This is a genomic window from Ereboglobus sp. PH5-10, from assembly GCF_029504735.1.
Lineage (GTDB): Bacteria > Verrucomicrobiota > Verrucomicrobiia > Opitutales > Opitutaceae > Ereboglobus.
In genome coordinates this window covers 1-55669 of the sequence record NZ_JAQFIP010000017.1, presented here as the reverse complement: position 1 = coordinate 55669, position 55669 = coordinate 1, and the positions used below count along the sequence as shown (strand labels likewise).

The following is a 55669-nucleotide window of genomic DNA, read 5'->3' as shown; positions in this document are numbered from 1 at the left end:
TTCGTGACCAATCGCAACGATGCGCCCGAGGCGTTGTGGCGCGATTACAACCAGCGCGCGCGAATCGAGCAGCGCATATGCGAACTCAAGGACGATCTGGCGGCGGACAGTTTTTGCCGGCGGGAGTTTTTTGCGACGGAGGCGGCGTTTCGCTCTGTGCTGATGCTCTTCAACCTGCTCAGTGTGTGGCAGGGGGCGGCGTTGGGCGAAAAGCGCGAATACAAGCGTCCGGTGACGCTGCGCACGGAAGTGTTCCTGTGCGGAGCGGTGGGCGGGCGAAGCGGGCACAAGTATGTGCTGCACATGAGCAGCAGCTGGGGCGGGTTGGAAAAACGCAAGCCGATGATCGAACAAACATTGCGATGGTGCCGTTCAATCGCGCCGCGATTGGAACAGCCCGGTGAAAAACCAAGGAACATCCCCCCGGGCCTGCTGCAAAATTAATCTCCAATCGCGGTTTTCAGGTTCAAGGTAGGGCGAACCGTCTCGGTGAGTCGATAATGCGACCGGCTCACCGGGACGGTTCGCCCTACCTTCCGCTTCCGCCCACCACATACATGCGTGATTTTGCCTTTCAGGGATCATCTACGATCGCGCATCAGAAATGCGCCAGCAAACGATACAACACCAGCAGCCATAACCCATGGCGCAAACCGACGTCCCGCTTCTTTTGATATGCCTCCATCCTTCCAAAACCCGACCTTATGCACAGGCGGTGAAGGAGGTTCTTCCTCGGTCGCAAATGGTTTGAATAGCGCAAAACCAAATCCGCAGAAAAACATCCCGAGGGCAATCAATACAATTTGAATTTTTTCTCGGAGTAGCAGCATCTTCTGCAACATGTCATGAATTTGGTGTTTTCTTTATTTCGAACCATCGGTTTGGAACAAACAATAGCAGCACGAACATGATCATCGGCACAGCGACGACCCGCCGCCAGTCGGCCTGCTTTATACCGTGCTCGACCATTTCGTAGATAGCGAACCCTATAGCTGCACCGAGCGCCATTAGAATTTTCGTTTTCATAGTGCCAATACTTGCTTTGCTGATCAGCGCTATTGAGCCAAGTTCGTTTTTGGGATTGCGGGGGACATGGCAAGAATTGTTTGCTTATCATCATGGGTGTCAATGGCGGAACCTTTTGGGTTGGTGGCAACCGCTCTGCCTCAAAACGCGCTAGTTTGCTTGTAGGGGCGCACCTCGCGTATCCGGGTTTCGAATTCATCGGCGAATGGTGTTCGTCCGCGTTGCCGCCTTTATGTCAAAAGGCAAGACCTCGGCTGCTCCGCTGCAACGCATGGTTAGACCGTTCCACCGTGATAATATGGATTCTTGATAAATTCATCGCACCAATTCCGAAAGTATCCGAACACAAATTCGCGATGCGCCCACTGCGAAGTGTCCACAAATCCGAACCACTCGCGCTCCTCCTCAACTGCTGATAGACTGGGGCGCTTGTCCTGAAGGTAGCTCAAAATATCCTCGACATGCTGCCGAAGACGAGCCACGCGGCTGGTGGCAGGCTTAGATGCACGAACACCAGCCAGCGCTTCTGAAACATGCGGCATCAAATAGCTGCCAGAGCCGTCGATAAGCTCCCAGCTCATCGCGAGCAAAATCATCAAGCAGCCGGACTGCACGAACTCCAACCTCTCTCCGTCCAAGTCTTCGAGACTCAACATCTCCCAATACGGCAGAGAATACACATCTCCGTAGTAAAGGTCGCCCATGACATGCGAATAGTGTGCTTGCTGCTGATAGAACAAACAGATGTCAGCCTCCAGCTTCTGGAGCGCTACCCAATCGCGGTTTGGACTCGGTGCGTGCAAGTCCTGAAACTGCCAATTGATTTTGGGGTGGTCTGGCATAGCGGCCTAACGTTAAATCTGAGCCACGCGCAGGCAAGTGCTTTCGTAGGTCGGACAAACAGTCTTTCGCATACGCGGGCGCACGTAAAGTGCGCCCCTGCGAATTGCGTGCGCGTGTCGTTTCACCACGCGCTTACACGATCTTCAACTTCGGCAGATCCTGGCCGTCGATCACGCCGACGGGGCGGGCTTTTTTGTCAACCACGATGAGGTCGTCGATTTTGTGTTTTTCGAAAAGGCGCATGGCCTCGACGCCCAGGGCGTTTTCGTCGATGACCTTCGGCGTGCGCGTCATGAACTTGGAGACGGGCTTGGACAGGAAATTGTTGCCGGTGAGCGCGGCGCGGCGGAAATCGCCGTCGGTGAGGATGCCCGCGAGCTTTTTTGTCCTCGGGTCGATGATCGCGATGCAGCCGGACTTGGCGGCGGTCATGGCGAGTATGGATTCCTGAAGCGTGCCGTCGGCCGTGATGAGCGGGAGGCGGTCGCCGGTGCGCATGATGTCCTTCACCTTGAGGAGCAGCAGGCGTCCGAGATTTCCGGCGGGATGGCGCAGGGCGAAATCCTCGCGCGTGAAGCCGCGTGTTTCGAGGAGCACCATGGCGAGCGCGTCGCCGAGGGCCATGGCCGCGGTGGTGCTGGCGGTGGGGGCGAGCTCGAGCGGGCAGGCTTCGCGGGGCACGCGATAGAGCAGGCGGCAGTCGGCGTGGCGCGCGATGTCGGAGTCTGCAAAACTGGTGAGCGCGAGGATTTTCAGGCCGAAGCGTTTCAGGGCGGGAATGATGCGGAGGATTTCCTCGGACTGGCCGGAGTTGCTGATGAGGAAGGCCGTGTCGCCCTCGGCGCAGATGCCGAAATCGCCGTGGAGCGCCTGCGTGGGATCGAGGAAGCAGGAGACGATGCCGGTGCTGTTGAAAGTGCCCGCGAGTTTTTGGGCGATGTGCGCGGATTTGCCCACGCCGGAGAAGACGAGCTTGCCGCCGTTCGCGGCGGTATCGCCCACCATGCGGGCGCAGACGGCGAACTCCTCATCGAGTGCGGCGGCGGTTGCCTTGAGGGCGTCCATTTCGGTGCGGATGCAGGCGCGGGCTCGGGATAGGGCGGTTTTTGTGGAAAGTGTCATTGATTTGAATTGTCTCTGCCGGTTTGTTGCAAAAATTACGAAGGAGTTTATTGTCGTTCAAATCCTTTTCCGTCTAGCTTTTCAAGATGAGATCCCGCCGGTCCCTGTTTTCCGTGTTTTTTTGCCTGTGCGCCGCGCTGCTTTTGGCGGCGGGATGCTGGCGCGCGGAGAGCACCGCGGAAGTGGCGGAGGTTGACGATCCGGATTACAGAAAGGCGAAGGAAATGGTCAGGCAGGGGCGCACGTCGGAGGCGCTGGCCGCGTATGACCGGGTGCTCGTCAAGCGCGGGCTCAACAAGGCGCCGGAGACGCACCTGGACATGGCGATCATTTACCAGCAGCAGGTGCGCGACTACCTGACGGCGATTTATCATTATCAAAAATACATGGCCATAATGCGGAACTCGCCGCAGCGCGCGATGATCGAGCAGCGGATCGACGCGGCAAAGCGCGACTACATGAGCACGCTGCCCGGACGGCCCTCGCTGGATTTGTCCGGGGCGTCCCCGGATTACGCCGAGACAATCAACCGGCTTCGCGCGCAAAACGAACGCCTGCGCGCCGACCTCGCCGTGGCGCAAGCGGCGGCGGCGCGCGTTCCCATAAACACGAGCCAGCAGACAACGGGGCGCGTCGTGGCGGCGGAGAATCCGATCGTCGTCACATCGCGGAACACGCAGTTTTCCCAAGCCGCTCCGGTCGCGACCCGGCAACCCGACGCGCAGCCCGCGGCCGTTTCGCAACCGGCGCCGCAGCCGCAACAGGCCGCGCCCGCGCGCCGGCACGTGGTGCGCCAGGGTGACAGTTTATACAACATCGCGAGGCAGCATTACGGCTCGGCGCGCAACGCGCAGGTGGACGCGATTGTGAACGCCAACCGCGACCAGCTCCAGTCGCGCAACACACCGTTGCGCGTGGGAATGGAGCTGCGCATTCCGTGAGACAGTTTTTTATCGCCAATCGGCGCCAACCAACATGAATGAATGCAAATGAACTCGAACAATCATAACGAAGGATTAAGCGCGGGAAAATGCGGGCGGGGCTTTATCCGCGCGGGTGTGCTGGCGCTTGTTGCGGCGGTGTGCGTGTTGATGGCGGGCTGCCAGTCGTTCCGCGCCTGGGGCGAATCGGGCAGCAGCTCGGGAACGACCGGCGGTGGAAGCCTTTCGATTCCGCTCGGGAAAAAGCGATAGTTGGGGCAATTGAGCACAGAGGCCGGACACCCTGTCCGGAACCTGTTTTTTCACCGTTTCCCGCCCACTTTTCGCTCTTGCCATGACTTCCCGTGAACGATTTCTCGCCGCGTGCGCCTCGCAACCGTTGTCGCGCCCGCCAGTGTGGGTGATGCGGCAGGCGGGGCGTTATCTGCCGGAATACCGCGAGCTGAAGGCGCGTTCGTCGTTTCTTGAAATGGTGCGCACGCCGGAGTTGGCGGCGGAGGTCACCTTGCAGCCGATGAAACGGTTTCCGGGGCTGGACGCGGCGATTTTGTTTTCCGACATCCTGGTGATTCCCGAGGCGCTCGGGCAGGCGTATGCGTTTCGCGAGGGCGGGGGAATTGAAATGGCGCGGCGGATCGGGTCGCGAGCGGACATTGACGCGCTTGCGCCGGCGGAGGCCGTGCCCGAGCGGCTTGCGTATGTGGACGGCGCGCTGCGTTTGCTCAAGGGCGAGCTGGCGTCGGACGGCAAGGCGCTGCTCGGTTTCGGCGGTTCGCCGTGGACGCTGGCGGCGTATATGCTCGAGGGCGGAAGCTCGGACGATTTTGCGCGCGCGAAGCAGCTTTATTACACGGACCGCGGCGCGTTTGAGGCGCTGATGCGCAAGCTCACGGACGCGTTGATCGCGTATTTCCGGATGCAGGTCGCGGCGGGGGCGGACGCGATCCAGATTTTCGACTCGTGGGGCGGAATCATCGCGGCGCATGACTACGAATATGTATCCTTAAAATGGATACGCGAGATCGCGTCGGCGCTGCCCGAGGATTTTCCGGTGATTTTGTATGCCAGGGGCGCGGCGGCGCAGCATGGCGCGCAGGCGAAGTCGGGTGTTCGCGTGTTGAGCGTGGACTGGACGGTGAACCTGGCGGCGCTGCGGCGCGGATTGCCGGCGGGCGTGGCGCTACAGGGCAACCTTGATCCGGCGCTGATGCAAATGACGCCGGAGATTGTGCGCGACGAGGCGGTGCGCTTGCTGTGCTCGATGCGCGGGTTGCCGGGCGGGCATATTTTCAACCTGGGGCATGGCATCACGCCGTCCGCCAAAATCGAGTGCATGCACGCGCTGGTGGACGCGGTTGTTGAATTCGGGGAGGACGGGGGAAAGGCTGAAGGGCTGAAAGACTGAAGGGCTGAAGCGTGGGAGGGGAAATAAAAAAGCGCGCCGGGAATTCCGGCGCGCTTTTTGTTTGAGTGTGGTTGCGTGCGCTGGGTGTTCGCTTAGCGGGAGAGCCAGCCGCCGTCCACGGCGAGGGTGTGGCCGTTGATGTAGTCGGAGGCGGGCGAGGCGAGAAACACGACCGTCGTCATGAGGTCCTCGGGCGTGCCCCAGCGTCCGGCGGGGATGCGGTCGAGGATCGCCTTGTTGCGCTCCGGGTTCTCGCGGATCGGGCGCGTGTTTTCCGTGGCGATGTAGCCGGGGGCGATCGCGTTGGCGCAGATTTTGTGCGGGGCCAGTTCGTTGGCCATGAGCATCGTGAGACTCTTGATGCCGCCTTTCGACGCCGCGTAGCCGGGCACGAGGATGCCGCCCTGGAACGAGAGCATCGAGGCGATGTTGATGATCTTGCCGCCCTGGCCTTGCGCGACCATCTGCTTGGCGACGGCCTGGCTGAGGAAGAAGGGCGTGGAGAGGTTGATCGCGATGACGTCGTTCCAGTTTTTCGCGCTGTGCTCGGTGAAGGGTTCGCGGCGGATGATGCCGGCGTTGTTCACGAGGATGTCAACGCGGCCGAGTTTTTGCACGACTTCGGCGACGATGCCGGGGGCGGCTTCGTCTCCCTTGGAGAGGTCGGCGGTGATGCTGACGCTCTTGCGGTCGAGGGCGGCGACTTTTGCGGCGGTTTCATCCATCGGGATGACGTCAACGAGCGCCACGTCCGCGCCGGCTTCGGCGAGGGCGAGGGCGTAGCCTTGGCCAATGCCGCGGCCAGCGCCGGTGACGATGGCGACTTTTCCGTCGAGTTTGAAGAGATCGAGTAATTTGCTCATTTGATTATTGATTGTTTTGGTTGGCGATTGGGTGAGGGAAGACTCAGCGCATGTCCTTGATTTCGACGGCGTCCATGTCCTCGAACTTTTGGTTGTCGCCGCCCATGGCCCAGACGAAGCGGTAGGCGGCGGTGCCGCAGCCGGAGTGGATTGACCAGCCGGGGGAGAGGACGACGTCGCGGTCCTGCACCATGATGTTGCGGGTGCGGTTGGGCTCGCCCATGAGGTGCACGACCATCTGGTCCTGCGGCACGTCGAAATAGAGATAGACTTCGGTGCGGCGGCTGTGGACGTGCGAGGGCATGGTGTTCCAGACGCTGCCGGTTTCGAGCGTGGTGCAGCCCATGACGAGCTGGCAGCTCTTGATGCCGCCCTCGAGCTGGTGAATGTAACGGCGGATGACGCGCTTGTTGGCGTTGACCGGGTCGCCGATGGGCGGGGTCTTGATGTCCTCGCCGCGGAGAACGGCGGTCGGATGCTTCATGTGGGCGGGCGTGCTGATGCAGTAGAACTGGGTGTCGCCGGAGAAGGTGACGTCCTGCTCGCCGAGGCCGATGTAGAGGCAGTCGAGGTGGCCGAGCTCGTATTTGTTGCCGCCGACGGTGACGGTGCCGGGCGTGGCGGTGATGTTGAGGATGCCGATTTCGCGGCGCTCGAGGAAGTAGGACGAGCCGATTTCCTTGTAGTTGCCGAGCTTGAGGGGCGCGCCGGCGGGCTGCACGCCGACGACGACCATGCGGTCGAGGTCCGTGTAGTGGGCGATGATCTGGCCGGGCTGGAAAATGCCCTGGATGAGATAGGTGTCACGGAGCTGCTCCGTGGTCATGCTGTTGGTGGTGTCCGGGCTGGCGGAATAGTGGAGTTTCATGGCTTTGTTGTTATGGTTTATGTTTGTGAGTTTACTGGTTTAAAATCGGAAGGCTTTAAGTAAAGGGTCGACGCAATCAGTCAGTTCGATTTTGCAATGACCGCGGGGAAAACGCGGCGCAAAAGCATGACCGCGAACGGAGGGGCGGCGAAGGACTTCATGATTGTGATCAACATGAACACGGATAGTTATGGGAAGGTGAAAACGGACACGAGCAACATGCGCTTCCAAGCCAATGCCGGTTGCCCGAAAAAACCAAGCGCGAAAAACGCGCGGCAGGCCGGTGCTACTTTCCGCTGAGCATGTCCTTGGCGCTGTCGAGCGTGCGTTTTTCCTCGTCGGTCAGCGAGGCGAATCCCTGGCTGTTGATCTTGTCGAGAATGCGGTCGACCTCGGCGCGCAGATCGGCGCGGCTGGTGATGTTGACCGTGTATTTGGGCGCGACGACCGCGGCGGGCTTTTTCTTTTTCCGGAGCCATTCGGGCAGCGCGGACTCGCGGGCTGCCTCGCTCCTGCGCCAGGCCCGCTTGTGGATGAGGAAATAATAACAGACCGCCACGATTATGCCGCCGACGTGCGCCGAGTAGGCGACGGAAATGTCGGTGTGCCTGCCGGGGATTTCGAGAAACAACAGGCCGCAGAGGTCGAGCGTGGCGGCGGCGATGGCCAGGTATTTCGGGCGGATGGAAACCGGTATGATGAAGAACAGCAAAACCGTGATTTTGTTGTTCGGATAAAAGCACGCGAAGAGAATCAGCAGCGCGAGCGAGATGCTGCTCGCGCCGATGAGCGTATAATACTGGTGGTGGAAATTGACGGCGAGCCACATCAGCCCGCCGCCCGCCGCCGCCGCGACGCAGAACCAGGCGAAGCGTTTGTTGCCAAGCAGCGGAAGCACCTCGCGCCCCATGAAGTAAATCGTGATGCCGTTCACGAGCAGGTGCAGCCAGTTGCCGTGAAGCAATGTGTAGGTGACGAGCGTCCAGACGCGACCCTTGACGAACAGGCCCGGCACAAGCGCGGCGGCCTGTGTGAACGCGCCCTCCCCGCCGGGCACGAGCCGCTCAAAAACCGATTGTATGATAAAGCCCGCGCCGATCGCGCACAACAGCCACACCAGCGTGCTGGTTTGCTGGCGGTTGTTCCTGTGGTTGTCGCGAACGTATGATCTGTCTGAGAATGCCATCGGAAAGTGAATCGCTGTCTTGGCGGAGAGGTTGCAAAACTTGCCCGATAAGCCGGCAAACACAAGCACTCGTCCGTGAAAATTTGCGGGCGCAAGCGCGTGTTTTTGCGCCCACGGGAGAAATGAGCTAACTTGACAGCGCGAAGTTTTCGTTTTGTTTGCCTGTCATCATGGCAAACAAAGACGATAAATGGCCCTCCAATGTTCCCGGTAAATTCTATGTCGACCAGCAATGCATCGACTGCGACCTGTGCCGCGAGACGGCTCCCGCGTTTTTCGCGCGCAGCGACGAGGGCGGATACTCCTACGTGCAAGCGCAGCCGGCGACCGAGGAAGACACGGCGCTGTGCATGGAAGCCCTCGAGGGCTGCCCGGTCGAGGCCATCGGCAACGACGGCGAATAAGCGCGCGACAAGTCCCTCTTATTTTTCTCGAAGCCACCGATAAGATCGGTGGCTTTTTTGTAGGTTGCGCAAAGCCGGATGACGAGGCAGATTGCCACCAAAAATCAACCCGGCCCCAATCATGCACTGTCATAAAGCACACATCGGTTTCGGCGTTTTGTTGCTGGCGGGTTTTGTTCTGGCGGGATGTTCGAAAAAGGCGGTTGAGGGAAACCCATATTGGACATCGCCGGATGAGGAAGTAGAGATAAGCTTCGCTCAAGAGCCACTGGTCATTCAGTTTTCAAAGGATCCTGTTGTGTATATCTCGCATATACCGGCAAATCGCGTATTGACGGAAATCGAACAGGAAAAAGGCGTCATCGTTAAACCATCAATCGTTGAGGACATTCCTTCGCGTATCGAAGCATTCAAGCGCGAACAAGAAAGAGCGAATGCGCATCCCTCCGTCGTCATTGATGGAGATTATTATGCAACGTGCGGCGCCATTCTTGATGCTATCGAAACTGCCAAACGCGCGCACATTAAGGATATTCGTTTTGATACAGGAGTGTGGCGTGAATCCGGCATGGCATTCAGGTCGTCCGAAGGATGCATCCCTCTCAAATATTTTGAATTTCCAAAGGGTTTAAAACCTCCTGCGAAATTTGCGAGGAACACCATCACGATTACGCTACAATATAATGAAAGAATCGGATGGAACGGCACCGAAATATCCGGGGATGAGTTTGTTCAAAAGATACATGAAGCCACACTCATGATCGGTCCTGAAAATATTTTCCCTGTGGTTGTCGTCGATGCTGACATGCCATTTCCATCTCTGGCTTATGTGCTCGATCAAATACGCCGGTGCGGCATCTGGAGAGTGACGATACAACCGCGCAATCCTGACGCATCACGCTCGTAGGGACGGTATTTTGCGTGTGCCCCTACATTTCCGGCTGCGCGGGGATTTGGTCGGGGTGTTTTTCGAAATACTTTTTTAGCACGTAGCCCGCGATGGGTGCGGCTTTGGCTCCGCCGCCGAGTTCTTCGCCGGGGATGTTGCCTTCGAGAACCACGGCGATTGCGATGCTCGGGTTTTCCGCGGGCGCGAAACCTATGAACCACGCGAGGTTGATGATGCCGCGCTTGCCATCCACCCACACTTCGCGCTGCGCGGTGCCGGTTTTTCCGGCGATGTCGAGATAACCAAGGTTGAGCGCCTTGAAGCGCGGATTGGTGAGCATCCGGCCGGAGCCGGTTTTCATGGTCTCGCGCATCGCATCGACGAGCGCGTGGCGCTGTTCGGGCGTCAGCCCGATGGGTTCGGTGCGCTGGCGCGTGCGGTTGGGGTCGTGCAATATCGTGGGCGTGGTGCGGGTTTCGTCGCGCGCAACCGAGGCGGCGAAACCCGCCATCTCCAGGGGCGTGACGGTGATTTCGCTTTGACCGATTGCCAGCGTGACGGTGTCGCCGCCGGTCCATGGCAGGCCGCGCGCGCGGCGCTGGATCGGGTCGGGTATGTTACCCTTGCCCTCGCTGGGAAGCTCGATGCCGGTGCGTTGGTCGAGCCCGAAGCGGCGCGCTTCGTCGGCGATGGGTTGCGCGCCGAGGACGAGGCTTTCGCGATAAAAAAAGATGTTGCAGCTCTTGGCGATCGCGTCGCGAAAACTCATTTCGCCGCGCATGCTGTGGTTGTTGCAGACAAAGTTCCGGTTGCCGACGCGGAGTATGCCGTCGCAATAATACTCGGTGTCCGGCTTGAGCACGTTGTGCCGGAATCCGGCGATGGCATCTATGATTTTGAATGTGGAGCCGGGTTGATAACCGCCGGCGATGGCGAGGTTGAACCACGCGCGCTGCGTGTTCATCTTGTCCACCGTTTCCTGGCTGAGGCGCGGGAAAAAGTCGTTGGGGTTGTAGCCGGGGTTGCTGGCAAGCGCGAGGACTTCGCCGGTGAGCACGTCGAGCGCGACCACGGCGCCGCGATAACCGTCGTTGTCGATGTCGCCGAGTTGCGCCTCGGCGACTTTTTGAAGGTCGATGTCGAGGCTGGTGACGATGCTTTGTCCCTGGACGGCACGCTGGTGCTCGAGCGGGGGCTCGATACGGTAGCCCGCGGGATCGACGCGGTAGATGGTATAGCCGGGCTTGCCCTGGAGGTGTTCGTTGAATCTTAGCTCGAGCCCGTCGCGTCCCGTGGTGCCTCGCATTTTGAAGGTGGTCAGGTTTTCGCCGGGGAAGCCCTCGGCGTCGAGGTCGTCGCTGGAGCGGATATAGCCGAGCACGTGCGCGGCGGCGCTGCCGTGCGGATAATAACGGATGCTGCTGGCGGTGAGCCGGAGCGGAGAGTTGACGGGCAGTTGCTCGGCGAGGCGCGCGTATTCGCCGGATGTGAGGTCGTCGATCAGCGTGTAGGGGATGAGCAACTGCTGGTTGAAATGGCGCTGGAAACGCGTGGCGTTCACCGTCTCGTCGCGTCCGGTGATTTCGTTTATCCGGTCGAGGTAGCGTTGCATGACCGCGTAGCGCGCAATGATCCAAAGCTGCCTGGACGAGGGTATGTTTTTGTCGTCCGCCTCGCGGTAGTTGCGGCGCGTGATGAGGTAGGCGCGGCGAAACTCGGCGCGGAGTTCGTCAAGGTTTATGGTGACGGCGTAGCGGGCGAGGTTGCCGACGAGCAGGCGGCCTTCGCGATCGTAGATGTTGCCGCGCGGCCCGGGTGTGAGGATGCGGCGCAGGCTTTGGATTTTTTCGCTTTCCGCGTATTCGTTGGCCTTGAAAAGCTGCTGGTAGGCGAACCCGATGGCGACGATGAGCAGGAGGACGCCGATGGCGGGATAAAAAATGATGATGCGTTTGTCGTAGGTTTTGTGGGCCTCAACGAGCGTGCCGGAGCGCGGGTCTGTCTTGTCGGGCGGCTGCATTTTTTTAGTCGTGCGCGGAGAGGCCGAGCTGCATGTGCGCGTTGATGCCGGCGAGTTCGAGGGCGCGTGTTTGCAGCGCGATATACCACGGCGCGATCAGCGCCACAAACGCGCTCGAAAGCGCGAGGTTCACAAGCAGCGTGAAGAGGACGCCGGTTTGCACGGGGCCGCGAATCGCAAAGGCGATCGCGATCACGACAAACAGGATGGCGTTGGCGCTCACCGCGGCGATCACGCCGGAGGCGGTGTCGACGCGCGGCGTGCGTCCGCGCACGCGGTGAATAATCACGCCCGCCAGCAGAAAAAGCGCCGCGTGCATGCCGAAGGGCACGGCCGACGCGGCGTCGAGCCACAGGCCGAGCGGCAGCGTGATGCGCCAGATGACGCGCGACCGAAAGCGCAGCGCAGCGTGGGCGACCATTAATCCGCCCGTGAAAAGATTGAGGTGCCACACGGCGAGGTAGTGGTTGATTTGCGCGGTGATCGTCCAAAGCAAGATCCCGCAGACAATCACGACAAGCGGCTGGCGGTGGAGGGAGATCATCGCGCGCCTCCCTTCGGCGGTTCCTTGGGGGCGAGCGGCACGAGCACGGTGACCTCCATGAGGGAGGCCAGGCGCGAGTCGAGGCTCACCTCGGCGGATTGGAAAAGCCCGTCGCTGTCGGGCTCGAGTTTGCGTATCACGCCGAGGGAAAGCCCCGGCGGAAACACGCCGCCCAGGCCGGAGGTGACGACGCGCGGCGCCTCGCCGGAGGCGATAAAAATATCGAGCGGCACAAACTCGAGCGAGCCGGTTGCGTTTGAAAACGCCGAGCTTGAGCGTCCCTGAAAATTGACGGGGCGATGTTTGCCGTCCGTTTCAATGACAGCCGAAAGGCGCACGCCGGGGCTGCTGAGCAGATCGACGACGGATGTGTAGAGCCCCACCTCGCTCACGCGCCCCACGACCCCCCCCGCAAAAATCACCGGCGAGCCGACGGTGATGCCGTAGTTGCGGCCCTTGCGAATCGTGATGCGCTGCCACCACGCGTTGTAATCGCGGCGGACAACCCGCGCGGCCTCGTGGCGGTATTCGTTAAACACGGGCAGATTGAGCAGCGCCTCGAGCCGGGCGATTTCGCCCTCAAGCGTTTTGGCCTCCCTGATTTTGTTTTCGTAAAATGAGTTCAGTCTCGCGATTTCCTGTCCCGCCTCGATGAGGTCGTTCGGATTGCGCGTGCGCATCGCCCAGTAATCCTGAAACGTGCGGATGGTCGCCGCGCTTACGTCGATGGGCGCCTGGAACTCAAAAAACGCGTGTCTCGCGAGGCGTTTCGCTGCGAACGGCAAAAACATCCACGCCGCGAACACGATGGCGAGAACGATGAATGGTTTTGTCTGGTCGAAGCGCTTGAATTGCACGAAGAAATTTTGGGTTTTGAAGTCTGGATTTTGGATTACGCGCTACCGCGCGGAAACGAAAGCGAAATCGGAGCGGAGGCTCCAAAATCCAAAATCGAGAGTCGAAAATCCAAAACCGGCAAAAATGCCGTCAGACATTTTGCAGCAACCAGTTGATGTCGTTCAGCACGGCGCCGGTGCCGTTTGCGACCGCGGAAAGCGGATCCTCGGCCACGGTGACGGGCAGGCCGGTTTTGTCGCTCAACAGGCGGTCGATGCCGCGAATGAGCGAGCCGCCGCCGGCAAGCACAAAGCCGCGGTCAACCAGGTCGGCGGAAAGCTCCGGCGGGCAGCGCTCCAGCGTCGCGCGCACGGCGTCAACAATCGCGCTGATGGTGTCCGCGAGCGCGTCACGGATTTCCTGCGAGGTGATGTGGATTGTTTTCGGCAGCCCGGCGACGGAATCGCGGCCCTTCACCTCCATGTCGATTTCCTCGTCGAGCGGATACGCCGAGCCGATGCGCATCTTGATTTCCTCGGCGGTGCGCTCGCCGATGAGAAGGTTGTAGGCGCGCTTCATGTAGTTGACGATCGCGCTGTCGAGCTCGTCGCCCGCAACGCGCACGGACTTTGAAAACACGATGCCCGCGAGCGAAATGATGGCGATTTCGGTCGTGCCGCCGCCGATGTCCACGATCATGTTGGCGGCGGGTTCGTCGATGGGCAGGCCGACGCCGATCGCGGCGGCCATGGGTTCGGGAATGGTGATCACCTCGCGCGCGCCGGCGCGGGACGCGGAGTCCTTCACGGCGCGTCTTTCGACCTCGGTGATGCCCGAGGGAATCGCGATGACGACGCGCGGCGGGATGCGCAGCGAGTGGATGCGCGCCTTGCCGATAAAGTAGCGGAGCATCGCCTCGGTCACGTCGAAGTCGGCGATGACGCCGTCCTTCATGGGGCGAATGGCGGTGATGTTGCCCGGGGTTCGTCCAAGCATGCGCTTGGCGTCGTCGCCGACGGCGCGAACCTTGCGCGTGTTGGTGTCGAGCGCGACGACGCTTGGCTCGCGCAGAACAACGCCCTTGTCCTTCACATAGACAAGAGTGTTGGCGGTGCCGAGGTCGATGCCGATGTCGTTGGAGAAGTAACCTAAGAGGTTTGAAGCCATTTTGTAACTGTTCGTTGAAAGGTGTGTTCCGCGCATGCCGCGGGGCGATGCGTGTCCGCGACAGAAAAGAATCTTCGCGCACAGTCTCTGTCAAAGGGTAAATGAGAATAATACAAGATCATTTGCAAGAGGCCGCGCGGACCCGCCGCGCGCCTTGTGCGCAGGCCTTCCATCATTTTTCTGTATAAAAATTACGTTGCTCACGCCTTGACATCCTCTGGGCGAGGAATCAAACCTCTAAATTGTAATGCGGAATAGTTATTCAGACGACCAATTGCATCTTGCCGCCCGCCTCTATTATGTGGAGGGCTTGGGGCAGGATGAAGTGGCCAAATTCGTGAAGGTTTCGCAGGCCAAGGTGTCGCGACTTCTCGCGATGGCGCGCGAGCGCGGCATCGTCCGCATCACGGTCGCTGATTACGAGCCGCGCGACCGCGAACTTGAGACCCGCCTGCGCGTCCAGCTCGGGCTTTCGACGGCCATCGTCATCAGGGCCGCCGAAAACCTGCCTGCCGCCGACTTGCGCAAAACGATCGGCCTGTTTGCCGCCGGCGTTTTCGAGTCGCTCATCGAGACCAAGAGTATCATTGCCCTTGGCGGCGGGCGCACCATCCACGCGCTCGTCGAAAATGTCCGCGAATCCAGGAGCACGGCGCCGACCATCGTGCAATCAATGGGCAGCGTCGATTCCAACATAAACACTTTCGATGCCCAGGAAATCGGCCGCGTGCTCTCCCAGCGTCTCGGCGGCAACTTCGTGGCGATGAACACGCCCGCCTACGTGCACGAGAAAAAAATGCGCGACGCCCTGCTCGACCTTGAGCAGATCCGCACCGTGAACAACTATTTCGACCGCGCCCACCTCGCGGTCATCGGCATAGGCGCGCTGGACAATTCCGTGTTCACCGAGCGCCGCGTTCTCAAGGAAAACGAGATCGAGGCCCTGCGCGCCGCCGGCGCGGTCGGCGAGGCGTGCGGGCGCTATTTCAACGCCGCGGGCAAGGAGTGCGACACTCCCTGGCGCGACTGCGTGATGAGCATCGAGCTCTCCCAGCTCGCCAAAATCCCCCAAGTCATCGGCGTGGTGACGGGCAACGACCGGGCCCCCTCGATCATGGCCGCCATCAAGGGCGGTTTTCTCAAGGGCATCATCATCGACGAGCCCAGCGCGCGCACCTTGCTTAACTATTCCGCACAATCCACAAAAACAAAATCAACCAAGAAAAAGAAATGAGCCCCCGTATCGCCCTCGCCTGGCTGCTTGTTGCCGCCGCCCCCACCGCCTTGTTTGCGCAAGCGCAAACTTCCGCGCCCAAGAGCGCCTGGAACGTCACCGACCACATCGCACTGAAAGATTTCGTCGTGCAAAGCCACCGCGGCGCGGGCAATCTCGCCGAGGAGGGAACCCTTGAGTCGTTCAAACTCGGCTGGGCCTTGGGCACCATTCCCGAATCCGACATTCGCGCCACCAAGGACGGCGTCATCGTCTCCTTCCACGACGGCAGTTTCAAGCGCCTGATCAAGGATGCCGACCCGGTGCTCAAAAAAAGCTCCGTTGAAAAAAGCACATGGGCGTTTCTCCAAACCCTCGATGTCGGCGCGTGGAAAGGCGATTCATTCAGGGGCCGCCGCGTTCCAAAAATGAGCGACATTTTCGCCTACATGGCCGACAATCCCGACCTGCGCCTTTACCTCGACATCAAGAAGGTGGACTTCGCCGTGCTCGCAAAATTGGTGAAGGACGCCGGCGTCGCTGATCGCGTCATCCTCGCCTCGCGCCATCCCGCGCATCATATCGAGTGGAAAAAACTCGTGCCCGAGTCCGGCACGCTTCTCTGGATGTCCGCGGGCGAGCAGGAAATCACCAAGATGATCGACGAGCTTGTCGCCAGCGGGGACATCAAATCGATCACCTCGATGCAATTGCACGTGCACCCCAACCGGAACGGCGCAAACTACGATCGCAGCACCGACGGCGGCAGGGATTGGAAGAAAATCCCCTGCACCGACGATCCCTCCGAGCCGTTCAACCACACGCGCTCCTTCATCATCAGGCTCGGCGAGCGCCTGCGCTCCCTCGGCATCCTGTATCAATCGCTTCCCTACATGTCCCGCGACGGAGTTTACGCCGAGCTGATGGATCTCGGAGTGGCCTCTTTTGCCACCGACCATCCCGACGTCGCCATGCTTGAAATCAGAAAATACTACGCCAAACGCGGGAAGAAGTAATTCCCGTCCGCCACAGTTTTAACATCTCAAAAATCACGAAGAAAACAGCATCATGAGCAACACTCCCTCCCCGATCCAACCGGTTGACGCAGACACATTGTTCGGCATCACGCGCCTCTCCCCGCAGGAGGCGCTTGCCGCCGCGAGCGAAACCAAGGCGCTCGTGCTCGAACCCGGTTGCCTCGGGAAGGTCGCCCAAGTGTTCAAGCAGCAATTCCCCGGACGCAAAGCCGTCGTCATCGCGGACCAAAACACGATGGCGGTCGCGGGCAATGCCGTTCGCGACGCGCTCGCGGCCGATGGCGTCACCGTGCTCGAGTCGTTCATCTTCACCGATCCGGGACTCTACGCCGAATACAAATACGTCGAGCAACTCATCGCCTCGTTCAAGACGCACGACGCCATTCCCGTCGCCGTCGGCTCGGGCACGATCAACGACCTCACCAAGCGCGCCTCGCACGAGACGGGCCGCCAGTATGTCTGCGTCGGCACCGCCGCCTCGATGGACGGCTACACCGCGTTCGGCGCGTCGATCACCTATGAAAACGCCAAGCAGACGCTCGTCTGCCCCGCGCCTCAAGCCGTGCTCGCGGACATCGACGTGATCAAAAAAGCCCCGCCGGAAATGACCGCCTCCGGTTACGCCGACCTGCTCGCGAAAGTTCCCGCCGGCGCCGATTGGATATTTGCCGACTCCCTCGGCGAGGAACCCATCGAGACCAAGGCCTGGACAATCGTGCAAGGCGGGCTGCGCGACGCGCTCGCCGATCCCGCCGCCGCCCGCGCGGGCGACACCGCCGCGATCAACGCGCTCACCGAGGGCCTCATACTCGGCGGCTTTGCCATGCAATGGGCGAAGTCCAGCCGTCCCGCCTCGGGCGCCGAGCACCAGTTCAGCCATCTCTGGGACATGGAGCACCACACGCACAACGGCGCCGCGCCCTCGCACGGCTTCAAGGTCGGCATCGGCACGCTCGCCATCACCAGCCTCTACGAGCAACTGCTCCGCATGGACGCCTCCACGCTCGACATCGACGCGATCTGCGCCGCCTGGCCCGACGCGAAGACGGTCGAGGCCAACACCGCCGCCCTGTTCGCCACGGCGGATTTCAAGGAGACCGCCGTCCGCGAAACCATGACAAAATACGTCGATGCCGCCGCGCTCCGCAAACAACTCGAGCTCCTGAAAGCCGAGTGGCCCGCGATCTGCGCCAAGCTCCGCCGCCAGCTCATCCCCTTTGCCGACATCAAGCAGCGCTTGCAATCGGTCGGCGCGCCCTTCGAGCCCGAGCAAATCGGCATCACCCGCCAGCGTTTGCGCGAAACCTTCACAAAGGCCTACCACATCCGCCGCCGCTTCACCGTCCTCGACGTCGCCGTGCGCACCGGCTGGCTCGCGCCCGCGCTCGACGCCCTCTTCGGCCCCGGCGGCGCGTGGGAAATAAAATAAACCGCGCCCAACAAAAACCATGCGCGCAATACACGCCGATTTTGGCCGGGGTTCTCACTTTTGCCCTTGCCTGACTCCCGAAAACGCATGGTTATTGTTGTGAAAAACAACCCCCCGATTCTGACCTATCCTGTTCCGTTCCAATGACCGCATCCGCCACAACCAACGCCGACACCTCCCGCATTCGCCATGTCGTCCTCGACATGGACGGCACCATCTACAAGGGCGGCACGCTGTTTCCCTGGACAAAACCGTTCCTCGATTCCCTCACCCGGCACGGCATCGGCTACACCTTCCTCACCAACAATCCCTCCAAGAGCTCCGCCGATTATCTCGCGCACTTGGAGCGCATCGGAATTCCCTCCGCGCCCGAGCAACTCTACACCTCCGCGCAGGCCACCATTGACTGGCTGAAAGCCAATCATCCCGAGTTCCGCCGCCTGTTCCTTCTGGGCACGCCCAGCATGATCGGCGAATTCACCAAGGCCGGTTACGAATCCGCCAACGACGATCCCGCCGACATCCCCGACGCCGTCATCGCCGCCTTCGACATGAGCCTCACCTACGCGCGCCTCTGCCGTGCCTCGTGGTGGGCCTCGCAAGGCCGCCCCTATTTCGCAACCAACCCCGATCGCATTTGCCCCACCGACCTGCCCACCGTGCTCGTCGATTGCGCTGCCATCTGCGCGGCAATCCAATCCGCCACGGGACGCGCTCCCGACAAGGTTTTCGGAAAACCCGATCCCTCGATGGTCACCGGCATCCTCCAGCGCCACAACCTCCGCCCGGAGGAAGTCGCGATGGTTGGCGACCGTATTTACACCGACATCGCCATGGCTCAAAACGCCGGCGTTACGGGCGTGCTCGTCCTCTCCGGCGAAGCCACGCGACAGGACGCCGAGGAATCCTCGGTCAAGGCCGACATTATTGTTGAAAACCTCGCCGGCCTCGGAGAGATGCTTACCGGATCGCGCTAAACACACACCGTCACCCCGCCAACGACCCCCGTTTTTTTCACCACAACCAACATCGGACTCACCTAAAACCAACGCGCATAAATATTCCAATCGAAATAACATGAGCACCACATACCAAGAGAAACGCAAATCAACGCTTTCCCAGCTCGCTGGGGAAACCCTGGACCTCCTCGTCATCGGCGGGGGTATCGTCGGCAGCGGCGTCGCGCGCGATGCCGCCATGCGCGGACTTCGCACCGGCCTTGTCGACCGCTACGACTTCGCCTACGGCACCAGCAGCCGCTCCAGCCGCCTCCTCCACGGCGGCCTGCGCTACCTCGAGCAAGGCCGCGTCGCCCTCGTGCACGAGTCCAGCGTCGAGAAAAAAGTCGTCCACAAAATCGCGCCGCACCTCGGCCAGCCCCTCGGGTTCATGTTCCCCGTCTACAAGGTCAACGGCTTCCCGCTCTGGATGATGCGCATCGGCGTGAAAATGTATGACCTGCTCTGCAACGGCAAAAACTTCAAGCCCTCGCGCGGCTTCACCGTCAAGGAAACCCTCGAGCACCTTCCGCAAATCAACACCAACGAACTGCGCGGCTCCGTGCGCTACTACGACGCGCTCACCAGCGACGCCCGCCTTACGCTCGACACCCTCCGCTCCGCCGTGAAGCACGGCGCGCACATCTCCAACTACACGCGCTTCATCGATTCCAAGCGCGAAAACGGCATCTGGACGTGCGAAATCGAGGACACGCTCACCGGTGAAAAATACACCGTCAAGACCCGCGCCATCCTCAACGCCGCCGGCCCCTGGCTCGAAAAAATCCCGCACAGCGAGATCAAACTCCGCCTCACCAAGGGCATCCACATCGTCGTTGACCGCAAGCGCATCCACGTTGACGAGGGCGAGGCCGTCACGATGGTCGAGGGCAAGCGCATCCTCTTCCTCATCCCCTGGGGCGAACGCCTCATCATCGGCACGACCGACACCGACTACGACGCGCGGCCCGAGGACGTGAAAGTTGACCTCGAGGACATCGACTACGTCCTGCAGACCGTCAACACCACCTTCCCCACGGTCAAGCTCACCCGCGAGGACATCATCAGCTCCTGGGTTGGCCTGCGCCCGCTCATCGCCAACCGCGACGGCTCGCCCTCGAGCACCTCGCGCGCGCACCAGATCAAACTCGTCACGGAAGGCTGGTGGGACATCGCCGGCGGCAAGCTCACCACCTACCGCCTCATGGCCGAGCAAGCCGTCACCAAGATTGTCAAGAGCCTCAGTCTCAATGCCAAGCCCTGTCGCACGAAAGAGGAGCCCCTCCTCACGCCCGAGGAAGCGGCGACCTACAGTGGCATCATCCCGACCGCCTACGGCGAGGCCGCGGTGAAGCACTACGTCGAAAACGAGTGGGCGATTTCGCTCGCCGACGTGATCATGCGCCGCACGAGCTGGCACTTCTACATTCCCGATATGCCCTCGCGCGCGGAGGAAGTGGGCCGCTGGATGGCCGCCGCCGCCGGTTGGACTCCCGAGCGCCTTGCCTCAGAGCTCAAGCACTACGCCGAGGAAGCCGCCAAAACCTATCCGGCCCCGAAAGCGGGCGCATAATCTATTCGAGCGCTAATCAACAAGCCGGCAAACGACCCGTTTTCAAACGGCGTTCGTTTGCCGGTTTTGTTTATCCTCATCGGACATTCGCGCTTTCGCGCGTGCACGACACATCGTCAAACACGCGCGTCCCGCGGTAAGAAAACCGCCGTTCCGATTTCACCAAAAATCCACCGGCCCCTTGGGCACGGGGATGGATTCGTTGGCGTCCGCGGTTTCGCCCGCGGGGCGCATGAACGACGCCACAAGCGGCGCGGGGCGGAAGCGCGGAAGCGGCTCGGCGTCGGGGTTTCCATTCTCGCAAAACGGCGCGCGCCACTTGCGATACGCGTCGAGTATCGTTTCGAAATCCGCGCGCGTGTTCATTTTCACGATGCGCTGCTTGAAGTCCTTCGACGGACCCAAGCGGCGCGCATACCACGGCGCGATTTTGCGAAACATCCGGCAGCCGAGCTCCTCGCCGAACACTTCGATCATCAAATCCAGATGGCGCGACATCACACGCACGCGCTCGGCAAACGTCGGCTCGGGTAGCAGTTCGCCCGTGCGCAGCAGGTGCTCCGTGCGACGAAAAATCCACGGATCGTAAAACGCGCCGCGCCCGATGCTCACGCCCGCGCAACCGGTTTCGTCGATCATCTTGCGCGCGGACTCGGGCGTGATCACGTCGCCGTTGCCGATGACGGGAATCGTTTTCACCGCCTCCGCGACCTTGCGGATTCCGGCGAGGTTGACCGTGCCGGAAAATGCCTGCGCGCGCGTGCGCCCGTGCACAAACACCGCCGCGATGCCCGCGTCCTCCAGCACGCGCGCAAGGTCGGGCGCGGTGATGTTGGCGTCGTCCCAGCCAAGGCGCATTTTTGCGGTGACGGGAATCTTTACCGCCCCGACCATGCCGCGCGCGAGTTTCGCGGTTTTGTCGAGCTCGGTCATCATCGCCGAGCCGCCGCCAACTTTCACGACCTTGGGCACGGGGCAGCCCATGTTGATATCGATGGATGCCGCGCCGGCCTGCTCGCAAATGACCGCCGCGTCGCGCATCTCCGCCGGGTCTGATCCGAAAAGCTGGATCGCCATCGGACGGTCGGCGGGCGTGGAACGGATGAGTTGCAGCGCCTTCGGGTTGCGCTCGATGAGCGAGCGCGCGTTCACCAGGTCGGTGGTCGCCCAGCCGAGCCCGCCAAGCTCGCGAATCGTCAGGCGCATGGGCAGGTTTGTGTAGCCCGCGAGCGGTGACAGAAAGAGCGGTGAGTCAAGTTGGACGGAGCCGATGCGCATGGGAAAATTGATTTTCGCCTTTGAGTGGAATGCGAACAAAAGCCGGATGCAAACGCCAAAGGCGCCCGGCTTGTTTCCGATGGCAGGCAAACGGACGCGCCCCTCGTTTTCAGATGTGCCTTCCTTTTGAGAACAGCGGCACGTTTTCGAAATGGTGCGGGATGAGCCGGCCGTCGTCCGTTCGTTCCACAACGACGACATCAAGGCGGTAGCTCAAGTCGCGCCAGCGGGGGCCGAGGGTGCGCAGATAGGTGCCGGCGGCGCGCTTGAGGACGGTTTTTTTGCGCGTGTTCACCGCCTCGTAGCCGTTGAGAAGTCGCGCGGTTTGATAGGTTTTCACTTCGACAAAAACGAGCGCGCCTTCGCGTGCGCGGCAGATGATGTCGATTTCGTCGCGGCGGTCCCTCGGGCTGCGCCAGTTGCGCGCGAGAATGGTCATGCCGCGTTCGTTTGCCAGGAAGCGCGCGGCGGCGGACTCACCGGCGGCGCCGTGTTTTTGTTTTTCGGTGCGCGCCGGCGTCGCCGCGCCGCGCAGCCTCGCCCATTGTTGCTTGAGCCACGAGATCACGCGCGGTGGGTCTCAAGCCACGCGCGCATTTCGGCGAGGGGCTTGGTGTTGATGATGTTTTGTTTCGAGAGCCAGCCCTTGCGGGCGATGTTCACGCCCGTGCGCACAAAGGCGAGGTGCCCGGGTTCGTGCGCGTCGGGGTTGATTGAGCAGAGCAGGCCGCGTTCGGCGGCCCGGCGCCAGAGCCGCCAGTCCATGTCGAGACGCCACGGGCTGGCGTTGAGTTCGATGATGACGCCGTTGGCGATCGCGGCGTCGATCACCTTGGCCGCGTTCACGCGGTAGCCTTCGCGACGCAACAGCAGCCGCCCCGTCATGTGACCGAGCATGGTGACGCGCGGGTTTTCGATGGCGCGGATGATGCGCGCGGTCATCTGCTCCTCGCCTTGCGAGAAGGCGTTGTGCACCGAGGCGACGACGAAGTCGAGTTGCGCAAGCGTGAGGTCGTCAAAATCCAGCGAGCCGTCCGTGAGGATGTCGCATTCGGTGCCGGCGAAGACATGCGTTTTGAAGCGCCCCGATGTATTTATTTTTTGGATACAGTTGAGCTGGTCGGCGAGGCGTTGCTCGTCGAGGCCGCGCGCCTGGTGGCTCGACTTCGAGTGGTCGGCGATGCCGATGTATTCCCAACCGAGCGCTTGCGCGGCGGCGATCATTTCCTCGAGCGTGCCGCGGCCGTCCGACGCGGTGGTGTGGTTGTGAAACGCGCCGCGCAGGTCGGTGTGCTCCACGAGATGCGGGAGCCTGTTGTTTGTGAGTTCCGCGGCCTCGATCTCGCCGAGTCCCTCGCGCAACTCGGGCTCGATAAACGCCAGGCCGAGCGCGGCGAAGAGCTCCGTTTCGCTTGTGATTTTCGCGCGCGTCTCCGCGTGCGCGGCGGCTTTTGTTTTGACGGTGCCCTCGCCATCGGCGGGCTCAAGGCCCCATTCGCTGAGGCTCAGGCCGCGAGCGAGGGCGCGCTGGCGCATTTGCACGTTGTGATCCTTCGAGCCGGTGAAGTGGTGCAGCGCAAACGCGAATTGCTCCTCCGGCACGATGCGCAAGTCGGCCTGCAGGCCGTTTTCGTGGCGCACGCTTGTTTTTGTCTCGCCGCGCGCGGTCACCTCGAAGACGCCCGGACGGGACGTGAACCATTCGACGATTTGTTCGACGGCCTTCGGGTCCTTTGCGTCCGCCGCGACGATGAAGTCAAGGTCGCCGACTGTCTCCAGTCCGCGGCGCAGGCTGCCCGCGGCCTCGGCGTGTTTCACGCCGCGCAGTTTGCGCAATCCGGCGACAATCGGCCCGGCAACCGCGTGCGCGTCCCACCAGAGATGGCGCCGTCCGTAGGCCTCGCGGTGCTTGATTCCCTCGAGGAGTTTTTGCTGGGTTTTTTCGCCGAAGCCGGGCAGTTCCGCCACGAGGCCGTCGGCGCACGCCTTGGCAAGCGCGGCGATGCTTGAGATGCCGAGCTTGTCGTGCAGCGCATTGATTTTTTTCGGGCCGAGATTCGGGATTTCCAACATCTCAACGAGGCCGGGGGCGACCGATGCGCGCAGTTCCTCGTGGAAGCGCAGCCTGCCCGTTTTGTGGAGTTCGGTGATTTTCTGCGTGAGCGCCTCGCCGATGCCCTTGACTTCGGAGAGCTTTCCGGCGGCGATCACTTCGCCGAGGTCGTCCGTGAGCGACTCCAGGGTGCGGGCTCCGTTTTCGTAAGCCCGAATCTTGAACGGATTTTCGCCCTTCAACTCGAGCAGCACGGCGATTTCCCTCAAAACATCGGCAATATCGTTTTTGGTCACGCCTCCAGTAAAACCGCTTTGGGCCGAAAAACCACGATAATTTGTCCCTTTCCCTTGTTGACTACCCCCGGCGCGCGAATAGCCTTCCGCGCTTAATTTTTTGGGCATGGCAACCGATTTAAAAAACACTATCCAACTTCCGAAAACAGACTTCGCGATGCGCGCAAATCTCGTCAAGCGCGAGCCCGAGCGAATTGCCCATTGGGAGAAACTCGACCTCTACGCCGCCATCCAGAAAAAACGCGCCGGCGCCCCCGCCTTCGTCCTTCACGACGGCCCGCCGTTCACCAATGGCGACGTCCACATCGGCACCGCGCTCAACAAGGTTCTCAAGGACATCGTCAACCGCTACAAATCCATGCGCGGCTTTCGCACGCCCTTCGTGCCCGGCTGGGATTGCCACGGCCTGCCCATCGAGCAAAAAGTCACCGCGCAGCTTCGCGCCGAAAACAAAACCGTCTCCACCGCCGAAATGCGCGCCCTCTGCGGCGAGTTTTCGGAAAAGTGGATCGCGCACCAAACAAAACAATTCAAGCGCGTCGGCGTGCTCGCCGACTGGGCCAGCGAATACAAAACAAAGGCTCCCGCGTTCGAGGCCGACATAATCCGCACGTTCGCCGCGTTTGTTGAAAAGGGCCTCGTTTACCGCAGCAAGAAACCCGTTTACTGGTCGATCCCGTTCGAAACCGCGCTCGCCGAGGCTGAAATCGAATACAAGGACCACGTCAGCCCCGCCATCTGGGTGAAATTTCCCGTGCCGACCGGCGAGGCGCACAAATACGACCTGCCCGCCGACAAGCCGCTTTCCGTCGTCATCTGGACGACAACGCCGTGGACGATTCCCGCCAACCTCGCCATCGCGGTGAATCCCGACGTCGAATACGTCGTGGCCGATCTCGGTGAGGAGCGCATCGTCGTCGCGGAGCTGCTGCTGCCATCCGTGCTCGCCGCCGCGAGAATCGAAACCGCGCCCGTCATCGACAAAAAACTCACCGGTGCCGCGCTCGAAAAACTCGCGCCGCGCCATCCCTTCATTGACCGCACCGCGCCCGTCGTTCTCGCCGATTACGTGACCACCGAAAGCGGCACCGGCTGCGTGCACACCGCGCCCGGCCACGGCGCGGAGGATTATCTCACCGGCCTCAAATACAGCCTGCCCATCTACTGCCCCGTCGCCGACGATGGCAAATACATCGACGACGGACAAATCCCCGCCGACCTCGTCGGCCTCGCCACGCTCGAAACCGTCGAGGATCTCGCCGCCAAGCGCACCTCGCCCGCCAACATCGCCGTCCTCAAAAAACTCGACGCCTCCGGCGCGCTCCTCGCGAAGGCGAAATACACGCACAGCTACCCGCATTGCTGGCGCTCGAAAACGCCGATCATCTTCCGCGCCGTCGACCAATGGTTTGTCTCGCTCGACAACAAGGTTTTGGGTATTCGTCTTGGCGAAGAGGAGCCTATGACAACTCCAATCACACCCAGAAAAGAAGCTCTTTGGTCTATCCAGCAAGTCGCTTGGGTTCCGCCCAGCGGCGAGAAACGCATCACCGGCGCGGTCGAGTCGCGCCCCGACTGGTGCATCAGCCGCCAGCGCTCGTGGGGCGTGCCCATCATCGCCTTCTACGACGACAAAAAAAATCCCTATCTCGACGCGGGCGTGATTCGCGCCGTCGCCGAAAAAATCGAGAAGCACGGCACCAACTATTGGTATGACGCCACGCCCGCGCAAATCCTCGAAGGCGTCGCGCTCCCCGCCACATGGCCCGCCGCCGACGCCCTCGCGTGCGGACGCGACACGCTCGACGTTTGGATCGACTCCGGCTCGTCGCACGCCGCTGTGCTCAAGCGCGGACAAGGCGGCACGCAATGGCCCGCCGACCTCTACCTTGAAGGCTCCGACCAGCACCGCGGCTGGTTCCAGTCCTCGCTCTGGACAAGCGTCGCCGCCTACGGAGCCGCGCCCTACAAACGCGTCCTCACGCACGGCTTCATCGTCGGCGCGGACGGCAAAAAAATCTCCAAGTCCGGCCAATACGAAAAACCGCCCACCAGCGACAACTACATCGCGCAATACGGCGCCGACGTCATCCGCCTTTTGTTCGCCTCGCAAAATTTCACCGAGGACCTCCGCGTCTCCAATCTCGACACGGACCTCAAAAACCCCGCGAGCATCCTCAACGTCGTTGCGGAGGCATACCGCCTTTTCCGAAACACATTCCGCTACCAGCTCTCGAACCTCTTCGACTACGACCACGCGCGCGACGCCGTTCCGTATTCAAAAATGGATACGCTCGACCGCTGGGCGCTCCACCAAACCGCCGCGCTCATCCGCGAATGCACCGCGGCCTACGACGCCTACGAGTTCCACCGCGTCTATCAACTCTGCAACCAGTTCTGCTCGGTGACGCTTTCCGCCGTCTATCACGACATCCTCAAGGACCGCCTCTACACGCACGCGACGAACAGCCCGCAACGCCGCTCCTCGCAAACCGCGATCCACGAAATCTTCCACACGCTCGCGAAACTCCTCGCGCCCGTGCTCGCCTTCACGACCGACGAGGCGTGGTCGTTCGCCACGGCGAAAAACGAATACATCGACGGCGACTCCATCCACCTCCGCGACTGGCCCGTCGCGCCCGCCGAGTGGACCGACGCCACGCTCGAGGCCGACATCGCCGCGCTGCTCAAGACGCGCGCCGCCGTCACCGAGGCCATCGAGCCGCTTCGCGCCGCGGGCAAGATCGGCAAGTCGCTCGACGCCGTCATCACGCTCAACGCCGCCGCCGGCGCGCCCGAGCGCGCGCTCTACGAAAAGCACCGCGATTTTCTCCCCGAGCTCTTCATCGTCTCGCAAGTCGAGATTGCCGATGCGCCCGGCGCGCCCGCGATCGAAGTGAGCCTTGCGTCCGAACGCGGACTGCACCGCTGCCCGCGCTGCTGGCGCTCCGTGCCCGCGCTTCACGCGACGCCTCACGGCGACGTATGCCCGCGCTGCGCCGAGGCGCTCCAAGCATTTCAGGTGGACAAGTAAAAGCTTCAGCAAAAACAACCAACAAGAACAAAGATCATGGCCAAACCCAAAAAAAACGCCCCCCTTAAAAAATCAGCCAGAAAAGAAAAAAAAGCCGCGTCCAAAAAGCCGGCTGCAAAGAAGTCAGCGTCCAAAAAAGCGCCGGCCAAAAAAACGCCGGCTGGAAAAAAGCCGTCCAAAAAACCTCTTCCAAAAAAGAAAGCCGCGCCCAAAAAAACCGCCGCGAAAAATGTGGTAAAAAAGAAACCGGCGAAGGCACCCGCAAAAAAAGCGCCGGTCAAAAAAGCCTCCGCAAAAAAACAGCCCGCGAAAAAAACGCCCGCAAAAAAAATAAAAGCATCGCCGAAATCCGCCGCGAAACCCGCGGCTCCTAAGAAAAAATCGAAACCCGTGTCCAAAGCCGTCAAATCTGCGAAGAAACCCGCAATAAAATCAAAGCCCGCAAAATCCGCGGCCAAGCCCAAGGTCGCGCCCGCGAAAAAGCGCGCGCCCAAGGCAGACGCGAAAAAGGGGCGCGCCGCCGCGCCCGCGCCGGCCAAGGTCGTTTCCGTCCCGGCCAAGCCCGAGACAAAGCGCGACCTGTTGCGCAAAAACATCATGGGCGGGAAAAAATCACTCAGGCCCGTTGCCTTCACCTTGGATGAGGCTCGCGAAATCGCCAAAACCGCAAGCGCGTCCGAAAGCGCGTCCGTGTCCGCCTCCGCAAAAACTCCCGCCGCGCCGGCCAAGCCCGACCTCGAAAAACTCGCCAAGGCCATCGCGCCCTCGCATGTGAAGGCGGCGTCGCTCGCCGACATCCTCGGCTTCAATCCGAAGAAGGCGCAGAAGCCGTCGCTCTTTGCCGACCCGAGCACGATCCCGGAGAAATACCGCCGCTATTACAAACTTCTCATCGAGCTGCGCAATTCGCTCACCGAGGGACTTTCGCTGCACACCGAGGAAACGCTCCGCCGCTCCACGAAGGAGGACGCGGGCGACCTGTCGAGCTACGGGCAGCACATGGCCGACGCCGGCACCGACACGTTCGACCGCGACTTCGCGCTGAGCATGGTTGCCAACGAGCAGGAGGCGCTCACCGAAATCGACGCCGCCATCAAGCGCATCCAAAACGGCACCTACGGCATTTGCGAGGTCACGCAGAAACCCATCGCCAAGGAGCGCCTGCTCGCCGTGCCCTTCACCCGCTACTCCGCCGAGGCGCAGAAGGACATTGAGAGAAACCGCATGCGCGTGCGCACCGCCGCGGGGCTCTTCGCCGAAATGGGCGACGACTCCGGACGCGGCGACGACACCAACGTCGAGGAGGAGTGACCCTGGTTCCCGAATGCGGAATGCGGATTGCCGAATAGTCCGCATTCCGCTTTTTGTTTGTATGCACATGCAATCCGCCCCTCCAAAAACACCCACGCGCATGCAGCGCATACTTGCGTATCGCAGGCTGCACATTTGCGCGATCGTTGTGTTTGCGCTCGACCAACTCACCAAGGCGTGGATTCACAACAACGAAAGACTGCCGTTCAACTCCTACGGGCCGGGCGAGCACATCGAGGTGATTCCCGGTTTTTTTAACATCGTGCACGTGGGCAACACCGGCGCCGCGTGGAGCATTCTGAGCGGGCACAGCGAATGGCTCGCGGTGTTTGCCGCCGTCGTGCTGGCCGCCATTTTTTTCTTCCGCAAAACACTCGAGCTGCATGTGCGCGCCATTCAAATCGCGTTCGGCCTGTTGTGCGGCGGCATCGCCGGAAACCTCGTTGACCGCGTCATGCACAAGCACGTGATCGACTTCCTGGATTTTCATTTCGCCGGCTACGCATGGCCCGCGTTTAACATCGCCGACATCGGCATCGTCGCCGGAGTGGTGATCTACATTGGCACCACAATCATGAGCGCGGTGCGCGAGAGAAGGCGGGAGTGATTGCCTTGCGCGCGCGTTCGTAACGCGGGCGCGCCAAGTCTCTTTGTGTTTCAATTTTTTAAACGGGCGGGTCCGGCAGCTCGCGCGACATGCTCCGCATGGCATTTGACGAGGGGAAACGTGGCGCCCGTTTTTGCGAGGCGACAAAAAACCGCGCCCCGAAAACCAGGGCGCGGTTGGAGGTGTAAAGCGAAGCAGAATTATTTCTTCTTCGCTGCTTTCTTAGCAGGAGCCTTCTTGGCAACCGCCTTCTTGGCGGGAGCCTTTTTAGCAACCGCCTTCTTGGCAGGAGCTTTTTTAGCAACCGCTTTCTTGGCAGGAGCTTTTTTGGCAGCCGCTTTTTTGGCGGGAGCTTTTTTAGCAACGCTGGTTTTTTTCACCGCTTTTTTAGCGGCCGGTTTTTTGGTTTTTGATGCCATGATCGTCATCCTTTGTGTGTGGGAGAGGGTGGAACCTCAACAAAATTTTTTCGCTAAATGCATTTTTGTTTTGCGTGTTCGCGCTCATTCGATGTTGGCGATTTGTTCGCGCACGCGCTCGAGCTCGTTCTTCATCTCGATCACGCGGCGCGAAATCTCGATGTTGTTCGCCTTGCTTCCAATCGTGTTCACCTCGCGCCCCATCTCCTGCAAAATGAATTCCGCCTTGCGCCCGATCTCCGCGTCGCCGCGCAGCAACGCGGCGAATTGCGAGAGGTGACTGCGCAGGCGCGTGATTTCCTCGGCGATGTCGCAGCGGTCCGCGAAGAGCGCGACCTCCTTCAGCACGCGCTCGTCGTCGGGGTTGATCTCGAGCCCGGCGTCGCGCAGCCGCTTCAGAAGCTGCTCGCGCCACGCGGGCGCGACGCACGGCGCGAGCTCCGCGACGGAGCGGACGTGTGTATTTATTTTTTGGATACGATCCTCGAAGTCGGCGAGCAGCGCGGCGCCCTCGCGCGCGCGCATGGAGGAGAACGCGCGCAGCGCCTCCTCAAGCGTTGCGAGGACGGTGGCGCGCACGTCGTCGCCGGCGGGAAGGTCGGCTTTCTTTCGCTGCGAGCCGACGACGCTCCACAAAAGCTCGGGCGTGATCTCGAGCCCGACCCCGTTGCGCGCGGCCTGCGCCTTGAGCCTTTCGAGGACGGCGTCAACGGCAGCCTCGTCCCAGTTGAAGGCTTGGCTTTGCGCGCCATCGGCGCCGGTCACGTCGAAGCGGATGTTGATTTTTCCGCGCGCGGCGTATTTGCGCGCAAGCTCGCCCGCGGGCGCCTCGTATTCGGCCCATTCGGACGGGAGCGAGATCGCGAGATCGAGTGTTTTGCGATTCACGGAATTCACCTGGACGGTGAGTGTGCTGGTGCCGAGGGGGGCGGTGGCGCGGCCGAAGCCTGTCATGCTTTTCATGCGGCGAATGAACATGACCGGGCGTTCCGGCGCAAGCGCGCGCTGATTGTAGCGCGTTCCAAAAAAATGCGCCGCCGCGCAAACCCGCGAAAGCTTGCCCGCGCTTTTCACGCTATCGACAATCCCTCTCTCGGCGTGCAATCTCCCGTCATCACAAATTTTCACACTTTCAATACTCCCTCGATTCATGAAACAGAAATCCCCCGTTTATTTCACCGACATGCGCACGCGTCCCGGCTTGAGCTTGCCGGACAAGCTTGAACGCCTCGTCAGGCGCGCGGGCATTGAGACAATCGACTTCGAGCGAAAGTTCGTCGCCGTCAAAATCCACTTCGGCGAGCTGGGCAATTTGTCGTTCCTGCGCCCCAACTACGCGAAACGCCTCGTGGACGTGCTCAAGCCGCTCGGCGCGAAACCGTTTCTCACCGATTGCAACACGCTCTATGTCGGCAGCCGCAAGAACGCGCTCGACCACCTCGACTGCGCGATGGAAAACGGCTTCGGGCCGCTGTCCACCGGATGCCAGATCATCATCGCCGACGGCCTGAAGGGCACCGACGAAACCATCGTGCCTCTCGCCGGAACCGAGTATGTGAGGGAGGCGAAAATCGGCCACGCAATCATGGACGCCGACGTGATTATTTCGCTCAACCATTTCAAGGGGCACGAGTGCACGGGCTTCGGCGGCGCGATCAAAAACCTCGGCATGGGTTGCGGCTCGCGCGCCGGAAAAATGGAGCAGCACAACGCCGGCAAGCCGCAGGTGAACGAGTCCAAGTGCCGCAAGTGCAAAACATGCGGCAAAGAGTGCGGGCAGGACGCGATTTCCTACGACGAGCGCGGCATCGCGCGCATCGACACTGACAAATGCGTCGGCTGCGGACGCTGCATCGGCGCGTGCAATTTCGACGCCATCGAAAACACGAGCGGCGACTCAAACGAGATGCTCTCGAAAAAAATGGCCGAGTATGCGCTGGCCGTCGTGCGCGGGCGCCCGCAGTTCCACATCAACATCGTCACGCAAGTCTCGCCCTTCTGCGACTGCCATGGCGAAAACGACATTCCGATCATTCCCGACGTGGGCATGTTTGCATCGTTCGACGCCGTAGCGGTTGACCAGGCGTGCGCCGACGCGTGCAACCGCCAGCCGGTCATGGGCGGCAGCGTGCTTGAGCGCGTCTTGAAAAAGGCCGCGGGCGACGGGGCGGCTGGCGAAAACGAAATGCGGTGCGATCATTTCACGACAGTTTTTTCGAGCACGAACTGGCGCGACACACTTGCGCACGCCGAGAAGGTCGGCGTCGGCACGCGCGATTACGAACTGGTGCGCGTGTGAACACGCCGCGCGTGTTTGCGGGTAGGGCGAAGCCTCCGGCTGAGCCGACGCATATCGAAACGAATGAGCGGTTCAGCCGGAGGCTTCGCCCTGCCAATCACGCCAGTTGCCGCGCGAGCCAGTCGGCGGCGGTGCCGGTTGTCGGCTGGCGCAGGATTTCGCGGAGCTTTGCCGCGCAGGTTTCGGTGTGCGCGAGGCGGGCGGGGTTTTCAATGCAGTCGTGAAGTTGCGCGGCGAGCGCCTCGGGCGAGGCCGCGCCCTGGATGTGCTCGGGATACATCGGCTCCTTGAGCAGCAGGTTCGCGATACCGATGTAGGGCACTTTCACGAGGAGGCGTCCGAAAAGATAAGTCAGCGGGCTGATGCGATACACGACCGCGCCGGGGATTCCCGCGAGCGCGCAGTGCATCGACATCGTGCCGGAACTGGTGAGCACCGCCGAGGCCGCGACCGGCTCGCCGGTGGGGCGCAGCGTGATGCTGTCGGGAATGGGAAACGTGCGCAAAACGGACAGCACTTCCGCACTCGGATAAAGGACTACGGCGTCTTTGTAGGGGCGCGCCTGGCGCGCGCCCTTGTCTTCGTCCGTGTTGAGTGTTTCAGGGCGCGCGTCTGGCACGCCCCTACGATACCGCTCATATCCCGCGAGCACCACGGGGAAGATGCGCGTGACAGCTTGCTTGCGGCTGCCGGGGAGAAGCAGGATCGGGCCGTTGGGATCGTAGGTCACCGGCGCGGCATAGTCGGCGGCGACGAAGGGGTGCCCGACAAACTCCACGCGGCCTTTCAAGTCGGTGTCGCCGTAACACGCGGGCTCGAACGGAAAGATGACGGCCATCGCGTCGAGATTGCGCGCCATCGAGAAACGGCGCCCGGCTTTCCACGCCCAGATTTGCGGGCTGATGTAAAAGAGCGTGCGCGTGGGGCCGCCGCCTTTCACCGAGAGGCCGCGTTTGCGCATTTCGTTGGCGAGGCGCAGATTCATGCCGGGGTAATCGACAAAGCAGACGGCGCGCGGTTTATACACGGCGACCCAGCGGAGCACTTCGTTGAAGAGCGCCTTGAAAAACGAGAAATGTTTCAGCACTTCCACGAAGCCGATCACCGAGGTGGCGGTCATGTCGTGGAGTAATTGCGCGCCCGCGCCGGCGAGCTCGGGGCCGCCGAGCGCGCAGACGGAAAGATTGCCGCCCTGGTCGTGCGAGAGGAATTCACGCACCATGCGCGCCGCGTGCTGGTCGCCCGAATGCTCGCCCGCGATGACGAGCAGGTCCACGCGCGAGGTGCGCGGGGCGGGAAGACGAAAGGGAAGGGCGGACTGTGCCATGAAGGATGTTGATTAATCGCGGAAGCGCGAAGGAGCGAAAGCGCGGAAAAGCTTTTTAAAATTCCTGATCCGTGTTTCCGCCCCTTCGCGCTTCCGCGATTGAAAATCTCAGTGTTTGAAATGCCTGATGCCGGTGAAGACCATGGCCATGTTGCGCTCGTCGGCGGCCTTGATGACTTCGTCGTCGCGGATGCTGCCGCCGGGCTGGATGGCGGAGGTCGCGCCGGCGTCCGCCGCGGCGATGAGGCCGTCGGCAAACGGGAACAGCGCCTCGCTAATCACCGCGCTGCCCTTGAGGTCGAGCTTGGCCTCACCCGCCTTCCACACGGCGATGCGCGAGCTGTCCACGCGCGCCATCTGGCCCGCGCCGACGCCGAGCGTGCGCTCGTCGCGGCAATACACGATGGCGTTTGACTTGACGTGTTTGCACACGCGCCAACCGAACATCATGTTCGCCCATTCCTCGGGCGTGGGCTGGCGCTTGGTCACGACCCTGAAGTCGGCTTGGTTGCCGAGCTTGATGTTGCGATCCTGCACGAGCAGGCCACCGACGCATGAGCGCACATCGAGGAGCGAATCCGCGCCGATGCCGCCCTTGGCAATCATGAGGCGCAGGTTTTTCTTTTTGCCAAAAATGGCGAGCGCCTCGTCGGTGAAATGCGGCGCGATGATAACCTCGGTGAAAATTTCGCTGATGATTTTCGCGAGGTCGGCCTCGAGCGTGCGGTTGACGATGATGATGCCGCCGAAGGGCGCCTGGCGGTCGGTGGCGAAGGCGTTGTGCCACGCGGTCACGAGGTCGTCGGCGCTGGCCACGCCGCACGGGTTGGTGTGCTTGAGAATCGCGAGGGTGGGGCGCTCGAACTCGCCGATGAGGTAGGTCGCCGAGGTGATGTCGAGGATGTTGTTGTAGGAAAGTTCCTTGCCCTGGAGTTGCTGGTAGTGGTCGTGGAACGTGCCGTAGAGCGCGGCCTTCTGGTGCGGGTTTTCGCCGTAGCGGAGCGACTGGGCTTTTTTGTAGGAGAGATCGAGCTGAGCGGGCAGCCCGGCGAGCGCGTCGAGATCGGGCTCGGCGGGTTGGGTGGCACAGGCGACCCGCCCGTGTTCCGAAAGCGCGGCCGAGTCGTCCGCGCGACCCGATCCCATGGGCGAGTCGCCCATGCCACTCGATCCGAGATACGCGGAGATCGCGGCGTCGTAGGCGGCGGTGCGTTGGAAAACCTTGAGCGCGAGGCGGCGGCGCAACGCGAGCAGGCCGACGGTGTCGTCGGATTTGGCGAAGGCGCCGAGCACGGCGTTGTAATCGGCGGGATCGCAAACGACGGTCACGCTCTCGTGGTTTTTGGCGGCGCTGCGGAGCATGGAGGGGCCGCCGATGTCGATGTTTTCGATGGCTTCCTCAAACGCGACGCCGGGCTTGGCGACGGTGGCCTCGAACGGGTAAAGGTTGACGACCACAAGGTCGATCATGGCGATGCCGTTTTTCGCGGCCTCGGCGAGATGTTCGGCCTTGTCGCGGCGGCAGAGCAACCCGCCGTGGATTTTCGGGTGAAGGGTTTTGACGCGCCCCTCCATAATTTCCGGAAAGCCGGTGTGCTGGCTGACCTCGGTGACGGGCAAGCCCTTTTCGGCGAGTAGCTTGGCGGTGCCGCCGGTCGAGAGCAGGCGGAAGCCGTGTTGTTTGACAAGCGCGGTCGCAAATTCGACGAGATCGGTTTTGTCACTGACGGAGAGTAGGGCGAGTTTTTCCATAAAATTGAGAGGGACCGATGTTGTGGGCGCGACGGGAAAAGAGGCAAGAGCGGATGTCGAAAGGCGACCCTGTCGAAAACAATTAGCAAGTTTTGCGCTCATGCATAAAAAGCATGACAAGGAAGATTCTGGCGGGCATCAGTTCACCATGCTCCCTGGGTCCTCCTGCATCTGCCTCGGCTACAAATGATGAAACGCTTGTTTGATATAGTGTTTTCATTCATAGCATTGTCATTATTTGCAATCCCAATGGCGGTCATTGCCTTGCTGCTTCGGATTAAGGAAAAACATGCAGTGTTCTTCAGGCAGCAGAGAGTTGGAAGGAACGGATGTGGTTTTGAAATATTAAAATTTCAGACAATGGTTGACGATGCGCCAACCTCAACCGGGCGCTTTTTGAGAAAAACGGGACTCGATGAATTACCCCAGTTTTTTAATGTTCTTAAAGGTGAAATGAGCATTGTCGGCCCGCGAGCACTAACCTCGTTTGATATAAAAAGACTCGGCTGGAACAGCGCATTTTTTAGCGCCAGATGGGAAATCAAGCCGGGAATCACAGGATTAGCTCAAATCTACGGAGGTCAGCACAGGAAAATATCCTGGTTTTGGGACAAATATTATATCAAGACGAACAGTCTTTTGACGGATTTCATCATCATAATGATTTCCTTTGCGATGAATCTATTTGGGAAGACAAGAATAAGGCGGATTGTTTTTAGAAGGAATAACTTGAAATGAAGGTCAAGATGATACTGCCCGCGCTTGCCGAGTCGGAAAGTCCCTTTTGGCGTCCGATTAAGTATTCCTTGTTTCCTCCGCTTGGACTCGCAACACTTGCGGCGTATTTTGGGCCTGACGACGAAATCGAGTTGCAAGATCAGCATGTCGAGGCGCTCGACATTAACGACGCCCCTGATCTGGTGATTATCCAAGTGTATATTACGAATGCCAATCGTTCATACAAATTGGCGGATCACTACCGGAATCAGGGCGCGCATGTGGCGCTGGGCGGGTTGCATGTGACATCGCTACCCGCCGAAGCCGCCCGGCATGCGGACACTATTTTTTTGGGCCCGGCAGAGGAGTCGTTTCCGCGTTTTTTAAAAGATCTGAAAAACAAGGCTCCGAAAAAAACATATAACTCAACGAACAGGACTTTGGAAAATCTGCCTCCTATAAGAAGGGATTTGATAAAACGAAATCGCTATCTTGTGCCTAATTCGATTTCGGTCACACGCGGATGTCCGCACCATTGCGATTTTTGTTACAAGGACGCCTTTTTCAAAGGCGGAAAATCATTTTATACACAAGCCGTCGATGATGCGCTTTCTGAAATAGACCGACTCCCTGGAAAACATCTTTATTTTTTGGACGATCACTTGCTTGGAAATACGCGGTTTGCCAGTGCCCTATTTGATGGAATGAAAGGAATGGGCAGGCTCTTCCAAGGTGCCGCGACGGTTGAGTCCATATTGCGAGGCGACTTGATCGAGAAGGCCGCCGATGCGGGACTTCGAAGTCTGTTTGTCGGATTTGAGACATTTTCCCCGGCAAATCTCGCCCAGGGCAACAAACATCAAAATTTGGAAAAGGATTATGTGGCGGCAGCCAACAGGCTTCACGCCTTGGGAATCATGATAAACGGGAGTTTTGTGTTCGGTTTGGATGAGGACGATGAAGATGTTTTCACAAGGACGGTTGATTGGGGAGTGAAAAACTCAATCACGACGGCGACTTATCACATTCTTACGCCATATCCAGGGACACGACTTTACGACAGAATGGAGCAGGAGGGGCGCATTTTGACAAGAAACTGGGATCTTTATGATACGAGAAACGTAGTTTTCAAGACAGCCAATCTAACTGCGGAACAGCTAAAGCAAGGTTACGACAAGGCATATCGTGATTTTTATAGTTGGCGTAATATATTCAAGTCGAGCCTCGGTCATGATTTGCACAGGCATAAGCTAAAGCATCTTTTCTATACTGGGGGCTGGAAAAAATTTGAAGTGTTTTGGAATCTGATAATCAAAACCAAAAATTTAAATCACATGCTCCCATTGCTGGAAACGATTTTATCAAAAGTGAAAAATAATAATCCGGAGGTTCGAGATGAGTTGCAGTCCATGCATGTTCAGACGCAGGAGGATTCCGCCAACAACCCATGATTTTGGTTTCCGGTTTTCTTTAGCCATACTTAAAGAAAACTGGTTTTGGGTGGAAAGTTTTAATCATGATTAAAACTTTTTGGCTCACTTAGATGGGGGAAAAGGGAGAGTGGTTTCGAGGAACAGATATCAGGTGAAGTCAATTTATCCTTGAAAAATTCAAATCACCTTTTAATTTTTCCAGCATAATCATGCTTGATCGCGGTTTTTATCGTCAGAAAATCGAAACGGGGCTTCGCCGGTCGCCGGTGGTGGCGGTGCTAGGGCCGAGGCAGTGCGGCAAGACCACGCTCGCCCGAGAAATCGCGACGGAGTGGAAGGAACAGTCGGGTGCAAAGAATGACAGGGAAAGCACTGGCGGGGCGGTTTATCTGGATTTGGAGTCGCCGGGGGACTTGGTTGCTCTGGAAAATCCGGAGCTGTTTTTGTCGGCGCAACGCGGACTGGTCGTTTTGGACGAGGTGCAGGAGCGTCCGGATTTGTTTCCGTTGCTTCGCGTGCTGGCGGACAGGCCGGATGCGCCGGCGAAGTTTCTTTTGCTGGGAAGCGCGTCGCCGGCGCTGGTGGCGGGGGCCTCGGAATCGCTCGCGGGGCGCGTGGAGTTTGTGGAGTTGAGGCCGTTTCAATTTCGGGAAACCGGCGCGGATTCGCTGGACTTGTTGTGGGAGCGCGGCGGGTTTCCGAGGTCGTTTTTGGCGGACTCGGAGGCGGACGCTTTCGCGTGGCGCGACAATTTTATCCAGACGTATTTGCAGCGCGACATCGCGGCGCACATCCCGGGAAAAACGGCGGTGGAGTTGCGCCGGTTTTGGATGATGCTGGCGAATTTTCACGGGCAGATTTTCAACGCGTCGGAGCTCGGGCGGGCGTTCGGGGTGAGCTCGATGACGGCGCGCAAATACGTGGATGTTTTGGAGGGCACGTATATGGTGCGCGTGCTGCAGCCGTGGTATGAAAACATCGGCAAGCGGCTGGTGAAATCGCCCAAGATTTATCTGCGCGACAGCGGACTGTTTCACACGCTGCTCGGGCTGGCGACGCGCGACGCGCTTTGGAGCAATCCCAAGGTGGGCGCGTCGTGGGAGGGGTTTGCGCTGGAACAGACGCTGGGCGTTTTGGAGCCGCAGGAGGCGTATTTCTGGGCGCTGCACTCGGGCGCGGAGCTGGATTTGTTTTGCGTGCTGAACGGGCGGCGCATCGGCGTGGAGTTCAAGTGGCGGGAGCGCCCGGCGACATCGAAGTCGATGCACGCGGCGCTGGAGGATTTGCGCCTGGAGCATTTGTGGGTGGTTTATCCGGGAAAGCGCACGGTGCCGTTGACGGAAAAAATCACCGCGCTGCCGCTGGCTGAGGTGGGGGCGATTTTGAAGGTGTGACGCGAGCATTCCCACCCGCACGGAGAGCGGCGCGCGAATCGAGGAACGCACAGACAGGAATGCCTGTGCCACATTTTCAAAACAACTCGATCTGCCCGCTGTAGCGGGTTTCGGCTTCGGTGCGGGCGGTTTTCATGCCCATTTCTTCCAGGAAGGCGAGGAGTTCGGCGCGGCAGGGCTCCTGGTTTTGTTTTGCGGTGGCGGTGTCGAGCACGGGGAGCGCGAGGTTGAGCGTGACGAGTTTTAGGTTGAGGCGCAGCAGGTCGGTGTTGGCGCGGAGGGCGTCGCGGAAACGTTCGGGCGCGATTGTGTCGGCGGCCGCGATGATGGCTTCGAGGCCACTGTGTTGCTGCAGCCACTTGACGGCGGTTTTTGGGCCGACGCCCTTGAGTCCGGGAATGTTGTCGGAGGCGTCGCCGACGAGCGCGAGGTAGTCGGCGATTTGCGAGGGCGGGACGCCAAACTTTTCGACAACTCCCGCGGCATCGAGCTTGCGCCAGCCGAGCCTGGCGTTGCCGGTCGGCGGGGGGAGCAGGATTTTTATGCGGTCGTTGACGATTTGCGCGAAGTCCTTGTCGGAGCTGACGATCAGGGCGTCGTCCCCGGCGTTTGCAAACGCGACGGCTTGCGCGGCGAGCAGATCGTCCGACTCGACGCCGTTTTGCTCAATGACGGCGAGGCCCATCGCTCGGCTGAGTGTTTTTAAATGCGGGATTTGTTTTGCGAGCGCGTCGGGCATTTCCTCGCGTTGCGCCTTGTATTCGGGGTGGAGCGCGAGGCGGTCTTGCGAGCCGCCCAAGTCGAAGAAGACGAGTGTGCCGCCGGGGCGTTCCTGGTCGATGAGGCGCCAGATGGATTTTATCCAGCCGTGGAGCGCGTTGGTCGGAAACCCGTCGGGACGCGTGAGCTCGGGAATCGCGAAGAAGCAGCGGTAGGCGAGGTTAAAGCCGTCGATGAGGAGCCATTTGGACATGGGCGAAATTAGAGATTAGAAATTGGAAATTAGGAAGGATGAAGAATCGCGCGATGGTTTCATGCCGGAAATCCGGGCGAATTTTCATTTGTCCGAAAACGGAAAAACTCGCTTCACACAAAGCCCCGCGCGCCTTTTCATCTGTGTTTCGCGTGACACTCCTTTTCCTCAAGATTTTCGGCTGGCTCATCGCCCACACGCCTGAGTTTTTGCTGCATTTCACCGCCTGGCTGCTCGGCCCGGTGGTGTTGCTATTGCCCAAGCGCCGGCAAATCGTTTTTTCCAATCTGCATCACGCGTTTCCCAAGCGCGCGCGCGCTTGGCATCGCAAGATCGCCCTCAAGAGCTCGCGCCGGCTCATCGAAACGGGAATGCTTTCGCTCGCGAGCCCGTTCATGTCCGACGCGCGGTTGCGCCGCGTCGCGCGCGCCACGCCGTCGTTTGACGCCGCGCTCGCGCGCCGCATCGCCGAGAATCCCGAATCGCCGGGCGTCATCGGCACGCTGCACCTCGCGTATTGGGAAAGCCTCACGTGGCTCGCGCTTTTCACGGAATATCGCGGCGAGGTCGGCGTCGTGTTCCGCCCGCTCAAAAACAACGATCTCAACGCATGGATAAAGTCCACGCGCGAACGCCACGGGCTGAAACTGTTTTCGCGGCGCGACGGATTGTTCGAAATTTTCCGCGTCATGAAGCGGCGCGGCGTCATCAGCATTCTCTTCGACCAAAACGCCGGCCACCACGGCGCGCTCACGACATTTCTCGGGCGCGTCTGCTCGACGACGGAGTTTCCCGGCACGCTCGTCGAAAAATACAACGCGCGCCTCACGATCATTTATCCGCGCCGTTACGGATTCTGGCGCATCGGCTACGAGTGCGTTGACATCGTCACCGGCGGCAGCGCGATCGACGCCACCATCGCGCTCAACCGCTGGCTCGAAAACGCACTCTCCAACGACGACAACATGTGCGCGTCGTGGCTCTGGAGCCACGGACGCTGGCGCAGCCAGAACTGGCCGACCCTGCGCTTCCGCTACCACACGAAAAACGATTACCTCGACGCCGACCTCGCCGCGCACGGTTTCACGCGCGCCACCATGCCGCGAAAAACGCGCGTGTGGGTGCGCTTCCCGTCCGGCGAAATCGCGCCCGCGCAACTCGCCGCCGCGCTGCCGATCTTTCGCGACTTGCGCCAGTCGCGCCCCGACACGCAGCTCACGCTTTTCGCGCCCGCCGCCGCGCTCGCCGCGCTCAAGCCGCTCATCGACGACGGCACCGCCGACTACATGCGCGAGCTGCCGCGCGGCGCCCTGGCATCGCGTTGTTATTTCAAAAAACTCCGCCTCGAATATCCCGACGTGTTTGTGAACCTCGACGAATCCGCGCGCGCCGACCGCGAGGCCAAATCCACGCGCAGCCCGCAGCGCTTCGGCCTCGTTCGCCCCGGCCAGCGCCGCCCGCGTCTCACCGATGTTTACGAGGCCCCCGCCGATTTTCTCGCGACCAATCCCGCCCCCTCCGTGCTCTGGCGAAAACTCTTCGAGCACTTCGGCCTGCCGGAGGAGGGAAAGGCTGAAAGTCTGAAGGACTGAAAAGCTGAAGGCCCCAACCCGCCGCAAGCCCGACACCTCCAAAAAATCGCGCCCATAACGAAGCTCCGAATTTTCAGTCTTTCAGTTTTTCAGTCCTTCAGCCTTTCTCTTCCCGTGCTTCTCTCCGTCAAAGATCTTCGCACTTATTTTCACACGCGCAGCGGTGTGTATCGCGCGGTTGACGGCGTGAGCTTTGACCTGGAGCGCGGCGAGACGCTCGGCATCGTCGGCGAGTCCGGCTCGGGAAAATCCGTCACGTGCTACTCGCTCATGGGCCTCGTCCCGCAACCGCCGGGGCGCATCGAAAGCGGCGTGGCGATGTTTGACGGCGTTGACCTGCTCCACTGCGCGCCGCACCGGTTGCAGTCGATCCGCGGCAAGCGCATCTCGATGATTTTTCAGGACCCGATGACCTCGCTCAACCCCTACCTGCGCATCAGCGAACAACTCATCGAGCCGCTCATCATCCACGAAAAAATCTCCCGCAAGGCCGCGCTCGCCCGCGGGCTCGAAATGCTCGAGGCCGTCGGCATCAACGACGCCGCGAAACGCATTCACTATCATCCGCACGAGTTTTCCGGAGGCATGCGCCAGCGCGTCATGATTGCGATGGCGCTCATCACGCGCCCCGAGCTTCTCATCGCCGACGAACCCACCACCGCGCTCGACGTGACCGTGCAGGCGCAGATTTTGGAGCTCATTAAAAAAATGCAGAAGGAGTCCGGCATGGCCGTGATCTTCATCACGCACGACCTCGGCGTCGTCTCCGGCCTCTGCGACCGCGTGCAAGTCATGTATGCCGGGCGCATCGTCGAAACCGCCGGCACGCGCACACTCTTTTACCAGCCGAGGCACCCCTACACAATCGGCCTGCAACGCTCGATCCCCTCGCTGCAACAAAAAGGCCGCGAACTTTTCACGATCAAGGGACTTCCGCCCGACATCTCAAAAAACTTCACCGGCTGCGCCTTCGCCGACCGCTGCGAACTCGCCAGGGAAAGCTGCCGTCAACAACAACCCGAGCTCAAACCCGTAACCCCCGAGCACCAACAAGCCTGCCTGCGCGTGCAAGCCGGGGAAATTTGAAACCGACTGATTAGCCCGATCTGTCCTATCAATCCAAAATCCCCAATCCAAAATCCAAAATTTATCTCATGCCGCCCATCCTCGAACTCCGCGACGTCAAGACGCACTTCCCCGTGCATCAGGGGTTTCTCGTGCGCCGCAACGCCGGCGCGGTGAAGGCGGTTGACGGCGTCAACCTCGCGCTTGCGCGCGGCGAGGTGCTCGGGCTGGTCGGCGAATCCGGCTGCGGCAAATCCACGCTCGCCCGCACGATCATGCAACTCGTGCCCACCACCGGCGGCGCGGTCATCCTCGAGGGCAAAAATCTCACCGCCGGCGGCGCGGACGAAGTCGGCGCCGTGCGCCGCGACATGCAGATGGTTTTTCAAGACCCCTACGCGTCGCTCAACCCGCGCATGACGGTGCACGACACCATCGCCGAGCCGCTTCTCGTGCACCGCGTGTGCGCGCCCGCCGAAGTCACGCCGCGCGTCGCCGAACTCATGACGCTCGTCGGCCTCGCGCCGCGCTTCATGCAAAAATATCCGCACGAGTTTTCCGGCGGACAACTCCAGCGCATCGCCATCGCCCGCGCCCTCGCGCTCAACCCGAAAATCATCATCGCCGACGAACCCGTCTCGGCGCTCGACGTTTCCATCCAGGCGCAAATCCTCAATCTCCTCTCGCAGCTCGTGCGCAAGATGAACCTCAGCCTGATCTTCATCGCGCACGACCTCTCCGTCGTGAAGCACATCTCCGACCGCGTGGCCGTCATGTATCTCGGCAAAATCGTCGAGCTCGGCCCGGCGGTCGAAGTGATCGAGCACCCGCGCCATCCCTACACCCGCGCGCTCATCAGCGCCATCCCCACGCCCAACCCCGACGTCGAGCGCGCGCGCAAACGCATCGTCCTGCCCGGCGATCCGCCCTCGCCGATCAACCCGCCGCGCGGCTGCGCGTTTCACCCGCGCTGCCCGCACGCGCAAGAACGCTGCCAGGCCGCCGTGCCGCCGCTCGAAAAACTCGAGGCCGGCGACAACCGCGAAGTCGCCTGCATCCGCGCCGAGGAAATCTGGCAGTGAAAATCGACCTCCCCGACAACGGCGGCGCCGCTCCGCAAACCGCGCCCGCGCGACGTCCCGCGTTTCACCGCGCGCTGCACCGAGCCACCGACCGCACGCGCCCCTCGATTTGGAAATACGATTACCTCGTGCTCTCCAAACTCGCCGAAAACATCAACGAACTTTTCACGCAAGCCGTCGCGGAGCTATCGGAATCGCCGCGCAAAATCGCGCTCGATGCCGGCTGCGAGCAAAGCCCGTATAAAAAACTTTTCGAGGCGCGCGGCTGGAAACTGGAGACACTCGACATCGCGCCCGGCCCCGGAGTCGACCATGTCGGCACGGTTGAGCAAACCGGGCTGCCCGCGGATGGTTTTGATTTTGTGCTCTGCACCGAAGTCATCGAGCACAGCGCGCAACCATGGGCGGCGATGCGCGAGCTGCGCCGCATCCTGCGCCCCGGCGGACGCCTGCTTTTCAGCGTGCCGCACGTGTGGTTCCATCATCCGCATCCGGCGGACAACTGGCGATTCACGCAGCAAGGCGTGGCGCGGCTCGCCGTCGATTCCGGTTTTGAAATGGAAACGCTCCTGTCGCGCGGCGGTTCCGCGGCGGCGTTTTTCCAGATCATGAACATGTATCTGTTCGGCGCGCTCGGCGTCTTTGGCGCGCCGCTGTATCTGATGAACAACATCGCCGGCGCGCTGTTCGACAAGTTCTCCCGCAACACCAAGCTCTGCCTCGGCTTCGCCGCGCTGTGCCGGAAACCGGAGTGACCGCCGGCGTTCGCTGGCTTTTGAGCATGCCAGAAACACGGACGGGGAATTTGCGTTGAAAAAGTCGCGTCTTCTTGTCGGGCGTGTTTATAAAAATAAAAAAGCGGCGGAATTTTTTCCGCCGCCATGTGAGCCTTGAGAATGTTGAAAACGATTTTGTTTAGAACTCCACCGTTTTGAACGAGGCGGGGTCCCAGAGCGGCTGGCCCGCTTCCCTGGCGATTTCGTTAAACGCCTCGATTTCCGCCGCGCTGAAGAGAAGGCCGCCGGCGGCCGCCGTTTTCTTCGCGAACTCCGCCTCGATCTGGCCGGGGAGGATGCACTTGTCGTTGCCGTGTCCAAGGATGTCCTCAAGGACGGCTTTCACGTTTTGCGATTGCGTGCGGCCCTTGGCAAATGCGCCGCCGCTGATCGCGTCGGGATGGATGACTTGGAAGTAGAAGCAGCAGGTGCCCTTGTCGCCCTCGGAAACTTGCTCCCAACGGTTGCGGATTGTCGGGAGCGAGCCGCCGATCATGCCGCCGACGAGTTCGTTGATGAGCGAGAGTCCGTAGCCTTTGTGCGCGCCGAAGGGCATCAGCGACTTCGCTTTCGCGGGGTCGGTGGTCGGGTTGCCGTCGGCGTCAACGGCGGCGTTGGGCGGCAGTTGTTTTCCTTCGCGCAGGAGTTGTTGCACGCGACCCATGGCGACGACCGATGTCGCCCAGTCGATCACGATCGGGAAGCCGATGGCGTCGGTGGTGGGGAAACCCCACGAGTGCGGGTTGGTGCCGAGCGTGGGGAATTTGCCGCCGAAGGGAACGACCTCGGCGAGCGCCGCCGTGCAGTTCGTGTAGGCGTAGTAACCGCGGCGCGCGGCGTCCATCACGTAGCCGCCGCCCCAGAGATAGTGGAAGGCGTTGTCAACGACGACGGTGCCGGTGCCGTATTGGTCGGCGAGTTTCATGGCGGCGTCCATGGCGCGGTAGGCGGTGGCCTGGCCGAGTTTTTTGTTGGCATTCCAGATTTTCGTCGCTGCGAAGCGGGAGGGTTTTTCCTCGATTTGCGCGCCGGGCACGCAGCCTTTAGAGCCGGAGCCGAAGAGGTGGTCGAGGTGGAGGGCCTTGATGCCGTTGTGCGTGCGGATGCCATGGCGCGTGGCGTCGGCGCAGAAGCGCGCGGCCTCGCCGGACTCGTCGGCGTGGAAGCCGCGGTGCATGTAGGCGGCGGCGACGAGGTCGTTGTGCTGTTTTTCGGGAACGATGTGGTAGGTTTCCATTGGTAAAGGAGTCAGAATACAGGAGTCAGGAGTCAGAATGCAGAAGGCTTAAAGATGCCGAAGGGTTTTTCTCCTGGCTCCTGACTCCTGTATTCTGACTCCTATGTATTTTTAGAATTTGTTCGCTTGGTTGACGATTTTGCCTTCAAGGAAGGATTTGTAGTTCGAGACGCAGCAGCACGCCTGGCGCACGACGCTTTCGTAGGTGCGCGAGCCAATGTGCGGGGTGATGACGACATTCGGGAGCTTGAGCAGCGGGTGGTCGGCGGGCGGCGGTTCCTGGTCGAGCACGTCGGCGCCGTAGCCGCCGAGCTGGCCGGAGTTGAGCGCCTCAACGAGGTCGGCGGTGTGCACGATTTCGCCGCGGGCGCAGTTGAGGATGATCGCGCCTTTTTTCATCGTGGCAATGGACTTGGCGTTGATCATGTCGCGCGTCTCGGGGGTGAGGTTTGTGTGCAGCGAAATGTAGTCGGCGGCGGCGAAGATTTCCTCCTTTGTGGCGGCGCGCCTGACGTTGTGCTGCGCGGCGAAGGCTTCGTCCCAGTAGACGTCGAAGGCGATCACATCCATGCCGAAGGCGCGCGCGCGAATGGCGACTTCCTTGCCGATGCGGCCGAGGCCGACGATGCCGATGGTTTTGGCGAGGAGCTCATGGCCGGTCTTGCGTTTCCATCCGCCGGAGCGGGTGGAGTCGCAATGGAAGAGGAGTTGTTTTTCGAGCGCGAGCAGGAGCAGGAACGTGTGCTCGGCCACGGTGGTGTGGTTCACGCCGGGGGTGAAGAGCACGGGGATTTTTTTCGCGCTGGCGTGGGCGACGTCGATCTTGTCGAGGCCGATGCCGTATTTGCTGATGACCTTGAGGCGCGGGAGCGACTTGTCGATGACGGCGGCGGTGATGGCGTCGTCGCCGCAGAGGAAGGCGTCGAATTCGCCCGCGAGCTCGAGCATGCGCGACTCGGGGAGCGGGCCGCGTTCGCGAACGACTTCGACGCCGAGACCGGCGAGCATGTCGTGGTGGGCTCCGGGCGTGTCTTGGAATGAGGTGGTGGTGAGGAGGACGCGTGTCATGGGTGTGTGATGCGGGGAAAAGGCCGCGGAGTTGAGGGATTTGTCTGGAAAAACAACGGGGCAAATGGGAACAAAGGACAGGTGTATTTGGAAGCCCAAAACGAGGTGGCGTGTGGTGGCTATGGGCGGCAGGGGCATGGCGCCGGCGCATTTGTTTTTACGCAAAAAAGGCGAAGCCCTTTTGAGGCTTCGCCTTTGTTTTTAAAATCGATTTATTAGTGAATCGTTTTGTTTGGTCGGGTGCTGCTGGATTAGTCGCGACGATCGCGACCGCCGCCGAAGCCGCCACGACGCTCACGACCGCCGAAGCCGCCGCGACCGCCGCCACCGAAGGAACGGCCACCGCCTTCTTCCTTGGGACGAGCTTCATTGACTGTGAGGTTACGGCCGCCGAGATCGACGCCGTTCATCTTTTCCGCCGCGAGTTTTGCCTCTTCGGGGGTGCCCATGGTCACGAACGCAAAGCCGCGGGGGCGGCCGCTCATCTTGTCCATGGCGACATAGACGTCGGTCACTGAACCGAATTGGCCGAAAGCGGCGCGGAGTTCGTCTTCAGTTGTCTTGAAAGACATATTGCCGACGTAGAGTTTTGAATTACCTGTCATATTATCTGAGTTCGTAGAGCGAGCGTGGCTGCCAGTCCGTTCCCGACCATCGGGTTTCGAAATCATCACTCGAACAACTGCGCTCTCCTGACGACTCACCAGTTTCTGTTGACCTAACGTTTCTCTAACGAGACGGCGCAGCACATAGAACCGGGATGCAAAAGCAAGGGTATTTTGTTTTTGGCAATGGCGGGCGGCGGATTACGCTGGAAGGCTTTATTGTCAAAATTTCCCCCATGCACTGGATTGTCGCGAGTCTTGTTTCGGCGTTTTTTCTCGGGTGTTACGATTTGTTCACCAAGGCGTCCGTGCGTGGGAACGCGGTGCTGCCCGTGTTGTTTTTTGCGAATGTGTGCAGCGCGGCGGTGTGGCTCGCGCTCATGGGCGCGCGGGTGGCGAGTCCCGGCGCGGTGCCGGAGATTTTGTGGGTGGAACCGCTCAACGCGCATCAGCATTTGTTGTTGTTCGCCAAGTCCGCCCTCGTCGCCTCGTCGTGGGTGTGCTCGTATTTTGCGGTGAAACATTTGCCTGTTTCGCTCGCCGCCCCGATTCGCGCGACAGCGCCGGTGTGGACGCTTTTCGGCGCGCTGCTCGTGCTTGGCGAGCGTCCGTCGTGGCTGCAAATCCTCGGTGTGGTGACGACCATCGGCGCGTTCTTCGGCCTTTCGGTGGCGGGACGGCAGGAGGGCATCAATTTTTCAAAAAACAAATCCGTTTGGCTGTTGATTTGCGGCACGCTGCTTGGTGCGGTCAGCGGATTGTATGACAAGTTTTTGCTCGGCACGGTCGGTTTCAAGGCGTCGACGGTGCAGGCGTGGTTTGCGATTTATCTGGCGGCGATCTTCGCGCCGCTCGCGCTCGCGTGGAAAGCGCGCCTTTGGCCGCGCAATGAATTTCACTGGCGATGGAGCATTCCGCTTGTGGGGCTGGCGTTGCTCGCGGCGGACTTCCTTTACTTCGATGTCCTGCGCAATCCCGAGGCGCTCGTTTCGCTCGTGTCCAGTTTTCGCCGCGCCAGCGTGCTCGTGGCCTTTGCGGGCGGCCTGTTGATTTTCCATGAGTCCAACGGTCGTAAAAAACTGCCCGCGGTGATCGGTGTGGTGATCGGAATTGCGCTGACAATCATGGGGTAGCGCCGATTTGCGGCGGGAAGGTTCTTAAACAAAGCCCATGGATGATCTCCATTTTAGTGCCCCCGGCAACAAGGGCGGGCGCGGCTTTTGGGGCATATTTTAGAGCATGGATAGAATTCAAAGGCATACCAAAAGGATTCTACATGCAAAAGTATTGCCAAATTAGCCGACTCTATTAGGTCTTGTTTGATGCCAGTGTAAAAAAATTTGCAACAAAGTGCTAATTTTTCTTACAATACGGCGATCCGACATACAATCAACGCAGGCGTTTCCTCCAATGAAAGTGGACGCTTGGATGATGCTTTCCACAAATCATTTTCAACAAATCAGCACATGCGCACAAAACCCACAACCTTCCGTCTCACTTTCAGCCTTTTTGCACTTGCAGGTTTTGCGCTCGGCATTTCGGCGCAGACCACATCGGGCACATTCACCGGAAACGGTGCCAACTGGGGCGACGCGGCCAACTGGTCCGGCGGGATGCCCGGCTCGAACGCCGGCGACACGGCTGTGTTCAACGCCGCCTCGAACAGCTCGCTCGCCAACAAGACCATCTCGCTCGGGGAGGCGCGCACGATTGGCGCGCTCAATGTCATCGGACCCAACGGGGTCGATTTGACCCGTTCCCTGACCATCGGCTCGGCGGCTTCGCCGACGCTTACTTTTGGCGCCGCTTCCTCGGTGATCACCCTTTCCGGCGGCATCAACCTTCAGCTTGCCGCCAACATGGTCGCGAATGGCAACCTCACCATCAACAATAACAGCGCGGTGCTCGGCAAGATCAGTCTCCTCGGCGCGCTCAACGCCGGTTCGAACACGGTCACGTTTTATAATGACACCAGTTCGGCGGACATCCTCGTTTCCGGCGCGTTGACCGCCGGCTCGCTTGTCAAGAACGGCAGCGGCAGGCTTGTGCTCGAATCGTCCTCGCCCGCGTCGGTCACCGGTCCGGTCAACTTCAACAACGGCACGCTCGTCATCGGCGCGAACAACGTGCTGGGCACCGGCACGCTCGTGCTCGGCGCAAACATCAACGAGAAAAAAATCAACCTCGCGGGCAACGCCGACCAAACGCTTTCCAATGCGCTGGATATTTCAGCGTCCGACCTGCATGTCAGCCGGGACGACTTGGGCGGCGCGACGGTGTTGCGCACGCTCACGTTCAACCCGACCGCGGCCTCGGTCTCCGGCATCGGCGTCTCGCGCACGATTAATGTGAGCGCGTTCACCGGGCTGGCGTTTGGCGCGAATCAGGCGTTCAGTGGCGGCACGCTCGTCAAGCAGGGGTCGGGTGTGCTCACGCTTGGCGGCGCGGGCAGCACGTTTTCGTTGCTCGATATTCGCGCGGGCAGCGTCGTCGGTTACTTGAACAGCGCCTCGCTTTCCATCGGCGGGGGCTCGGGCGTTTTTGGCTCGGGCACCATTCGCGTGGACGGCGGCAGCTCCGCGCTCGAAGTGCGCGGCGCCGACCCGGGCCACACGCTCAACATTATCGCCGGCGCGAACATCACACTGAGCAACCAGGCTACATTTCGCCTGAGCAACGCCACGCTCGGGCTCCTCGGCGGCGTCATCGACCTGGGCGGCAGCGGCCTTTTTGATTACCAGGGCAATGTCATACTTGGCAGCACCTCGATTGTGAACGCGCCCGCCGCGGGATTTGATTTCGCGGGCAACGTGGCGTTTCACGACAGCCACACGGGCATCATCGACAACGCAGGCTACCGCATCAACCTCAGTGGCGGCGGCGCGCAGGCACTTTCGCGCACGGTCGCCGGCGCGGTCGCGATTTCGGGCACGCTTGTCAAATCCGGCTCGGGACGCGTCACGCTGGACGACTCGATCACAAACTTGACGCTGACCAACCGCCTTCGGCTCGACGCGGGCGTTTTTGACCTTGGCAACTCATACCTGACCGCGAACGGCGGCGTCGGCATCGGCGCGGGCGACCTTGTTTTTGGCGCGGGCAACCAGTTCTCCGGCGTGTTGGTTTACGACAGCGCCTCGACCGGCGCGGCGCGGCTCGGCGGCTGGTCGCAAACATTCGACGACGTGACCATCGGCGCCGGCGCGGTGGCGCGCATCGACTTGGGCGGCGGCATCGACACCTCGACCTCGCTCACGCTCGACAATGTCAACTTTCTTGGCGCCACGGGTTACCTGAGCATTTACAATTACCAATACGGCGCGAACGCCGACCATGTTCATTACAGCGGCGGCGCGATCCCGACGAACCAAGTTTGGTTCCACGGTTACAATCCCGGCGCCATTGTCAGCGGCGGCGAATTGTTTGCGCCGACTGTCGGCGGCACGGTTGGCGGCGCGCCGGACTTTCTGCGAGTCGAGTGGACGGGCGCGGCCAACACGATGGATACCGCCAATTACAACAACTGGCGCACTGTCGGCACCAATATCACGCATCAGCTCGCCCAGCCCAACGCGCCGGGTGTCGTGGCCGTGCTTGGCGACCTCGGCGGCTCCCTTGGCGGCAAGACCGTCACCGGCGCGAACTTTGGTGTTAGCGGAAGCACTTGGACTCTGGGAAAACTGTTCATGAGCAACAATTCGGGCGCCACTTATACCGTGACTCCCGGGGCCGGCGTCACGTTGGTGTTTGACAGCGGCGTGGAGGGCACGCCGGCGGTTTTGTCGGTGAACACCTATAGTTGGAATCAACTCAACGGCAACGTCCGGCTGGACTCGGACCTGCGCTTGGAAGGAAACGCGAGTTTCTATTTTTATCCCAGCATCACCGGCACGCACGACATCATCATTGCCCGCACCGGCGCCCATGAAAACCGTTTCGGCGGCTCGAATGAGAATTGGACGGGCAACATTATTGTCAGTGAGGGGCGCATTTCCCGGCAGGGAGACAACTCTTGGGGAAACATTACCAGTGCCGCGTTGCTCGCCGGCGAGACCAACGCCATCATCTTCAAGGGCGGCGGCATTCGCGGGCAGGCCAATCAAAATAAAATCAGTGTTCCCAATCGCATTTTTATCGAGGCCGACCTTAGTTACGCCAACAACACGGCTTTTACATGGAACGGCGATGTTTTGCTTAATGCCGGCATCAAGCCATTCTACAACATGAACGTCGATGAGGCCGTCATCAACCCCGCCGGCCATCGCGCTTCCCTGACCTTTAGCGCCAGCACCAATCTCGTGGGAGGCGCCGGACTTTCCAAGTCGGGCGCATACTCAATGGAGATCTTGAGCGGCAACAACACCTTTTCCGGCGGACTGCGCGTGACGGCCGGCGTTCTCTATACCACGGTCGGCGCGGGCGGACTGGTGATCGGCCACATGGACGCCGGCAAAAACTATCTCGGTTCCGGCAGCATCAGCGTCACCGGCGGCTCGTTGCAGGTGGACACGCAGGGTTATGAAACCCAAGTTTCGGGCACCGGCGGCGACAAGGCGATCATCAACTTGGGCTCCGCCTTCATGTCTTTTAACAACGGCGGCCTCGTGACACTCGGCACCGACAGCGAAGTCATCGGTAACAATACCGATAACTCGCAGTTCCGCGTCTCCGGCAGCTTGATGCTCGACGGCGGCATCTTCGGCGACGACGGCGTCACCACGGGCAAGAACGTCAACCTCTACCTCGACACCACAACCAATCCCGGTGGCGGCGGCGTGGGCAAGGGTTCCAACGGCGCCAGCGTTGTGAAGGGCCTGCGAAACATCGTCAAAGCCGGCTCGGGCATGATGAGCATGGAATCCCAGCTGACCTACAATATTTCCGGCAACCTGCTCCTCGACGGCGGCGTGCTCCAACTCCGCGCGAACAATCAGGTCACCGGAGCCAACGGGATCTCGCTGGTTAATGTTAACCTGAATGGCGGCGCGCTCGGCGTGGAAGGCACCGCGCAATCCTTCGACAATCTAAACTTGCTCGCCAGCGGCGGTTCGCTGTTGCTCGGGGCCGACGGCGGAATCACTTTTGCGGGAGTGGGCACCTGGACCACCGCCGCGCTGCTTTCCGTCCAAAACACCAGCGGCATTTGGAATACCAACGACCTCGGAGCCTACATACGTTTTGCCGACAGCTCGGGCCTGACGTCGCTCGATAATATTTCCCTCACCGGTTACGAATCCGGGGTCTCGCTGACGCAGGGTGCCGACAGCTATTGGTATCTCACCGCCAGCGCGCCCGCCACCATCGAATGGACCGGCGGTGGCGCAGACGCACTCTGGGGCAACGCCGGCAACTGGCTCACGCCCGTCGCGCCCGACGGCGTGGACCTCAGTGTTTCCATCAAGGACATCGACGAAAACCTCGCGGCCAAGACAATCGACGTTAACGGCAACCACACGCTTTCGCGCCTGAACGTCACCTCGGTGCAAACCGCCGTCACGCTCGGCGGCTCGGGCACGCTGGTTTTCGAGCGCACCGGCACCGGGGCCGCGTCGCGAATCCTGCACGACGGCGGCTCCATCCTGACCATTGGCAGCGCCGTGGAATTGAAAAACGACATCGAACTGGCCGCCAGCACGCTCGCCACGGTCAGCTACCTGAAATGGACCGGCGCGGTCAGCGGCTCCGGCGGCATCACCAAAACCGGCGCGGGCACATTGCTGTTGATGAACAAGGACAGCGATTACACCGGCGGTTTCACTTGGCGGGATTCCTCGGTCATCCAGCTCGGCGGTGCAAACGCCGCCAGCTACGGCGGGGCGTATTTTGGCAGCGGCACGTTCGTCATCGGCGACGGCACCAACAAGACCTTCTATCTGGAAACCTACAACGAGCAGCTTGCCTCCAGCAACACCGTCATCCCGGCAAGCACAACACGCTTCATCAATGGAGACTTCATCCTGCGCGGCAACCTCATCCACCGCCGCCAGACCGATCTGGGCCAGTTGGTCACAAACGGACAATACGGCGAGGTCTCCCGGATTGTTTTCAACGGCAACGGCGTCTTCGACGACCCGCTCGGCACCGGCGTCACCTACACCATCAATAACTACGCCCAAGCTTCGACCGCCGCCGGCGACTACACCACCACGGTTTTTAACGGCAACATCACAGGATCGGCCAACATTCACCAGACGGGTTACGGTTTTGTTTATTACAACGGCGACAACAGCGGCTACACCGGCAACTACAACCTCGCCGGCAAGGCCGTCATAAAAAACGACAACGCCTTCGGCACGGGCACGCTCACCCTTTCGGGCGGAATCAACACGGGGCGCATCCAATCCAGCAGCGGAACGATCATGCTCTCCAATGTGCTGAACATCACCGCCGGCAACAATTATCAGGGCAATTTGCTCTTCAATCTGGACAGCGGCACGACCGGCCAGAAAAGCAACGTCACCGGAGTCCATGGCCTCGGCGGCAGCGGCGTTCTTATCTTCGGCAAGGACCACGTCATCGCGGGCGTGGGCGGCTTTGTCACCGGTGCTGAAAGCGGCTGGGGACGCGGCGGCAGTATCCGATTCCTCGGAGCCAATGAGTTTGCCGGCAACATCAACCACCAAAGCGCGACCATCCACATCGGCCGCGACTCGTTCTGGGATAGCGGCACCCTCGTCAGCGGCGCGCTCGGCACCGGCACGCTCAACATCATAAGAAACACCGCCGTCATCGGTGCGTATGTGGGGGCCGACAGCATCAACCCCGACGCCACCTCCATCCGCATGTCCAACGCGGTCAACTTCGGCGCCAACGGCATCACTGTCACCAACGCCGGTTCCGCCACGACGCTCATCTTCGATACCGGCTCCATTAGCCTCCGCAATGGCAAGTCGGACCTCTCGATCAACGTCACCACCGCCAACCAAGTCCTCTCCATCGAGTCCCTGCTCGCGGACAAGGACGGCTCCACTGCCGGCGGCATCACCAAGACCGGCGCGGGCATCCTCGAACTGCTCAACACCAACAACCAAATCTCCGACGGCATCGACGTCCAGGCCGGTGTCGTGCGCACGACCGTGGCCGGCGACAACGCGCAAGTCGGTTCGCACGCCGCCGGGGACTCCGCCTTCGGCACCGGCGTCTGGCGCGCGCAAACCGCCTCCGGCGCGGGCACGGCGGGCGCGTTTGAAGTCGCCGCGCTGACCGCGAGCGCGACGGTTACCCTGACCGGCAGCAACAGTTTTGTCCTGAACGACAACGGCCAGCTCCGCATCACCGGCACCGACGTCAGCACCGTGCTCGCCGACAACGGCTGGCTCGCCAGCTCCGACACCGTCGGACAGGAGGGCGTGCTCGTCGCCGACAATATTTTCACCCAAAACTACACCCTCGGCGTCAAGCTCAACGCCCTCAACTGGACGCTCAACGCCGGCACCGTGAACCTCGCCCGCGCAAACCTGCTGGCCAACGTGCAAAACATTTATCTCACCAACAACAGCACCCTGGACATCAACCAGCTCGCGCAGACGATCAACGGCGCGATTTACGTCACCGGCAGCGCGATCATCGACGTTTCCGGCGGCTCCGCGCACAACCCCGTCTCGATCCTCACCGGGAGCATATCGGTCAATGAAACCGACAGCCTGCTCACCTTCCTCGGTTGGAACGCCGACCCCATCACGGGCCTCGGTTCGACGCTCATTCGCACCAGCCTCACCGAGGGCACGATCATCAACGGCATCGTTCTCGGCAACAACTCCGCCACCTCCGTTGTGGCGCAGCGCAACGACGAGGGCATTCGCGTGCTCCTGCCCTTCGACGATATTTTTATCTGGGATGGCGCGACCAACAACGTTTGGGCGAATAACAACTGGATGAAGCAGGACGGCCTGCACCTGCCCGATGCGCAGCCCAACATAAAAGGCGCGCAAGTCACCTTCAACACCGACCTCGCCAATCTCGCCGGCGCCACCATCACCCTGTCCGGTGATCGCCGCCTCAACAATCTCCTCCTCGTGGGAGCCTCCGACGAGGACTTCACGATTGCCGGCCCCGGCAACCTTGTCTTTCAGGGGCGCACCGCCTCGGCCTCGGGCTTCATCACGCAAACCGGTGTGAGCGACGTCACCATCGGCGCGAACATCCTCCTCGAATACGATGCCACCGACTTGCTGGGTAAAAACCTCTCCATTGAGCAAAACGGCGCCGGCTGGCTCATCTTCAACGGCAAGATCGAGGGCCCCGATTCCATCGTGACGGTGAGCGGCACCGGCGCGGGCGCGGTCGTGTTCAACGCCGCAAACATGTTCAGCAAAGGCTTCGTCGTCGAAAGCGGCGAAGTGCACATCGGCGCCGACAGGCTCAACGCCGGGGACGGCGGCCCGCTGGGCGTCGGCGCGATCACGATCGTGGGCGGCACATTGCGCGCCACCGACGGCGCGGGCAACGACGCGAATCGCACGCTCGTCAACGACATCGTGTTCGCCGGCGACCTGACGGTCGCGGGCACGGGCGCGCTATCGATCACCGGCGAGGGCACGATCATCGCGAGCTCGACGGTGACCGTCACGGAGGCGAGCGGCACCTTTGTGCTCGGCTCCGAGGGCGGAACGCTCTCCGGCACGAACAACCTGGTCTTTGAGGGCGATGGAAAGACAGTGGTGGTCTCCGAACTGAACCTTGCCGAGGTGACCGTTTCCGGCTCCCTCACGGAACTCGACGGAGTGATCAGCGGCACGACAAAGATCACCAAAACCGGCACCGGCACGTTGTTGCTGCTCGCGGAAAACACGCACAGTGGCGGCGTGGAAATGCAAGGCGGCATCACGGGCATCAACAACAACTCCGCACTCGGCACCGGCACGGCGATGCTCGACAGCGGCACCTTGCGACTCGACGCGAACAACCTCTCGCTCGCCAACAACGTCACACTCGCCAGCACCGGCGAAGTGGACACGCAGGCCTTCACCGGCACCCTCACCGGCGT

47 protein-coding genes and 1 pseudogene are annotated in these 55669 nt (G+C 60.8%); 25 read left to right on the top strand and 23 right to left on the bottom strand.

The genetic code is table 11. The features are described 5' to 3' along the window. A pseudogene (locus tag M2447_RS11980) lies at positions 1 to 444 on the top strand (hypothetical protein); the annotation flags it as partial. Positions 445 to 581: 137 nt separating this feature from the next. Here M2447_RS11980 and M2447_RS11975 read toward each other — a convergent pair. The 4 genes from M2447_RS11975 to M2447_RS11960 form a co-directional block, all read right to left on the bottom strand. Beyond that, positions 582 to 842 carry a hypothetical protein gene (locus M2447_RS11975; RefSeq protein ID WP_277510807.1) on the bottom strand — a complete coding sequence of 87 codons (261 nt, stop codon included), beginning with the start codon at positions 840 to 842 and terminating at the stop codon, positions 582 to 584. Between the two features lies 1 nt (position 843). Then, complete coding sequence (locus M2447_RS11970; protein WP_277510805.1) at positions 844 to 1026, bottom strand: hypothetical protein; 183 nt, start codon at positions 1024 to 1026, stop codon at positions 844 to 846. A gap of 275 nt (positions 1027 to 1301) precedes the next feature. Then, positions 1302 to 1868, bottom strand: a complete 567-nt coding sequence (locus M2447_RS11965; protein ID WP_277510803.1) for a hypothetical protein — start codon at positions 1866 to 1868, stop codon at positions 1302 to 1304. Between the two features lie 133 nt (positions 1869 to 2001). Further along, positions 2002 to 2991 carry a KpsF/GutQ family sugar-phosphate isomerase gene (locus tag M2447_RS11960; RefSeq protein WP_277558796.1) on the bottom strand — a complete coding sequence of 330 codons (990 nt, stop codon included), beginning with the start codon at positions 2989 to 2991 and terminating at the stop codon, positions 2002 to 2004. An 86-nt stretch (positions 2992 to 3077) separates the two neighbouring features. Between M2447_RS11960 and M2447_RS11955 the strand changes: the two genes are divergently transcribed. The 3 genes from M2447_RS11955 (at position 3078) to hemE (ending at position 5337) form a co-directional block, all read left to right on the top strand. Further along, a complete protein-coding gene (locus tag M2447_RS11955) occupies positions 3078 to 3932 on the top strand; it encodes a LysM peptidoglycan-binding domain-containing protein (RefSeq protein WP_277558795.1) in 855 nt (284 codons plus the stop codon). A 117-nt stretch (positions 3933 to 4049) separates the two neighbouring features. Next, complete coding sequence (locus M2447_RS11950) at positions 4050 to 4184, top strand: hypothetical protein (protein ID WP_277558794.1); 135 nt, start codon at positions 4050 to 4052, stop codon at positions 4182 to 4184. 82 nt (positions 4185 to 4266) lie between these two features. Continuing rightward, positions 4267 to 5337 carry a uroporphyrinogen decarboxylase gene (hemE, locus tag M2447_RS11945; protein WP_277558793.1) on the top strand — a complete coding sequence of 357 codons (1071 nt, stop codon included), beginning with the start codon at positions 4267 to 4269 and terminating at the stop codon, positions 5335 to 5337. A 92-nt stretch (positions 5338 to 5429) separates the two neighbouring features. Here the strand turns inward: hemE and kduD are convergent, their stop codons facing one another. Further along, entirely contained in the window at positions 5430 to 6200 is a 771-nt protein-coding gene (gene kduD, locus M2447_RS11940) for a 2-dehydro-3-deoxy-D-gluconate 5-dehydrogenase KduD (RefSeq protein ID WP_277558792.1), read from the bottom strand. Positions 6201 to 6243: 43 nt separating this feature from the next. Beyond that, the gene (gene kduI / locus M2447_RS11935; protein ID WP_277558791.1) at positions 6244 to 7068 is read right to left on the bottom strand and encodes a 5-dehydro-4-deoxy-D-glucuronate isomerase; all 825 of its coding nucleotides are present in this window, start codon (positions 7066 to 7068) and stop codon (positions 6244 to 6246) included. 126 nt (positions 7069 to 7194) lie between these two features. On the opposite strand from kduI, the gene M2447_RS11930 reads away from it, so the two are divergent. Further along, complete coding sequence (locus M2447_RS11930; protein ID WP_277558790.1) at positions 7195 to 7368, top strand: hypothetical protein; 174 nt, start codon at positions 7195 to 7197, stop codon at positions 7366 to 7368. On the opposite strand, the gene M2447_RS11925 is transcribed toward M2447_RS11930, so the two are convergent. Beyond that, positions 7355 to 8254 (bottom strand): rhomboid family intramembrane serine protease, encoded by a 900-nt coding sequence (locus tag M2447_RS11925; RefSeq protein ID WP_277558789.1) that lies wholly within the window; start codon positions 8252 to 8254, stop codon positions 7355 to 7357. The genes M2447_RS11930 and M2447_RS11925 overlap by 14 nt on opposite strands. Before the next feature lie 170 nt (positions 8255 to 8424). Here M2447_RS11925 and M2447_RS11920 point away from each other — a divergent pair, with 170 nt between their 5' ends. Together M2447_RS11920 and M2447_RS11915 are read left to right on the top strand one after the other, a co-directional pair. Further along, positions 8425 to 8658 (top strand): ferredoxin, encoded by a 234-nt coding sequence (locus M2447_RS11920; protein ID WP_108824775.1) that lies wholly within the window; start codon positions 8425 to 8427, stop codon positions 8656 to 8658. 121 nt (positions 8659 to 8779) lie between these two features. Further along, positions 8780 to 9565 carry a hypothetical protein gene (locus tag M2447_RS11915; RefSeq protein ID WP_277558788.1) on the top strand — a complete coding sequence of 262 codons (786 nt, stop codon included), beginning with the start codon at positions 8780 to 8782 and terminating at the stop codon, positions 9563 to 9565. 22 nt (positions 9566 to 9587) lie between these two features. Here the strand turns inward: M2447_RS11915 and M2447_RS11910 are convergent, their stop codons facing one another. The 4 genes from M2447_RS11910 to M2447_RS11895 form a co-directional block, all read right to left on the bottom strand. Then, positions 9588 to 11567, bottom strand: coding sequence for a penicillin-binding transpeptidase domain-containing protein (locus M2447_RS11910; RefSeq protein ID WP_277558787.1), 1980 nt, complete (start codon positions 11565 to 11567; stop codon positions 9588 to 9590). A gap of 4 nt (positions 11568 to 11571) precedes the next feature. Further along, positions 11572 to 12111 (bottom strand): hypothetical protein, encoded by a 540-nt coding sequence (locus M2447_RS11905; protein ID WP_277510789.1) that lies wholly within the window; start codon positions 12109 to 12111, stop codon positions 11572 to 11574. After that, on the bottom strand, positions 12108 to 12968 hold the full coding sequence (gene mreC / locus M2447_RS11900) for a rod shape-determining protein MreC (RefSeq protein ID WP_277510786.1): 861 nt from the start codon (positions 12966 to 12968) through the stop codon (positions 12108 to 12110). The genes M2447_RS11905 and mreC overlap by 4 nt, the downstream gene beginning before the upstream one ends. 130 nt (positions 12969 to 13098) lie before the next feature. Further along, entirely contained in the window at positions 13099 to 14115 is a 1017-nt protein-coding gene (locus M2447_RS11895) for a rod shape-determining protein (protein WP_277510785.1), read from the bottom strand. A 274-nt stretch (positions 14116 to 14389) separates the two neighbouring features. Here M2447_RS11895 and M2447_RS11890 point away from each other — a divergent pair, with 274 nt between their 5' ends. From M2447_RS11890 to M2447_RS11870, 5 genes are all read left to right on the top strand, one after another. Next, positions 14390 to 15349 (top strand): sugar-binding domain-containing protein, encoded by a 960-nt coding sequence (locus tag M2447_RS11890; RefSeq protein ID WP_277558786.1) that lies wholly within the window; start codon positions 14390 to 14392, stop codon positions 15347 to 15349. Beyond that, positions 15346 to 16344, top strand: a complete 999-nt coding sequence (locus M2447_RS11885) for a glycerophosphodiester phosphodiesterase family protein (protein ID WP_277558785.1) — start codon at positions 15346 to 15348, stop codon at positions 16342 to 16344. Before M2447_RS11890 ends, M2447_RS11885 begins: the two co-directional genes overlap by 4 nt. 52 nt (positions 16345 to 16396) lie before the next feature. Next, on the top strand, positions 16397 to 17794 hold the full coding sequence (locus M2447_RS11880) for a sn-glycerol-1-phosphate dehydrogenase (protein WP_277558784.1): 1398 nt from the start codon (positions 16397 to 16399) through the stop codon (positions 17792 to 17794). A 143-nt stretch (positions 17795 to 17937) separates the two neighbouring features. Continuing rightward, positions 17938 to 18771 carry an HAD-IIA family hydrolase gene (locus M2447_RS11875; protein WP_277558783.1) on the top strand — a complete coding sequence of 278 codons (834 nt, stop codon included), beginning with the start codon at positions 17938 to 17940 and terminating at the stop codon, positions 18769 to 18771. Positions 18772 to 18871: 100 nt separating this feature from the next. After that, on the top strand, positions 18872 to 20365 hold the full coding sequence (locus M2447_RS11870; protein WP_277510778.1) for a glycerol-3-phosphate dehydrogenase/oxidase: 1494 nt from the start codon (positions 18872 to 18874) through the stop codon (positions 20363 to 20365). A gap of 159 nt (positions 20366 to 20524) precedes the next feature. On the opposite strand, the gene dusB is transcribed toward M2447_RS11870, so the two are convergent. From dusB to polX, 3 genes are all read right to left on the bottom strand, one after another. Beyond that, positions 20525 to 21643 (bottom strand): tRNA dihydrouridine synthase DusB, encoded by a 1119-nt coding sequence (gene dusB / locus M2447_RS11865; protein ID WP_277558782.1) that lies wholly within the window; start codon positions 21641 to 21643, stop codon positions 20525 to 20527. Positions 21644 to 21752: 109 nt separating this feature from the next. Further along, positions 21753 to 22211, bottom strand: coding sequence for a YraN family protein (locus M2447_RS11860; RefSeq protein ID WP_277558781.1), 459 nt, complete (start codon positions 22209 to 22211; stop codon positions 21753 to 21755). Next, the gene (polX, locus tag M2447_RS11855) at positions 22208 to 23992 is read right to left on the bottom strand and encodes a DNA polymerase/3'-5' exonuclease PolX (RefSeq protein WP_277558780.1); all 1785 of its coding nucleotides are present in this window, start codon (positions 23990 to 23992) and stop codon (positions 22208 to 22210) included. Before polX ends, M2447_RS11860 begins: the two co-directional genes overlap by 4 nt. Before the next feature lie 106 nt (positions 23993 to 24098). Between polX and ileS the strand changes: the two genes are divergently transcribed. After that, positions 24099 to 27026 (top strand): isoleucine--tRNA ligase, encoded by a 2928-nt coding sequence (gene ileS, locus M2447_RS11850; RefSeq protein WP_277558779.1) that lies wholly within the window; start codon positions 24099 to 24101, stop codon positions 27024 to 27026. Between the two features lie 5 nt (positions 27027 to 27031). On the opposite strand, the gene M2447_RS11845 is transcribed toward ileS, so the two are convergent. Then, entirely contained in the window at positions 27032 to 27625 is a 594-nt protein-coding gene (locus M2447_RS11845; RefSeq protein ID WP_277558777.1) for a hypothetical protein, read from the bottom strand. On the opposite strand from M2447_RS11845, the gene M2447_RS11840 reads away from it, so the two are divergent. Together M2447_RS11840 and lspA are read left to right on the top strand one after the other, a co-directional pair. After that, positions 27624 to 28337: a TraR/DksA C4-type zinc finger protein gene (locus M2447_RS11840; protein ID WP_277558776.1), complete on the top strand. Its 714-nt coding sequence runs from the start codon at positions 27624 to 27626 to the stop codon at positions 28335 to 28337. The two genes, M2447_RS11845 and M2447_RS11840, sit on opposite strands and share 2 nt — an antisense overlap. Before the next feature lie 67 nt (positions 28338 to 28404). Beyond that, entirely contained in the window at positions 28405 to 28944 is a 540-nt protein-coding gene (gene lspA, locus M2447_RS11835) for a signal peptidase II (RefSeq protein ID WP_277558775.1), read from the top strand. 200 nt (positions 28945 to 29144) lie between these two features. Here lspA and M2447_RS11830 read toward each other — a convergent pair whose 3' ends face one another. Then, positions 29145 to 29363, bottom strand: a complete 219-nt coding sequence (locus M2447_RS11830) for a hypothetical protein (RefSeq protein ID WP_277510767.1) — start codon at positions 29361 to 29363, stop codon at positions 29145 to 29147. A gap of 84 nt (positions 29364 to 29447) precedes the next feature. Then, a complete protein-coding gene (locus M2447_RS11825) occupies positions 29448 to 30326 on the bottom strand; it encodes a YicC/YloC family endoribonuclease (protein WP_277510766.1) in 879 nt (292 codons plus the stop codon). 187 nt (positions 30327 to 30513) lie between these two features. On the opposite strand from M2447_RS11825, the gene M2447_RS11820 reads away from it, so the two are divergent. After that, a complete protein-coding gene (locus tag M2447_RS11820; RefSeq protein WP_277558774.1) occupies positions 30514 to 31662 on the top strand; it encodes a DUF362 domain-containing protein in 1149 nt (382 codons plus the stop codon). A 97-nt stretch (positions 31663 to 31759) separates the two neighbouring features. Here M2447_RS11820 and M2447_RS11815 read toward each other — a convergent pair whose 3' ends face one another. Together M2447_RS11815 and purH are read right to left on the bottom strand one after the other, a co-directional pair. Then, positions 31760 to 32989: a lipid-A-disaccharide synthase gene (locus tag M2447_RS11815; protein ID WP_277558773.1), complete on the bottom strand. Its 1230-nt coding sequence runs from the start codon at positions 32987 to 32989 to the stop codon at positions 31760 to 31762. A 108-nt stretch (positions 32990 to 33097) separates the two neighbouring features. Further along, complete coding sequence (gene purH, locus M2447_RS11810; RefSeq protein WP_277558772.1) at positions 33098 to 34741, bottom strand: bifunctional phosphoribosylaminoimidazolecarboxamide formyltransferase/IMP cyclohydrolase; 1644 nt, start codon at positions 34739 to 34741, stop codon at positions 33098 to 33100. A gap of 189 nt (positions 34742 to 34930) precedes the next feature. Between purH and M2447_RS11805 the strand changes: the two genes are divergently transcribed. The 3 genes from M2447_RS11805 to M2447_RS11795 all read left to right on the top strand — a co-directional run bounded on the left by M2447_RS11805 (position 34931) and on the right by M2447_RS11795 (position 38285). Next, positions 34931 to 35479, top strand: a complete 549-nt coding sequence (locus tag M2447_RS11805; RefSeq protein ID WP_277558771.1) for a sugar transferase — start codon at positions 34931 to 34933, stop codon at positions 35477 to 35479. Continuing rightward, entirely contained in the window at positions 35476 to 36909 is a 1434-nt protein-coding gene (locus tag M2447_RS11800) for a radical SAM protein (protein WP_277558770.1), read from the top strand. Before M2447_RS11805 ends, M2447_RS11800 begins: the two co-directional genes overlap by 4 nt. A 191-nt stretch (positions 36910 to 37100) precedes the next feature. After that, entirely contained in the window at positions 37101 to 38285 is a 1185-nt protein-coding gene (locus tag M2447_RS11795) for an ATP-binding protein (RefSeq protein ID WP_277558769.1), read from the top strand. A gap of 76 nt (positions 38286 to 38361) precedes the next feature. Here M2447_RS11795 and M2447_RS11790 read toward each other — a convergent pair whose 3' ends face one another. Next, complete coding sequence (locus tag M2447_RS11790; protein ID WP_277558768.1) at positions 38362 to 39258, bottom strand: 5'-3' exonuclease H3TH domain-containing protein; 897 nt, start codon at positions 39256 to 39258, stop codon at positions 38362 to 38364. A gap of 152 nt (positions 39259 to 39410) precedes the next feature. On the opposite strand from M2447_RS11790, the gene M2447_RS11785 reads away from it, so the two are divergent. The 4 genes from M2447_RS11785 to M2447_RS11770 all read left to right on the top strand — a co-directional run bounded on the left by M2447_RS11785 (position 39411) and on the right by M2447_RS11770 (position 43752). Continuing rightward, positions 39411 to 40850: a hypothetical protein gene (locus tag M2447_RS11785; RefSeq protein ID WP_277558767.1), complete on the top strand. Its 1440-nt coding sequence runs from the start codon at positions 39411 to 39413 to the stop codon at positions 40848 to 40850. Between the two features lie 114 nt (positions 40851 to 40964). Continuing rightward, a complete protein-coding gene (locus M2447_RS11780) occupies positions 40965 to 41936 on the top strand; it encodes an ABC transporter ATP-binding protein (RefSeq protein WP_277558766.1) in 972 nt (323 codons plus the stop codon). Positions 41937 to 42004: 68 nt separating this feature from the next. Beyond that, positions 42005 to 42997, top strand: coding sequence for an oligopeptide/dipeptide ABC transporter ATP-binding protein (locus M2447_RS11775; protein WP_277558765.1), 993 nt, complete (start codon positions 42005 to 42007; stop codon positions 42995 to 42997). Then, a complete protein-coding gene (locus M2447_RS11770) occupies positions 42994 to 43752 on the top strand; it encodes a class I SAM-dependent methyltransferase (protein ID WP_277510750.1) in 759 nt (252 codons plus the stop codon). Before M2447_RS11775 ends, M2447_RS11770 begins: the two co-directional genes overlap by 4 nt. 160 nt (positions 43753 to 43912) lie before the next feature. Here the strand turns inward: M2447_RS11770 and M2447_RS11765 are convergent, their stop codons facing one another. From M2447_RS11765 to M2447_RS11755, 3 genes are all read right to left on the bottom strand, one after another. After that, complete coding sequence (locus M2447_RS11765; RefSeq protein WP_277510748.1) at positions 43913 to 45010, bottom strand: Ldh family oxidoreductase; 1098 nt, start codon at positions 45008 to 45010, stop codon at positions 43913 to 43915. Between the two features lie 111 nt (positions 45011 to 45121). Continuing rightward, entirely contained in the window at positions 45122 to 46078 is a 957-nt protein-coding gene (locus M2447_RS11760; protein WP_277558764.1) for a phosphoglycerate dehydrogenase, read from the bottom strand. Between the two features lie 251 nt (positions 46079 to 46329). Further along, the gene (locus M2447_RS11755; RefSeq protein WP_277510744.1) at positions 46330 to 46683 is read right to left on the bottom strand and encodes an RNA-binding protein; all 354 of its coding nucleotides are present in this window, start codon (positions 46681 to 46683) and stop codon (positions 46330 to 46332) included. Between the two features lie 236 nt (positions 46684 to 46919). Between M2447_RS11755 and M2447_RS11750 the strand changes: the two genes are divergently transcribed. Further along, a complete protein-coding gene (locus M2447_RS11750; RefSeq protein WP_277558763.1) occupies positions 46920 to 47816 on the top strand; it encodes a DMT family transporter in 897 nt (298 codons plus the stop codon). Positions 47817 to 48149: 333 nt separating this feature from the next. After that, a partial coding sequence (locus tag M2447_RS11745; protein WP_277558762.1) for an autotransporter-associated beta strand repeat-containing protein occupies positions 48150 to 55669 on the top strand: 7520 nt, incomplete at its 3' end.

Coding starts and splice junctions, on each gene's coding strand:
- M2447_RS11960 (WP_277558796.1), bottom strand. CDS start 2,991: ATGACACTTTCCACAAAAACCGCCCTATCCCGAGCCCGCGCCTGCATC.
- M2447_RS11870 (WP_277510778.1), top strand. CDS start 18,872: ATGAGCACCACATACCAAGAGAAACGCAAATCAACGCTTTCCCAGCTC.
- M2447_RS11895 (WP_277510785.1), bottom strand. CDS start 14,115: ATGGCTTCAAACCTCTTAGGTTACTTCTCCAACGACATCGGCATCGAC.
- kduI (WP_277558791.1), bottom strand. CDS start 7,068: ATGAAACTCCACTATTCCGCCAGCCCGGACACCACCAACAGCATGACC.
- M2447_RS11925 (WP_277558789.1), bottom strand. CDS start 8,254: ATGGCATTCTCAGACAGATCATACGTTCGCGACAACCACAGGAACAAC.
- M2447_RS11775 (WP_277558765.1), top strand. CDS start 42,005: ATGCCGCCCATCCTCGAACTCCGCGACGTCAAGACGCACTTCCCCGTG.
- hemE (WP_277558793.1), top strand. CDS start 4,267: ATGACTTCCCGTGAACGATTTCTCGCCGCGTGCGCCTCGCAACCGTTG.
- M2447_RS11805 (WP_277558771.1), top strand. CDS start 34,931: ATGAAACGCTTGTTTGATATAGTGTTTTCATTCATAGCATTGTCATTA.
- M2447_RS11915 (WP_277558788.1), top strand. CDS start 8,780: ATGCACTGTCATAAAGCACACATCGGTTTCGGCGTTTTGTTGCTGGCG.
- kduD (WP_277558792.1), bottom strand. CDS start 6,200: ATGAGCAAATTACTCGATCTCTTCAAACTCGACGGAAAAGTCGCCATC.
- M2447_RS11965 (WP_277510803.1), bottom strand. CDS start 1,868: ATGCCAGACCACCCCAAAATCAATTGGCAGTTTCAGGACTTGCACGCA.
- M2447_RS11755 (WP_277510744.1), bottom strand. CDS start 46,683: ATGACAGGTAATTCAAAACTCTACGTCGGCAATATGTCTTTCAAGACA.
- M2447_RS11815 (WP_277558773.1), bottom strand. CDS start 32,989: ATGGCACAGTCCGCCCTTCCCTTTCGTCTTCCCGCCCCGCGCACCTCG.
- M2447_RS11905 (WP_277510789.1), bottom strand. CDS start 12,111: ATGATCTCCCTCCACCGCCAGCCGCTTGTCGTGATTGTCTGCGGGATC.
- M2447_RS11910 (WP_277558787.1), bottom strand. CDS start 11,567: ATGCAGCCGCCCGACAAGACAGACCCGCGCTCCGGCACGCTCGTTGAG.
- purH (WP_277558772.1), bottom strand. CDS start 34,741: ATGGAAAAACTCGCCCTACTCTCCGTCAGTGACAAAACCGATCTCGTC.
- ileS (WP_277558779.1), top strand. CDS start 24,099: ATGGCAACCGATTTAAAAAACACTATCCAACTTCCGAAAACAGACTTC.
- M2447_RS11930 (WP_277558790.1), top strand. CDS start 7,195: ATGACCGCGAACGGAGGGGCGGCGAAGGACTTCATGATTGTGATCAAC.
- M2447_RS11975 (WP_277510807.1), bottom strand. CDS start 842: ATGTTGCAGAAGATGCTGCTACTCCGAGAAAAAATTCAAATTGTATTG.
- M2447_RS11750 (WP_277558763.1), top strand. CDS start 46,920: ATGCACTGGATTGTCGCGAGTCTTGTTTCGGCGTTTTTTCTCGGGTGT.
- M2447_RS11845 (WP_277558777.1), bottom strand. CDS start 27,625: ATGATGTTTTTGCGCAACAGGTCGCGCTTTGTCTCGGGCTTGGCCGGG.
- M2447_RS11920 (WP_108824775.1), top strand. CDS start 8,425: ATGGCAAACAAAGACGATAAATGGCCCTCCAATGTTCCCGGTAAATTC.
- M2447_RS11875 (WP_277558783.1), top strand. CDS start 17,938: ATGACCGCATCCGCCACAACCAACGCCGACACCTCCCGCATTCGCCAT.
- M2447_RS11880 (WP_277558784.1), top strand. CDS start 16,397: ATGAGCAACACTCCCTCCCCGATCCAACCGGTTGACGCAGACACATTG.
- M2447_RS11970 (WP_277510805.1), bottom strand. CDS start 1,026: ATGAAAACGAAAATTCTAATGGCGCTCGGTGCAGCTATAGGGTTCGCT.
- M2447_RS11830 (WP_277510767.1), bottom strand. CDS start 29,363: ATGGCATCAAAAACCAAAAAACCGGCCGCTAAAAAAGCGGTGAAAAAA.
- M2447_RS11825 (WP_277510766.1), bottom strand. CDS start 30,326: ATGAAAAGCATGACAGGCTTCGGCCGCGCCACCGCCCCCCTCGGCACC.
- M2447_RS11885 (WP_277558785.1), top strand. CDS start 15,346: ATGAGCCCCCGTATCGCCCTCGCCTGGCTGCTTGTTGCCGCCGCCCCC.
- dusB (WP_277558782.1), bottom strand. CDS start 21,643: ATGCGCATCGGCTCCGTCCAACTTGACTCACCGCTCTTTCTGTCACCG.
- M2447_RS11795 (WP_277558769.1), top strand. CDS start 37,101: ATGCTTGATCGCGGTTTTTATCGTCAGAAAATCGAAACGGGGCTTCGC.
- lspA (WP_277558775.1), top strand. CDS start 28,405: ATGCAATCCGCCCCTCCAAAAACACCCACGCGCATGCAGCGCATACTT.
- M2447_RS11760 (WP_277558764.1), bottom strand. CDS start 46,078: ATGACACGCGTCCTCCTCACCACCACCTCATTCCAAGACACGCCCGGA.
- M2447_RS11955 (WP_277558795.1), top strand. CDS start 3,078: ATGAGATCCCGCCGGTCCCTGTTTTCCGTGTTTTTTTGCCTGTGCGCC.
- M2447_RS11800 (WP_277558770.1), top strand. CDS start 35,476: ATGAAGGTCAAGATGATACTGCCCGCGCTTGCCGAGTCGGAAAGTCCC.
- M2447_RS11765 (WP_277510748.1), bottom strand. CDS start 45,010: ATGGAAACCTACCACATCGTTCCCGAAAAACAGCACAACGACCTCGTC.
- M2447_RS11790 (WP_277558768.1), bottom strand. CDS start 39,258: ATGTCCAAATGGCTCCTCATCGACGGCTTTAACCTCGCCTACCGCTGC.
- M2447_RS11820 (WP_277558774.1), top strand. CDS start 30,514: ATGAAACAGAAATCCCCCGTTTATTTCACCGACATGCGCACGCGTCCC.
- M2447_RS11840 (WP_277558776.1), top strand. CDS start 27,624: ATGGGCGGGAAAAAATCACTCAGGCCCGTTGCCTTCACCTTGGATGAG.